Raw genomic sequence first — 55,423 nt, 5'->3', positions numbered from 1 at the left:
CCATCGCCGACATCCACGCGATGAAGCGCCAGATCCAGACCGTGAAGGGCCACGAGACCATCGCCGTCGCTGGCCATAACGTGAAGCTCGGACGCGGCGGCATCCGCGAGATCGAGTTCTTCGTCCAGACCCAGCAGCTCGTCTTCGGCGGCCGGCGTCCGGCCCTGCGCGGCCCGCGTACGCTGGAGATGCTCGGCGAGTTGACGGCCGAGAGCTGGATCACCCCGCAGGCCCACGACGAACTCTCCGAATCCTATCGCTGGCTGCGCACCATCGAGCACCGCCTGCAGATGCAGGCCGACGAGCAGACGCAGACCCTGCCCAAGGCGGCGGGCGATCTCGAAGCCTTCGCCCGCTTCTGCGGCTACCCCTCGACGACCGCCTTCGGCAAGGCGCTGACGGCCCATGCCAGGCGCGTTGAGGGACATTACGCCCTGCTGTTCGAGGAGGGACCAAGCCTCGCTTCCGAGGCCGGTACACTGAGCTTCACCGGCTCGGAAGCCGATCCCGAGACCATCGAGACGCTCGGCAAGCTCGGCTTTCGCGATGGCGCGACCGCGGCGGAGACGGTCCGCGGCTGGCATTTCGGCCGCCGTGCCGCCGTCACCAGCGCTCGCGCCCGCGAGGTGCTGACGGAATTGACCCCAGCCTTGCTCGTCGCGCTCGGCCGCACCGCCGACCCCGACGGCGCGCTTGCCCATCTCGACAACGCCTTCGTCCGCATGCCGGCCGCGGTCGAACTGCTGACGCTGCTGCGCTCGCATGATTCCCTGCTGACGCTCTTCGCCGAGATATTGGGCAGCGCGCCGCGCCTCGCCAAGGTTGCAGCCCTGCATCCGCATGTCCTCGACGGCGTCATCGACCCCGCCTTCGGGCAGGCGGTGCTCGATGTCGCGGCGCTGGAGCGCCGCATCCGCAATTATGTCGGTTCGCCGCCGCCGAGCGTCGAGGACGGGCTCGACCGTTTGCGCGACGCGGCCCGGCAGGAGAACTTCCTGGTCGGCGCGCGGCTGCTCTCAGGCGTCTACCCGGCACAAGGGGCGGGACAGGCCTATTGCGCTGTGGCGGAAGCCTGCCTGCGCGTCGCCTTCACCGACACCCGCCGGTCCTTCACGGAGGACCATGGCGCGATCGAGGGAGCGGAGACCGTGGTGCTCGGCCTTGGCCGGCTCGGCGCGGGCGAGTTGACGCCGTCGTCCGATCTCGACCTGATCCTGCTTTATGACCGGCCGGAGGAGGCCGGTCCGAGCGACGGTGTCCGCAGCCTTGATCCTGTCACCTGGCACGTCCGTTTCACCCAGCGTCTCGTCGCGGCGCTGACCGTGCCGACGCGGCGCGGCACGCTCTATCAGGTCGACATGCGCTTGCGCCCGACAGGCAACAAGAGCCCGGCTGCCACCCAGTTCGCCGGCTTCGAGGCCTATCATCAGGGTGAGGCCGAGATCTGGGAGGAGATGGCGCTGACTCGCGCCCGTGTAGTCGCCGGCGACGACGCTCTGGCGAAGCGGGTGGAAGCCTCGATCCGCGCGATCCTCTCGCGCAAGCGCGAGCCGGCCAAGGTCGCGGCGGCCGTCGCCGAGATGCGTGCGCTGATCGCCAAGGAGAAGGGCGAGAAGGACCCCTGGGACCTGAAGCTCGCAGCCGGCGGCATCACCGATCTCGACTTCCTCGCCCAGTTCCTGCTGCTGGCCTATGCCAGCGCGCATCCCGGCCTGATCGTCAACGATACGGCCTCGGTCTTCGCAGCGGCCAAGGCGGTTGGCCTGCTGTCGGACGGGGATGCCTCGGCCTTGCTGGAAGCGCATCGCCTGATCGGCGACGTCCAGCTCTGGCAGCGCTTCACGGTGGAGGAGGCCTTCGATCCCAAGGCCGTGCCGCCCCGGGTGCTGCGCCGCATCGCCACTGCAGTCGGCCGGCCGGATGCGAAGGTGTTGAAGGCGGAGTTGGACGAGGTCCGCTCCGGCGTGCGGGCGATCTTCACCCGCGTCCTGTCGCAGGCGAAGGCCGGCTGAGCCTCACGCCGCCTGTGCGGTCACTCGCTCCGCGCCGCCGTCGAGCGGCAGGTGGACCATGACGATGGTACCGGCGCCCATTGCCGAGCGCAGCCGGAGCGAGCCGCCATGCAGTTCGGTGAGCGAGCGGGCGATGGCAAGCCCGAGGCCCGAGCCCTTGTAGCTGCGCACCAGATCGCCCTCGACCTGCTCGAACGGCCGGCCGACGCGGTCGAGCTTCTCCTTGGGAATGCCGATGCCGGTATCCTCGATGAAGATGTTGAGCGCGCCGGGGACATGCCGGGTGCGCACCGCGATCCGGCCGCCTTCGGGCGTGAACTTGGCGGCGTTGTCGAGCAGGTTGCCGAGGATTTGGTAGAGCGCGTGCGGGTCGGCCTCGAGATGGGTGTCGAGCGGGCCTTCGATGGCGAGCACGAGCTGTTTGCGCTCCACTTCCGGCTGGACCTTCCGCAGGGCTTGGTCGAGCACCGGGCCGAGCGCGATCTCGGTCCTCTCCAGCCGCATCCGGCCGGATTCGATGCGGGACATGTCGAGGATGTCGTCGATGATGCCGAGGAGATAGCCGCCGCTGGAGCGGATGTCGCGGACATAGTCGGTGTATTTTTCGCCGAGCGGGCCGAACATGCCGTTCTCCATGATCTCGGAGAAGCCGATGATGGCGTTCAGCGGCGTGCGCAGCTCATGGCTCATGTTGGCGAGGAATTCGGACTTGGCGCGGTTGGCGCTTTCGGCGGAGGCCTTCTGCTCGAGATAGCGCTCGGCGAGATCGGCGAGCTGCTGGGCCTGGGCTTCGAGCTTCTGGCGTGAGGCCTTGAGATCGGTGACATGCATCAGGAGCTGGTGCTCGGACTGGGTCAGCCGTTCTTCCTGCTGCTTGAGCTTGGTGATGTCCGTGCCGACCGAGACCGATCCGCCATCCTTGGTGCGACGCCCGTTGATCTGGAGCCAGCGGCCGTCCGAGAGGCGGGCCTCGTAGGATGTGCCGGCGGTGCCGCGCTGGACCCGCAGCGGCTCGCGGTCGATCTGCGGCTGGGCGGAGAGCTGCATGATCTCGTCATAGGAGGCGCCGGATTGCAGGGCATCCGCCGGGAGCTGGTGGAGCTGTTGATACTTGGCGTTGCAGAGCACGAGGCGGTTATCGGCATCCCACAGCACGAAGGCTTCCGAGATCGCCTCGACGGCGTCGCGCAGGCGGGCGTCGGAGGTGGCGGTGCGCTCGGCCATGCGGCGCTGCTCGGAGATGTCGACGACGATGCCGACGAGATGGCGCGAGCGGGTGCGGCGGTCGATGACGAGCTCGGCGCGAGCCTTGAGCCAGATCCATTCGCCGGCGGCGGAGCGGACGCGGAATTCGCGGTCGAGATGATCCGCCTCGCCGCGGCTGATCGCATCGGCCAGCGCGTAGAGGTCGACATCCTCCTGATTGATGAAGCTCGAAACCTCGCCGAAGGACATGTATTCGCCAGTGCGGTCATAGCCGAGCAGGGCATACATCGAATCCGACCAGTAGATCCGGCCGCGCGCGAGGTCCCAGTCCCACAGGCCGCAATGGCCGCGGTTGAGCGCCGTGTCGATGCGCTCGCGGACGCAGTCGCAATCCTCGTCGGCGGCGCTCGCCCGCTTCGACTGGACGATGAAGGCAAGCGTGGTGACGCCGAGCACCAGGCCGGCCGCGCCGAACAGAAGGATCAGGCCGGAGCGGCGGAACTGCCAGGTCGAAAGGGCGTGTGAGACCGGCTGCAGCACCGCGACCTGCCCGAGCGGGGCGGCGAGGTTGCGCACGCTGGCAAAGACGTCGGCGCCGTTCGGCAGGGTGATGCGCATCACGCCGGCGCGGTCGCCGAACACGGTGAGGGGCTGGGTCTGGCCGAGGAAGTCGACGAGGGTGCGCTGCGTCTGGCCGATCACCGGCTCGCTGGCGATGACGCGGCCGTCGGCGCCGCTGACATGGACGAAGCGGCCATGGGCGGCGAGATAGCGGGCGGTCAGCGCGGCGAGCACCTCTGCCGGCTCCTTGCCTGCCAGCGTGGCGGTGTCGAGCTCGCGGGCGACCAGGGCCGAGACCAGGTCCATGTCGCCGGTCGCGTCGACGAGGGCTTCGTCGCGCATGGCCGTGGTCTGGATCAGCGCGCCAGCCGCGAGAATGATGAGGAAAAACCCGACAAACGCCGGGATCGCGGTGCGGAAGGCGGGTTCGAAGCTTTCAAAACGATGATACAACGGGTGCGTCAGCGACCGCGCCACACCCAGAATCGTATCGGCGCGCACAGGTGCGCAGCCCGCGTTGGCACGCGACATGCCCGGTCCCCCTTCGGAACTTTACCGTCAGTAAGATCGGGAGACGTGCCGCATCCCCGCGAATCAGTGTCAGTTGAATCCGAGCGCTCCGGTTTGTCTAGCCCTGAGTTGAGTCAGGAGTGTCGAATTCTCCTTTAGGTTGTAGCGCTTACCGGGATGAATCCTGCGCGGGTAATGAAACGTTAATCTTTTGGACAGGTCGGCGTTAACCATTCCGAGGAGCGCTCAGGCGAGCGCTCTTTCGGCGATGTCGGCGACGTCCCGCGACAGGTTGGGCAGCCGCGCGACGGTGCTCAGAGCCTCCTGCGCGAGGCGCTTGCGGCCGGGCTCCAGCATGCGCCAGCTCTTGAACGAGCCGAGCAGGCGCGAGGCGACCTGTGGATTGGTCTTGTCGAGTGCGACGACGATATCGGCGACGAACTCATAGCCCGCGCCATCCGGCCGGTTGAACTGGGTGAGGTTCGCCGCGAAGCCGCCGATCAGCGCCCGTACCCGGTTCGGATTGCCGAGCGAGAAGGCGGTGTGCTGCATCAGCGTCTTGACGCGCTCCAGCGTGCCGGGCTCGGCGATCAGCGCCTGCGCCATCAGCCATTTGTCGAGCACCAGGGGCTCGCCCGCATAGGCTTCGGCGAAGCGCGCGATCAGCGCTTCCCGGCGCTCGCCCGGGATCAGTGTCATCGCTGCCAGCGCGGCGAGGCGATCGGTCAGGTTGTCGCTGGCCGCGAACTGCTCCTCGCAGAGATCGGCGGCGTCGCTCGGAGCGGCCAGCGCCGCCAGCCCGAGCAATTCGTTGCGCAGCGCCCGCCGCCCGGTCGAGGCCGCGTCGGGGCGATAGGTGCCGCTGGCCGCGAGCGCGCCGCGCAGGCCCGGCAGGTCGCCGAGCAGGGCCTTGCCGACAGCCATCGACAGCTTGCGATGGGCGGCGAAGATCGCATCGGGATCGACATCCCGGCCGATTTCCCGGGCGATGTCGGCGGGCGCCGGCAGGCGCAGGACCTGCGCGGCGAAGGCCGGATCGGACAGCGCATCGCTCTTGAGGAAGATCTGCAACGCCTCGCCGAGCTTGCTTGCCGTCGCAGTCGATGCACCCGCATCGGCGTCGCGCTTGCCGGCCGTCACGAGCGCGCGGGTGGCGACGCTCTGCAGCGACTGCCAGCGGTTGAAGGAATCGCTGTCGGCCGAGAACAGCCGCAGCAGGTCGGCATCCGACAGGTCGAGATCGAGCCGCGCCGGGGCCGAGAAGCCGCGCATCAGCGAGGGGATCGGCGCTTCCGGAACATCCTCGAAGGTCACGGACAGCGAGGCTTGGTCGAGAACGACAAGCCCGTCGCCGGCATAGGCGTTGGACGCGGTCTTCAGCGGCAGGTCGCCCTTCGCGCCGACGAGGCCGAGCTTGACCGGCAGCACGACCGGCAGCTTCTCGGCCTGGCCCGGCGTCGGGGGCGTGCTCTGGGCGAGGTCGAGCGTGTAGCGCTTCGCCGCGGCATCGTAGCGGCCGGAGGCTACGATGGTCGGCGTGCCCGCCTGCTCGTACCACCTCGCGAAATGGTCGAGATTCTGGCCGGAGGTCTCGGCGAAGCAGGCGAGGAATTCCTCGATCGTCGCGGCGGTGCCGTCGCAGCGCTCGAAATAAAGGTCCATGCCGCGCTTGAAGGCGTCGTCGCCGATCAGGACCTTGAGCATGCGGATGACCTCCGCGCCCTTCTCATAGACCGTCGGCGTGTAGAAGTTGTTGATTTCCTTGTAGGCGCGCGGCCTGACCGGATGGGCGAGGGGGCCGGCATCCTCCGAGAACTGCGTCGAGCGCAATGTGCGGGCATCGGCGATGCGTTTCACAGGGCGCGAACGCTCGTCGGAGGAGAATTCCTGGTCGCGGAAGACGGTCAGACCCTCCTTCAGACAGAGCTGGAACCACTCGCGGCAAGTGATTCTGTTGCCTGTCCAATTATGGAAATACTCATGCGCGATGATCGCCTCGATAGAGGCGTAGTCGCCATCGGTCGCGGTCTGCGGGTCGGCCAGGACGTATTTGTCGTTGAAGATGTTGAGACCCTTGTTCTCCATCGCCCCCATGTTGAAATCGGACACGGCGACGACGTTGAACACGTCGAGATCATAGTTGCGGCCGAAGACCTGCTCGTCCCAGCGCATGCAGCGCACCAACGAATCCAGCGCCCAGCCGGCGCGGTCGGCCTTGCCGGGCTCGACATAGACGGCGAGCTCGACCTTGTGGCCGTCAGCGGTGACGTAATCTTGCCGGACATGGTCCAGCGCTCCGCCGACCAGCGCGAAGAGATAGGCGGGCTTGGGGTGCGGATCGTGCCAGACGGCGAAATGCCGGTCGACGCCGGGCAGATCCGCCGCCGCGACGAGGTTGCCGTTGGAGAGCAGCACCGGCGCCTCGGCCTTCGCCGCCTCCAGCCTGACGGTGTAGACGCTCATCACGTCCGGCCGGTCGAGGAAATAGGTGATGCGGCGGAAGCCGTCGGCCTCGCATTGCGTGCAATAGACCTTGGACGAGCGGTATAGCCCCATCAGCTTGGTGTTGGCTGAAGGGTCGAGCTCGGTCTCGATCGTCAGCGTGAAGTCATGCGCAGGCGGGTTCGGGATCGTCAGTGCCTGCGGCGTCACTGTAAAGGCGGAAGCGTCGAGCGGCTTGCCGTCGATGGCCAGCGACTTCAGCGAGAGCTCGTCGCCGTCGAGCTTGAGCGGTGAGCCGGGTTGGCCTTCCGAGTCGGGTCGCATCGCCAGCAGGGCACGCACCCGCGTCTTCTGCGGATGCAGGTCGACATCGAGATCGACCGTGTCGATCAGCCAGTCGCTGGGGCGGTAATCCTCGAGGCGGATCAGCGGGGCGTCTTCAGTACGCATGGAATCCCTGATGGCGAAGGTCAGGGAGCGTATGTAGCCCTTGCCGGACGCGGTCGGAAGCCTCGTCCGGCGTGAGGGATCATTTCCCGGTCGGCACTGCCGGCTCCGCATGGCTCACCAGTCGGCAGACCTGTGGGCGCGCAAGCCGCACAGCCCGCTCGATCGCATCGACGGCGTGATGCACGGCCGCGACGTTGAGCGACGGGTCGACGCGGCAATGGTAGTTGACCACCAGTCCCTTGGCGGTCTGGCGCACGCGCACGCTGTGGATGTCATGGATCGGCCCGGCCACCTTCGCGGCCTCGCCGGCCAGCGTCTTGCCGATATCCTCGACGGTTTCCCAGGCGGCGTTATGGCCGGCGGGTTGGCCGGTCTCCATCGGCTCGATATGGGTCTCGACCTCGGTCTCGCCACCGAATTCCGCCCGGATCGCGCTTTCCAGCCGGGTTGCGATCTCATGGGCTTCGCCGAGCGGCAGGCTCTGGTCGACCTCCATGTCCAGGCTGACCGAGAGCTTGTCGCCAATCGAGTGGACAGTGACGTGGTGTACCGGGATCTTGAGCTTGAGTGCGATCAGCAGCACGCGCTCCAGCGCGGTCTCGTCATCGACCTGCACGGGGTCGGCCGTGATGGTGATCCCGGCGCCCGGCTCGGCGGCAAGCAGGGCATCTCCAAGCTGAGCCTTGATCGCCACGACACGGTCGAGCGGCAGGGTCCGCGAGACGCTGATGCCGATCTCGCCATGGACGTGCCCGCCGGCCGGGCGCACCCGAAGCCAGTTGACGCCGACCACGCCCGGTACGCCGCGCGCGACCTCGCGCAGCTTCTCGCTGACGCCTTCCGGGGCGGTGTCCATCAGCGTGTCCAGCACGCGCCGGGCGAGACGATAGGCCGAGAAGGCGGTATAGGCCGCGATCGCGAAGGCGGCCGCGGTGTCTGCCCGTTCGAAGCCGTACCAGATCCCGATCAGGCCGATCAGCACAAGTCCCGAACCGACGAAATCGGCAGAGAAATGCGTGGCTTCGCCCGCGAGCGCGTCACTGCCGGTCTCCTTGGCGACCTTGGTCAGCGAGCGCCAGCGGATCGCGTCGACGATCATCGAGAGCACGAGCACGCCGATGACGATCGGCGTCACCTGGACTTGCTCGATGACATTGGTCCAGAGCCGGTTGCCGGCCTCCCACAGGATCGCGCCGGCGAGCGTGAACAGGATCGCGGTCTCGACCAGCGCGGCGAGCGCCTCGACCTTGCCATGACCGTAATGGTGCTCGTCATCGGCCGGCTTGTCGGAAGCGCGGACCGCGAACCAGGTGAACAGCGTCGAGCCGACATCGACCAGCCCCTGCAGGGCGTCAGTCAACAGCGCGAGCGAACCGGAGATGATGGCGCCGACGATCTTCGCCGCGGTGAGCAGGATCGTCGCCATCACCGAGATGATCGCAGCGCGCTGCTTGATCTGCGCGATCTGGGCGGGCGTGGCGCGCGCGGCCGGTGCCGTTCCCGGCCCGTCTTGCGTTGTCGTCATGGCGCGTCCTGTTCAGATGGCTTGGCGAGGTGGTCTGGAGTGCCGATGCTCTTGCCTGATTTAGGAAATGGATCAACCCTGCCGCCCCTCAACGAGGAAAGACGATGCGATATCTCCACACCATGGTGCGCGTGACCGATCTGGATCAGGCGCTCGATTTCTACGTCAACAAGTTCGGTCTGGTGGAAACCCGCCGCATCGAGAACGAGAAGGGCCGTTTCACCCTGGTCTTCCTCGCGGCTTCCGACGATCTGGCGCAGGCCAAGGCCGGTGCCTCGCGTGGCCGCCCGACGCTGGAGCTGACCTATAACTGGGACCCTGAGAACTATACCGGCGGCCGCAATTTCGGCCATCTCGCCTATGAGGTCGACGACATCTATGCGCTTTGCGACAAGCTGCTGAAGGCCGGGGTGACGATCAACCGCCCGCCGCGCGACGGCAACATGGCCTTCATCCGCTCGCCCGACAACATCTCGATCGAACTGCTCCAGAAGGGCGAGCCGAAGGCCCCGGCCGAGCCGTGGCTGAGCATGCAGAACACCGGGAACTGGTAAGGCCTTGGCCGGCGTCTTCTGCCTGGGCATCGCGACGCTGGACTATGTCTACAGCGTCGAGACCATGCCGACGCGCGGCGAGAAATACCGCTCGCGCGGTCTCGCCGTCGTAGGCGGCGGCTGCGCCGGCAATGCCTCGGTCGCCATCGCTCGCCTCGGCGGCGCCTGCTGGCTGGCGACGCGCCTCGCCGATGACCTGACCGGCGACCAGATCGTCGCCGATCTCGAATCGGAAGGTGTCGATGCGGCCTTCGCGCGCCGCGTCGCCGGCCTGCGCTCGCCGGTCTCGGCCATCCTGGTCGATGCCGACGGCGAGCGCATGGTGATCTCCTATTCCGACCCGGCCATGCCGGAGGACGTCGCCTGGCTGCCGGCCGAGCTCCCCACAGGCGCCGGAGCGGTGCTAGCCGATACGCGCTGGGGCGAGGGGGCGCTGGCCGCCCTGACGCTCGCTCGCGCCGCCGGCGTGCCCGGCGTGCTCGACGGCGACCGCAAGCCACCGCATCCCGATCTGGTGGGCACGGCGAGCCATGTCGCCTTCAGCCAGCAGGCCCTGCGCGAGGTTTCCGGCGAGGAGGACCCCCGCGCCGGCCTTGCCAAGGTCTCAGCCGGCGTCCCGACCTGGCTTGCGGTCACGCTCGGCAAGGAAGGCGTCCTCTTCATGGAAAGTGGCGAGGTCCGGCACAGCCCGGCTTTCACCGTCGAGACGGTGGATACGCTCGGTGCCGGCGATGTCTGGCATGGCGCCTTCGCGCTCGCCTTGGCCGAAGGGCAGGTCGAGCCGGCGGCGATCCGCTTCGCCTCGGCGGCGGCTGCGATCAAATGCACCCGCTTCGGTGGCCGCAGCGGGGCGCCGAAGCGGGACGAGGTCGAGCGCTTCCTCGCGCAGGCCGGCGTCTAGCCGGTCGATCGCTGCCTGCCTTCTGTCTCTCCAGCGTCGCGCAGTCGTCACGCGCGTCGGGCATCTGACCCGGCGCGCGCTGCCGCGCATCGGTCGAGCTCAGGAGAGAGCATCATGCTGGCGATCCAGGGTCTGAAATGCATCTATGACACCACCGGGAAGGGCTGGTCGATCGAACTGGTTCTCCGGGCCGATGGGGAGGACGCCGTGCGGCGCTTCGATGTCGACGGGCCCGAGGATGCCGAATTGCTGATCGAGGCTTTCGAGGATTCCTCGGCCAGCGCCTTCGATCCCGAAACCGGCGAGATCGTCTTCGGCTACGAATATCTCGACCTCGACGAAGAGGATGAGGAAGACGATGAGGACGAGGGAGATGAGGAAGAGGAAGCCGGCGAATCCGAAGAGGATGACGAGGCTTCCGACGAGGCGGGCAAGGACAAGCCGAAGGGCTGAAACCTTGCTTGAATCGGCCGCTTGCGGCTGATGAAGATCACGAGCCCGGAGAGGCAGCCGCCTCGCCGGGCGTTCTCATTTCAGCGGCTGCTGCCATCGGCCGGGCATCTTGAAGTGCTGGTATCTGCGCCGGGATCGGGTGCAATCTGCGCAAGGCATGAGACGCGATGACGGATAGGGAATGACACAGGAACGAGATGACGATCAGGTCGCGGAGGCGCCATCGGCGGCCCTCGCGACCTTGGCCGGCCCGGCGAATGCCGCTGCCGCAGCTAGCAAGAAGCGCGGGATTTGCGCTATCAGCGGGCAGGAGATGGCGCGCCGGAATCTGATCGAGATCGGCACTTTGCGTCCGGCGCTCGCCGATCATATCCGCGCCGACTTCCCCGATCTGCCCGACCACGCGCTGATCAGCCTGAAGGAACTCGCGCGCTACCGCACCCGCTATGTCGAGGAGATCCTGCGCGAGGAGCACGGCGAATATTCCGATCTGGACCGCGAGGTCGCCGAGAGCATCGCCCGCCAGGAGACCATCGCCGAGAACACCGAGGATGATTTCGAGGAGCACCGCACGATCGGCGAGCGCTTCTCCGACAATCTCGCGAGCTTCGGCGGCTCCTGGGCCTTCCTGATCAGCTTCGGCTTCGTGCTTGTCGTCTGGATGGGGATCAACGGCCTGATGGGCGAGGCCAAGGCCTTCGATCCCTATCCCTTCATCCTGTTGAACCTCTTGCTGTCCTGCATCGCGGCGGTGCAGGCGCCGATCATCATGATGAGCCAGAAGCGGCAGGAATCGAAGGATCGGCTGCGCTCGCTCAACGACTACCAGGTCAATCTCAAGGCCGAGCTCGAAATCCGGCACCTGCACGAGAAGATGGACCATCTCGTCACGCGGCAATGGCAACGCTTGGCCGAGATCCAGCAGGTCCAGCTCGAGATGCTTCAGGAGACGCAGTTGCCGAAGGCGCGAGCGAAGCGCCGCAAGAAGCCGGCGGCGAAGAAGAAGCGTGCGAAGCCGGCCGAGGCACTCGCTGCCCCCGCGCCCGACAAGCCGGAAGGCGAAGCCTAGCCGCGCCTCGCTTGACTCCCCATCCTCCCGCCGGTCTTTTCGTCGGCAAATGAATCCGCTCGGGAGGATGATGATGGTTGCTTCGCGTTTTGCGCCGGTTGGCGCGCTCTTCGCCGGCCTGGCTTTCGCGGCCCCGGCCTTCGCCCAGGGCCAGGTCACGGTCTATTGCTCGATCCTCGAGGAGCAGTGCCGCGAGGGCGCGGCGATGTTCGAGAAGGCGACCGGCATCAAGGTCGCGATGGTCCGCAAGAGCACCGGCGAGGTCTATGCGCAGGTCAAGGCCGAGGCGAGCAACCCGCGCGGCGACGTCTGGTGGGGTGGGCCGGGCGAGCCGCATCTCCAGGCGGCCGACGAAGGCCTGCTCGACGAGTACAAGTCCCCGAAGCTGCCCGAGCTGCACGACTGGGCGCAGCGCCATGCCGAGCAGTCGAAATTCCGCACCAACGGCATCTATCTCGGCGCGCTTGGCGTCGGCTACAACACCGAGGTCCTGAAGAAAAAGGGTATTGCCGCGCCGAAATGCTGGGCCGACCTGCTCGATCCCAAGTTGCGCGACGAGGTTCAGATCGCCGATCCCAGCTCGTCCGGCACGGCCTATGTCTTCCTGGCGACGACGGTGCAGCGCCTCGGCGAGGATAAGGGCTTTGAGTACCTCAAGGCCCTGCACAAAAACATCAGCCAGTACACCAAGTCCGGCATCGCGCCGGTCAAGGCGGCGGCGCTCGGCGAGACGGCTGTCGGCATCGCCTTCATCCACGACATGCTGACGCAGAAGCTGCAGGGCGCGCCGATCGAGACCGTCGCCCCTTGCGAGGGCACCGGTTACGAGACCGGCTCGGTCTCGATCATCAAGGGCGGCAAGAACCCGGAAGCCGCGCGCAAATTCGTCGATTTCACGCTCTCGCCCGATGCCCAGAACATCAATGCGAAGCTGAAGATCAACTCGATCCCGTCGAACAAGAACTCGCTGCTCTCGCCGGATGCGCCGAAATTCTCGGAGATGAAGCTGATCGACTACGACACCCCGCGCTGGGGCTCGCCGGCCGAGCGCTCTCGCCTGCTCAAGAAGTTCGACACCGAGGTCAAGGCGCTGCCGCGCTGAGACCATCTGTGGCATCCAGGCTTGGTAGCACGGCCGCCGGTTTGTGCTACTAAGCTGCGATCCGGGCTCGGGCGCGTGGCGCCTAGCCTCAAGCCATGGGATCGCCGCCGATGCTTCGCGCCACCTCCGTTCTCCGCAAGGCCGCCGTCAAGGCCGAGCGCGTCGTCGATACGCTGCCCTTGGGCCATCGCGATCGCACGATCAATGGCGTCAGCGTTCGCGCGACGGGCGGGCTGGAATTCGCGATTGCGCTCGACAAGGCGGCGGTGCTGAACGACGGCGACGCGCTGAAGCTGGAAGACGGCACGCTGGTCCAGATCAGGGCCGCGCCGGAAAGCCTGCTGGAAATCCGCGCCGAGAACCCGCTGCGGCTGGTGCGTCTCGCCTGGCATCTCGGCGGCCATCACGTCCCGGCCGAGATGACGGCTGACGCCCTCTACGTCCCGAACGACGCGGCGCTCGGCGAGCTGGTGCGCGGGCAGGGCTGTTCGATGACGGTGGTCGAGCGTCCGTTCCAGCCGGAGGCGGAGGTGCATCACCACGCCCATGGCGACGATTGCGGCTGCGGGCACGACCATCATGACCACGATCATCATCATGGCCATGACCACAGCCACGGGCATGATCACGCGCATCACGGTCACGATCATGCGCATGACCATAAGCACGACCATGATCACGAGCATCAGCATGCCCATGGCGAAGGCTGTGGCTGCGGCCATGACCACGACCATCACGGCCATGGTCATCACGATCATGGACATGGTCACGGCGCCGCGCATGGCCACAAGGGCCATTCCCACGACCGCTGAGGCCGCAAGCGCTGCGAATAATTGCAAAAGGCGGGCTTTTGGCCCGCCTTTTATGTCTCAGGCCGCGTAGCCCTTGACCTGCGCCAGCGCGGTCATCACGCCGCGAAGTTCTGCAAGGCCACGCAGGCGCCCGACGGCCGGATAGCCCGGGAAGCTGCCCTTGCCGACATCGTCGAGCAATTCATGGCCATGGTCGGGCCGCATCGGGATCTGCCACGCGCTAAGCCCGGCAGCCTTGCGGCGCTGCTCCTCGGCCATCAGCGCATCGACCAGCGCAACCATGTCGGTATCGCCGCCGAGATGCTCGGCCTCCATGAAGGAGCCGTCCGGGTCCTTGGCGACGTTGCGCAGATGCGCGAACCAGATCTTGTCGGCGAAGCGCCGGGCGATCTTCGGCACGTCGTTCTTCGGATTGGCGCCGAGCGAGCCCGAGCACAGCGTCAGGCCGTTCGCAGGCGAGTCGACCGAGCCGAGGATGTAGGCGATGTCGTCCTCGGTCGAGCAGATCCGCGGCAGGCCGAAAAGCGAGCGCGGCGGGTCGTCCGGATGGATGCACATCCGGATGCCGACCTCCTCGGCGGTCGGGATGATCGCCTCCAGGAAGCGCTTCAGGTTGGCGCGCAGCTTGTCATGGGTCATGCCGGCATAGCGATCGAGGATGCGGGCGAGGCCCGGCAGATCGTATCGGTCGAAGGCGCCGGGCAGGCCGGCCATGACGCTGGAGAGCAGGCGGTCGCGATCGGCCTGCGAGGAGTTGTCGAACCAGGTCCTGGCCTTGTCCATCACCTCGGCGGAATGGCCCTCGTCGGCGCCCTTGCGCTTCAGCATGAAATGATCGAGCGCGACATATTCGTGCAGGTTGAAACGTAGAGCCGTACCGCCGCCCGGCAGCTTGTGGGCGAGCTCGGTGCGGGTCCAGTCCAGCACCGGCATGAAGTTGTAGCAGATCACCTCAAGCCCGCAGGCGGCGAGGTTGCGCATAGACTGGCGGTAGTTCTCGAAGACGGTTTCGAGGTCGCCTTCGCCGATCTTGACGCTCTCGTGGATCGGCAGGCTCTCGACCACCTTCCATTCCAGGCCGAGGCTGCTGTCGGCGCGGACGATCGCCTGGCGCTTCTCGATCTCCTCGGTGCTCCAGACCACGCCATAGGGGATCTGGTGCAGCGAGTTGACGATACCGGTCGCGCCGGCCTGCCGGGCCTGCGCCAGAGTCACGACATCATCCGGCCCGAACCAGCGCCAGCATTGTTCCATGGTCTTGTTATCCTCGTGAGAAAGGTCGCTGTGCGGGAAAGCGGCGTCAGGGGTTGTCGTGGGCGAGGCGGGAATCGTCGAACGCGTCCGCATGGTCCTTGGCGATCGTGTCGATTGTCGCGAAGACGGTGCGCAGATGCGCGCGCATCGCGGCCTCCGCGCCTTTCGCATCGTGCTTCATGACGCAGGCGGCAATGATCCGGTGCTCGTTCAGGATCACCTCGGACCAGGACGGCGTCTCCAGCGAGAGGCAGCGCACGCGATCCATCTGGGCCTTCACGCCTTCGATCATGCTCCAGACGGCACGGTGCCCGGCAATGCGGGAGATCTCGGCATGGAACACCTCGTCGAGGCGGAATATCTCGGAGCGCTCGCCCCGTCGCACGGACTCCGCCTGCTCCTCGATCTGTGCGGCGAGCCGGCGGCAATCGGCATCGCCGATGCGCTGCGCGGCCAGCACCACGGTGCGGCATTCCAGAGTCTCGCGGACGAACTGGCTGTCATGGACTGCGGCGAGGTCGATCGGTGCGACGAAGGTGCCGACCTGCGGCACGGCGACGAGGAAGCCTTCGTCGACCAGTCGCTTGAACGCCTCGCGCACGGGCGTGCGGCTGACGCCGAAGCGCAAGGCCATTCGCGCCTCCGACATCGATTCGCGCGGTTTCAGCGCGCCGCTGATTACATCGCTGCGCAGGACGCTGTAGATCTGGTCCGTGCTGTGACGGGTTGCAGGGTGGGCCATTGCCAAGCTCTCGACGACTAGTATACTAGGATACTGATCAACCGGGGGCTGCGTCAACTTGGCAGGTTTCCGGCGCGAGGGGCAGGGGCCGGATCGGCACGATCGGGCCAGCGCAACATAATAAGGCCCGTAATCGGGCATCCATATCTGGAGGAGAAATCATGGCTCACGACAGCATCAATCGGCGTCATTTCATTGGCGGCGTTGCGGGACTCGGCGTCGCCGCCCATGCGCCCGGCGTCTTCGCGCAGCAGCTCAAGCTCCCGGCCTCGCCGCTGACGATCAGCATCATCGACGTCGGCGGGGCGCTCGCCCTCGTTCAGACGCCGCTGGAGAACTATCCGAAGGCCAATCCCAAGGCCGTCTCGCGCATGGTCTTCACCAAGGCCCCGGCGCCCGAATTGCCGGCGAAGATCAAGGCCCAGCAGGCTGCCGGTCGCCTCGATATCGACATGGTCATCGGCGGCCTCGACGTGCTCTCTGCCGGCATCGACCAGAAGCTCTGGGTCGATCTGCTGCCGCGCCTTCAGGCGGAACTGCCGAAGCCTGAGGATATTTATCTCAAGCCGGCGCTCGCCATGCATAATCTCGGGCAGGGCCAGGCCATGGCGATGGTCTATTACCCCTCCGGCCCGCTGCTCGAATACATGCCGGACCGCGTCAAGCAGGTGCCGACCACGGCGGAAGAGCTGCTGGCCTGGACCAAGCAGAACAAGAACCGCTTCTTCTACGGCCGTCCGGCCAATTCCGGCCCCGGCCGCACCTGGATCATGGGCCTGCCCTATCTGCTGGGCGACAAGGACCCGAAGGACCCGGAGAAGGGCTGGGACAAGACCTGGGCCTATCTCAAGGAGCTCGGCGAGAACATCGAGTACTATCCGGGCGGCACCGGCCAGACGATGAAGGAGCTCGGTGACGGCTCGCGCGACATCATCGTCTCGACCACCGGCTGGGACATCAACCCGCGCGTGCTCGGCATCGTGCCGAAGGAAGCCAAGATCCAGGCGCTCAAGGGTTTCCACTGGGTCACCGACGCCCAGTACATGATGATCCCGAAGGGCGTGTCCGACGAGAAGCTCAATGTGCTGCTCGATCTGATCCGCCACATGCTGACGCCCGCGCAGCAGGCCTTCACCTATGACGAAGGCTATTTCTATCCGGGCCCGGCGGTGAAGGACGTGCCGCTCTCGATGGCGCCGGAATCCAGCCAGAAGGCGATCGCCGAGTTCGGCCGGCCCGAATACGAGAAGCTGATCGCCGACAACCCGATGGAAACGCCGCTCGACCCGGCCAAGATGGTGATCGCCTTCCGCATCTGGGACGAGCAGGTCGGCGGCGCCAAGAAGAAGTAACCGCGATCGCAGCGGCGGGCCCCGGCTTGATCCGGGGGCCGCCGCCTGCCTTTTCGATCCCGTTTCTCAGATCCATCCGGAAGCCATGACCATCAACGCAGCCTCGTTCCGCGAGCTTCGGCTCGACCGTCTGAGCCGTGACTTCGGCACCCATAACGCGCTCAAGGACGTCTCGCTGACGATCGGCAAGGGCGAGTTCATCGCGCTGCTCGGCCCGTCCGGCTGCGGCAAGTCGACGACGCTGAACCTGATCGCAGGCTTGCTGCCCGCGACCGGTGGCGGCATCTGGCTCGACGACAAGCGTATCGACCCGCTGCGCCCGGAAGAACGCGGCTTCGGCATGGTCTTCCAGAGCTATGCGCTCTTCCCGCATATGAACGTGAACAAGAATATCGGCTTCGGCCTCAAGATGCGCGGCCTGCCGCGCGCCGAGATCGACAAGCGCGTCGCGGAAGCCGCCGCTTTGGTGCGCCTGCAGGGCCAGACCGAGAAGCTGCCCGGCCAGCTCTCCGGCGGCCAGCAGCAGCGCGTCGCGATTGCGCGCGCCATCGTCGTCGAGCCGCCGCTGGTGCTGATGGACGAGCCGCTTTCGAACCTCGACGCCAAGCTGCGCCTGGAGATGCGCGCCGAAATCCGCCGCATCCACAACACGCTCGGCGCCACCACGATCTACGTCACCCACGACCAGGAGGAGGCGCTCTCGCTCGCCGACCGCATCGTCGTGCTGCGTGACGGCCAGGTCCGTCAGGTCGGCACGCCGGAAGACCTGTTCATGCGGCCGGACCATCTCGACGTCGCCGAGTTCATGGGCTTCCGCAACAAGGTCAAGGGCAAGGTCGCCTCGACCGGCGACGGCAAGGCCGCGATCACCGTGGGCGATGCCCAGCTCTCCGGCCGCGCCCGCGAGACGGTGTCCGTCGGCGCCGACGGCTATCTGGCGATCCGCCCGGAAGACCTGCACCCGGTCGCGGCCGGCCAGCCGGGCCTCAAGGCGCAGGTCGTCTCGACCGAGTTCCGCGGCCGCGAGTTCGTCGGCTTCGCCCGCATGGCCGATGGCACGGACCTGTCCTTCCTCGCCCATGACAAGCTGTCGCCGGGCGAAGCCGTGACGCTCGCCGCCGATCCCGACCGCGTCCTCGTCTATGGAGGGGCGGCGTGAGCACCGACACCTCCTCCATCCCGCTGAAGCAGCGGCTGGCGGCGCGGGGGCTCGACGGGCTGACGCTGCTCGTTCTGCCGGCGATCCTGTTCCTGCTGGCGCTGTTCATCTACCCGTTCCTCTACGGGCTCGTGCTCTCCTTCGAGCCGAAGCAGGGCGGCATGTTCGCCAACTACCAGCGCTTCTTCTCCGATCGTTTCCTCTACGGGACGATCGCGACGACGCTTTGGCTCGCTCTGCCCGTCACGGTCGCGACGCTGCTGCTGGCGATCCCGATCGCCTTCCGCGTCCGGCTGATGCGCAACCAGCGCCTGCTGACCACGATCCTGGTGATCCCGATCACGCTCGGCACCGTGCTCGTCGCCGAGGGCCTCCTGAATTATCTCGGGCCTCAGGGCTGGTTCAACCGCGTGCTGATGACCTTCGGCATCATCTCCTCGCCGGTGAAGCTGCTGCACAACTACTGGGGCGTGATGCTCTCGCTGGTCATCACCGGCTTCCCCTTCACCTTCCTGCTGACGCTGTCCTATCTCTCCGGCATCGATCCGGCGCTGGAGCAGGCGGGCGCGACGCTCGGTGCCGGGCCGTGGGACCGTTTCAAGCACATCCTGTTCCCGCTCCTGCTGCCGGGGCTCGCGATCACCTTCTGCCTGAGCTTCGTGCAGGCCTTCTCGGTCTTCCCTTCGGCCGTGCTGCTCGGCGCGCCCTCGGGACCGACCCGCGTGATCTCGATCGCGGCCTATCAGGCGGCTTTCGAGGAATACGACTACTCCATGGCTTCGGCCGTCGCGATGATCATGGGCGTGGTTCAGCTCACCATCGTCGTCGTGGTGCTCGCCGCGCGCGGCATGCTGTATCGCGGCCCTGCCGGCGGCGGAAAGGGCTGATCCGATGGTGAAAGACACCCGTCTCTCGACGAAGCTCTGGGCAGCCGCCAACTGGACGCTGATCGGCTTCTTCGTCGTCAACCTCTTCGCGATGATCGCGACGGTGGTGACCTCGTCCTTCTCGACGCGCTGGCTGGGCACCTGGCTCCCCGCCGGCTGGACGACGCGCTGGTACGCGGCCGCCTGGTCGGAATTCCAGCTCTATGACGTGCTGCTCGTCACCTTCCAGATCGTCTTCTTGGTGGTGGCGCTCTCCGGCATGATCGGCGTGCCGGCGGCCTATGCGCTGGCCCGTCGCGACTTCCCGGGCAAGAAGCTCGTCATGCTGCTCTTCCTGTTGCCGCTCCTGGTGCCGCCGATCACCTTCGGCATCCCGCTGGCGACGGTGCTCTACCAGACCGGCTTCGCCGGCCAGATGTCGGGCGTCGTGCTCGCCAATCTCGTGCCGACCGTGCCTTTCGTCATCCTGGTGATGATCCCGTTCATCGAGCAGATCGACACCAAGATCGAGGCGGCGGCGCGGGTCTTCGGCGCCAACACCTTCAAGCTCTTCGTGCATGTGCTGCTGCCGCTGCTCATGCCGGGCATTCTCGCGGCGCTGCTGCTGGTCCTGGTCAGGACGCTCGCCATGTTCGAATTGACCTTCCTCACGGCCGGCCCGACCAGCCAGACCCTCGTCGTCGCGCTCTACTACGCGGTCTTCGCCGCCGGTGTCCGCGCGGTGCAGTCGATCGACGCCATGGCGGTGATCTACATGGTCACCACGCTGATCTGGCTCGTGATCGCGCTGCGCTTCGTCAACCCGACGCAGATCGTCGCCCGCGCCAAGCGGTAACGAGAACGGGCGGCGCTCCTCGTGAGCGCCGCCAGCACATCTCAGGCCTCCGGGCGCTCGTCCTCATTGGCGGCGCTTCGGCTTCTGAACAGACGCCAGAGCGATTTCCGCAGGCGCCTGGACGTCATGTGAGCGCCGGCTAGCCTGCGCTCCAGCGTGATCTTCTGGTCGTGATAATCCTCGAGCCCCGGCCGGTGCCCGACGCTGATCAGCGTCGCTTCCGCGAGCTCATCGTCGAACAGGCTGAGCAGCGAGGCCTGGCTCTCCTCGTCGAGCGCCGAGGTTGCTTCGTCCATCACGATGATATCGGGCTTCTGCAGCAGCAGGCGGGTGAAGGCGACGCGCTGGCGCTCGCCACCGGAGAGGATGCGGTCCCAGTCCTCCTCCGCGACATCGAGCTTTTTGGCGAGATAGCCGAGGCCGCAGCGCTGCAACGCCTCCGTGATAGCGTCGTCAGGGATGACACGGTCGGAATCCGGATAGAGCAGGATGGTGCGCAAGGTGCCGCGCGGCAGGTAGGGCTTCTGCGGCACGAAGGCGATCGATTGCCCGGCCGGCACGCGGATCGAGCCGGAGCCCCAGGGCCAGATGCCTGCGAGCGCCCGGATCAGCGTGCTCTTGCCCGAGCCGCTCTCGCCCGCGATCAGCGCCTTCGCTCCCTGCGGGATGGTGACGGTGGCATCGGCCACGACGACGCGGCCATTGCTATGGGCGATCGACAGGTTGTCGAGATGGATCGCACCGTCATCGCTCTCTCCGAGCACGATCTGCTCATCCTTCTCCATGATCGTGCCGATATCCAGAGCCTGAAGCTCCTCCACCAACTCATCGACGCGGGTCACCGAGGCGAACCACTCTGCCAGCCGCACGAAATTGTCGACGAACCAGATCAGCGCGGCCTGGACGGCGCTGAAGGCCGCGACGACCTGCACGACCGCGCCGAGCGTGACGCCACCGGCCAGGTATTTCGGTGCGATCAGCAGGAGCGGCACGATCGGGAACAGCGCTCCATTGGTGTTCAGCACCAGCGCGATAATGCCCTGCTGGCGCACGATCCTGAGCCAGGCCGCGACAACGCGCCCGTAGTTTTCACCGACCGAATTGCGTTCGTCGGCATCGCCCTTGATCAGCGCGATGCTCTCGGCATTCTCGCGCAGCCGCGTCATCTCGGCCCGGAATTGTGCCTCCATCTCGTTCTTGTGCGCGACGCGCGGGACGAGGGGGCGGCCCGCTAGATAGGCCGCGAGCGAGGCGATTGTGGCATAGACCACCGCCGCGACCGCCATGTAGCTGGGGATGACGATCGTGGTGCCGCCTAGCGGGAACTCCGCCGAACCGGCGACCTGCCACAGGATCGCGGCGAAGGTCGCCGCCGTGACGAAGGCGGTAATCAGCCCGATCGCGAGCTCGACCAAGGGCTCGATCGCGAGGCGCGCGTCTTCGGCGACCCGGTATTCCGGCGCGGTCATATCCCTGCTCAGGAAGCCCAGGCGGTAATAACGCTGGTCGGCGATCCACCAGCCGGCGAGGCGGCGTGTCAGGTTCTCGCGCCAGCGCACCTGCAGCAGCATGCGGCTGACGACGAGGCCGGAGACCGACAGCGCCGAGGCCGCCAGCAGGAACGGCAGCCAGCCGGTCGTCGCCCAGACGGCGTCGACGTCGCGCTTTTCGAGCGCATCGAAGAACCAGCGGTTCCAGCGGTTGATGCCGACGGCGGCGGAGGTCTGCGCCGCGATGAAGACGAGGACGGTCACGGTCAGGGCCCAGGCCTGCCAGCGCGCCCTGCCGCGCCAGTAGCGCAACGCGATGCGGAAGAACTGGCGCATGCGGGAGCGTCGCAAAACCTGCGGAGCCTCGGCCATGTGCTACTCCGCCTTTCCCGACGTCGCTGCCAGTGATGAGGCCGGCGACGCGATCTTCTGCCCCTTCAATCCGCAGGCTGGCGGGGTAGTTCCATGGCCTGCTTCGCGGCGATGGCGGTGGCGCCGAAAGAAGGCCGGGCAGGTTCCTGCGGCGGAATTCTCGCCGCGGCCCTCGCGTATTCCGGTGACTTGCGTCATATACGCGGCAGTTTCGCCGTCTCGGCACCATTTGACCGCACGGTCCCCCATCGCGGCGGCCGGCATCATCGAACAAGGCACCGGCAGGCCCCGCGCGTTGAGCATGAATACCCAGACGACAGCAGACCGTGACGAAGCGAGCTTCTGGCGCTTCTCCGTGGCGCCGATGATGGATTGGACCGACCGGCATTGCCGCGTCATCCACCGCCTGATGTCGCGCCATGCGCTGCTCTATACCGAGATGGTGACGGCGCAGGCGGTGATCCGTGGCGATCGCGAGCGCCTGATCGGATTCGATGCCATGGAGCATCCCGTTGCGCTCCAGCTTGGCGGCAACGACCCGAAGCTGCTGGCGGAAGCAGCGAAGATCGGCGCCGATTTCGGCTATGACGAGATCAACCTGAACTGCGGCTGCCCGTCAGACCGGGTGCAGGGCGGGGCTTTCGGCGCCTGCCTGATGCGCGAGCCCGCGCTGGTCGGCGATTGCGTCGCGGATATGAAGGCGGCTGTCTCGATTCCCGTGACGGTGAAATGCCGCCTCGGCGTCGACGATCAGGACCCGGAAGCGGCGCTCGATGCGCTGACCGCTTCGGCGCGCGCGGCCGGCGTCGATGCGTTGATCGTCCACGCCCGCAAGGCTTGGCTGCAAGGGCTCTCGCCCAAGGAAAACCGTGAGATCCCACCGCTGGACTATGAGCGTGCCTATCGCCTCAAGGCCGCCAACCCGGACCTGCCGATCGCGATCAACGGCGGCATCAAGGCTCCTGCTGAATGGCCAGCGCATCTCGAAAAGCTCGATGGCGTGATGATCGGCCGGGAGGCCTATCAGAACCCCGAGATTCTGCTTCAGGCCGATCCGCTGCTCTTCGGCCGGGAGGCGCCGGTCGCCGATGCCTTCGCCATGCTGGAGGCGCTGGAGCCGTACATAGCCGCGCATATCGAGCGGGGCGGGCGGGTGCATGCCTTCACGCGCCATCTCGTCGGCCTCTTCCCCGGCCGCCCTGGCGCGCGCATGTTCCGCCGTCATCTCGCCGAGCGCTGCGTCGGCGCCGATGCCACGCTGGACGACCTGCGCGCGGCGATCGCTCATGTCTCGCGCCACGAGGCCGCTGCCGCAGCCTGATCGCGCCGGTTCGTTGCGGGAAGCGCGATTTGCTGCCAAGCCTTGATTAGGTCCCTCGGAAGAGGGGCAATCGCAGCTTCAACGGAAGGGGCAGGGGCATGGCGCAGGACGGCATCAGGCTGGTCAATGTGTTCACGCATCGGGGGCAGGGCGGCAATCCCTGTCCGATCGTGATCGATGCTGCCGTGCTGCGGGATGACGACATGCGGGCGGTCGCAGCCCGCTATGGTCACGAATCCGGTTTCGTTAGGCCGCCTTCCAGCCCGGATTCCGACTTCACCTTCCGGTTTTGGGTGCCACGCCACGAGATGGAAATGTGCGGCCACGCCACGATCGGCGCGCTCTGGTGCCTTGCGACGGCCGGTCGGCTCGATGCCGAGCAGATGCGGATCGAGACGCGCAGCGGCCCCGTCACGGGCTATGTCGCGAACCGTTCCTCTGCGAATCCGTCGGTCGAGATCAGCCAGCCGGTCGGCAAGGTCGTCGACCTGACGCGTGCGCAAGAGGAGGACGTGCTCGCGACGCTCCGGATTTCGCGCGGCGACCTGCTCGATCTGCCGATCCAGAACGCGGTGACCTCACGCGTCAAGACGCTGATCCCGATGAAGAGCGTCGCGCATCTGCAAGCATTGACGACTGACATGGTCCTCACCGAAAAATGCTGCGAGCGCATCGCTTCGACCGGGCTCTATCCTTACGCCGTCGCCGATCAGGCTGAGCGGCGCTTCGAGGCCCGGCAGTTCCCGAAATCCTCCGGCTACCCGGAAGACGCCGCGACCGGCATCGCGGCTGCGGCGCTGGCCTTCGGGCTGCTCAAGAACGATCTCGTTCCCCGCGACAGTGGCCGCATCACCATCCTGCAGGGCCGGGCGATGAACGCACTTTCGGAAATTCGCGTCAGGATCGGCTTCGCCGACGGCCGGCCGGTCGGTTGCCTCCTCGGAGGCGAGGTCATGCCGGCGGACGACCACGCGGCCTGATCGCAACCTCCGGATTGATGCTGACAGGAGCGCAATCGCCCCCGCCTTGACACGCACGGTCGCTGGTGCCTACACTTAACTTAATGGTTAAGTTTCAGGATACGCAGCTCGACCGGACCTTCTCCGCCCTGGCGGACCCGACGCGGAGGGCCTTGCTGGCGCGGCTGGAGGGCGAGGACGGGCTGTCGGTGAGCGAGCTGGCGAAGCCCTTTCCGGTCTCGCTCCCGGCCATAATGAAGCATCTCGACGTCCTCACGGATGCCGGCTTGCTGACGCGGACCAAGGCGGGGCGCACCGTGTCCTGCCATCTGAATGCGGAGCCGATGGAGGAGGCGATGGGCTGGCTGGCGCGCTATCAGCGGTTCTGGACCGAGCGCCTCGATGCGCTGGAAGCGCTGCTCGAAGCGCGGCGCAAGGGCGACGGTTGAGGGCGGGAGAGAGGCACATGCATCAGCCGGTGACACCCAGCCTGACGATGAAGCGCCGCCTCAATGCGTCGCCGGCCGAGGTTTACGAAGCCTGGACCAATCCGGACCTGCTCGTGCGCTGGTTTGGCCCGGAGAATGTCGTGGCGCAGGAAGCGGAGATCGACCCGCGCGTCGACGGTGCCTATCGCGTCGTGATGATCGAGGATACCGGCGAGCGCCACGAGGTTCTCGGCCGCTATCTTGAGGTCGTCGAGAACGAGCGCCTCGTCTTTAGCTGGTCCTGGATCACGACGCCCGAGCGCGTCTCGCGCGTCACCGTGACGCTGAAGCCCGATGGCGACGGCACGATCCTGACGCTTCTGCATGAGAAGCTCGCCGACGATGCCGCCGTCCGTGGCCATACCCATGGCTGGACGGGGACCATGGTCAAGCTCGAGGCCCATTTCGCCTGAGCGGCGGCGCCCCGCGGCATGATCCGCGCCGCGCCGAAGAAGCCGCCGGCCCCGCGCCGGCGGAAATTGGAGGAGAGGAGACGATGGAACACAGGATCGTATCCCGTGAGGACTGGCTTGCCGCGCGCAAGGTCCACCTCGCCAACGAGAAGGAGCTGACCCGCCGACGCGACGCGCTCTCGGCCGAGCGGCGCGCATTGCCCTGGGTCAGGGTCGAGAAAACCTACACGTTCGAAGGCTGGGACGGCGCGCTGTCGCTAGGCGATCTCTTCGCCGGGAACAGCCAGCTCATCATCTACCACTTCATGTTCGGGCCGGGTGCCCGGGAGGGTTGCCCAAGCTGCTCCTTCCTGGCTGACCACTTCGACGGCGCCAGCCGGCACCTGAAGCACCATGATGTCAGCCTGGTCGTGGTCTCGCGGGCACCCTATGCCGAGTTCCAGAATTTCCGGCACCGCATGGGCTGGGATTTCCCCTGGGTCTCCTCGGCGAACAGCGACTTCAACTACGACTTCCATGTCTCACCGAGCCCGGAGGAGAAAGCGGCCGGCCGCTACGAGTATAATTACGCGATGCATGACGGGCAGGGCGGCGAGATGCCGGGCTTCAGCGTCTTCTATCGCAATGATGCCGGCGAGGTCTTCCACACCTACTCGACCTATGCCCGCGGCGGCGACCTCCTGATCGGCGCCCATAACTTCCTCGACATGACCCCGAAGGGGCGCAACGAGGTCGGGATCATGGACTGGGTCCGTCATCATGACCGCTACCCTGCCAAGCCACTGGGCGCGGCGAGCTTCCAGCCGGAGCTCGCGGTGAGTTCCTGCTCCGATTGAACGCGATTGAGCGGACCCATTCCGGGTCTTTAGGGTTGATACCAACATTTATCGTGCGGCGCCGAGGGCTGCCGCGAACAGGGAGACATGCAATGGCCTATGTCGATGGTTTCGTCCTGGCGGTTCCCGCCGCGAACAAGGAAGCCTACCGCAAGCAGGCTGCCGATGCGGCGCCGCTGTTCCAGGAATTCGGCGTCCGGCGCCATGTCGAGGCCTGGGGTGACGATGTCCCGGATGGCAAGGTCACGGATTTCAAGGGGGCGGTGAAGGCGACGCCGGACGAGGTCGTGGTCTTCTCCTGGTTCGAATACCCCGACCGGGCGACGCGCGACGCTGCCAACGAGAAGATCATGAGCGATCCGCGCATGAAGGCGATGGGCGAGGCCATGCCCTTCGACGGCAAGCGCATGATCTATGGCGGCTTCGCTCCGATCCTCGACGAAGGCGAGGGTGGCGCGATGGGCTATCTCGACGGCGTCCTCGTCGCGGTGCCCGACGAGCGCAAGACCGACTACCGCGACTTCTCGGCCAACCACGCGGCCTTGTTCAAGGAATACGGCGCCCGCCGTGTCGTCGACGCCTGGGGTGACGACGTGCCGGACGGCAAGGTCACGGATTTCAAGGGCGCGGTGAAGGCCGAAGCCGGCGAGACGGTGGTCTTCAGTTGGGTCGAGTGGCCATCCAAGGAGACGCGCGCCGCCGCCTGGGACAAGATGATGGCGGACCCGCGCATGGGCACGCTCAAGATGCCCTTCGACGGCAAGCGCGTCGTCTATGGCGGCTTCGCGCCGATCTTCGACTCCGGGCGCGGCTGAGGTCGCCGGGCCGCACAGGATTCGGGAAGTTGCCGGCGGGGACACCTTGCCCCCGCCGGCCAAATGGCCGAGAGATCGGGTGGCTTCACCGGATCTCTCGTCATGTTTGCTGGCATCCCCATCGGCGACCTCGCCTTCCTCGCCGTCTCGCTTGTGCTGGCCGGCGCGGTCACCGGCCTGTTGGCCGGCGTCTTCGGCGTCGGTGGCGGCGCAGTCATCGTGCCCGTGCTCTACGAGATCTTCCGCGTCATCGGCGTGGCGGAGGAGGTGCGCATGCCGCTCAGCGTCGGCACCTCGCTTGCGATCATCATCCCGACCTCGATCCGCTCCTTCAATGCTCACCGCGCCAAGGGGCTGGTCGACCTCTCCATCCTCAAGGTCTGGGCGGTGCCGGTCATCGTCGGTGTGCTCGCGGGGAGCTGGATCGCCCGCTTCGCGCCGGCCGATCTCTTCAAGATCGTCTTCGTCGCGGTCGCCACGATCTCGGCTTTGCGCCTGCTCTTCGCCGCCGATCGCTGGAAATTCGGCGAGGACATGCCGGGCAAGCCGTTGATGGTCGCCTATGGCGGCCTGATCGGCGTGCTCTCGGCGCTGATGGGTATCGGCGGCGGCCAGCTCTCCAGCCTGTTCATGACCTTCTACGGCCGGCCGATCCACCAGGCGGTCGCGACCTCCTCGGGGCTCGGCGTGCTGATCTCGATCCCTGGCGCGCTCGGCTTCATCTATGCCGGCTGGCCGCAGATGGCCCTTGGGACGCTGCCGCCGCTCTCGCTCGGCTATGTCTCGCTGATCGGCATGATCCTGTTCATTCCGACCTCGATCTGGACCGCTCCGATCGGTGCGCGGCTGGCACACAGGCTCTCCAAGCGCCGTCTCGAGATCGCCTTCGGGCTGTTCCTGCTCGTGGTCGCGAGCCGCTTCGTCTGGTCGCTCATCAACTGAGGCGAACGGCCATGAGCGAGACGACGATCCGGCTGCTGCAGCCCGAGCACCATGAGGCGCTGGCCGCATTGATGGTCGAGATGCAGGGGCATTACAGCGTGCCGTGCCCGCCGGTGGCGGAGATCCTCGCCGGGCTGGCGGCTTTGCCGGCCGGCGTCGACATCCTGATCGCGGTGAAGGGCGAGGCAGTGCTCGGTTTCGCCTCGGCCTGCAACCTCTATCCGGGGCCGGGCCTGAAGAGCGGCTTCTTCCTCAAGGAGATTTACGTCGCCGACGCGGCGCGCGGCGCCAGGCTCGGCCGGAGACTGATGACGGCGCTGGCCGAACTCGCGCTGGAGCGTGGCCATCGCCGCATCGACTGGACGGCGGATGCCGACGACGCAGCGCTGCTGCGCTTCTATGACGGCCTCGGCGCGGCCGCCTATCCGAAGAAGGTGTTCTATCGCCTGACCGGCGAAGCGCTGGCCGGTCTGGCCGGTGCGGCCGAGGACTGACCTTCAGGCCCTGCGATCGGCCAATCGCTTCGGCAGCAGCGCCATGATCGCCAGTCGCTCGGCTTCGCTCAAGCGGCCCCATTGTGCGATCTCTGCGAGCGTCCGTCCGCAGCCCTCGCAGAGCTTGCTCGCGGGATCGATGACGCAGACCTTGATGCAGGGCGTCGAGGCGCCGGTCATCGTCCCGGCCATCCGATCGCGAGCGCCAGGCCGAGATAGATCGCGATCTCGGCGAATTGCTGGGCAGCCCCGAGAATATCTCCCGTCTGCCCGCCGATGAGCCGTCGCGCCATCCGCGACAGCACCGCCGCCGCGCCATGCGCCAGCGCGAAGCCGATCAGCAGGCCCGTGATCGGCAGTTCCGCCGCGAGCCCGATTCCCGTCGCGAGGAAGAGACTCAAGCCCAGCGCGATCCGCGCTGTCAGCACCGTCGGCTGGCCGACGGCTGCCGCCGCGCCGGTGCTGCGCGCCGCCGGCTGGGTCGCCAGCATGAACAGACCCTCGGCGCGGGACCATGGCGCGGCGACGAGCACAGTCGCCGCCGCGGCCCAGGCGCCGGAGCGGTCGAGGATCATCGCGATCAGGCTCGCCCGCAGCATGAGCGACAGCCCCAGCGCCAGCGCGCCATAGGAGCCGATGCGGCTGTCCTTCATGATCTCCAGCCGGCGCTCGACCGTATGCCCGCCGAATAGCCCGTCGGCGGTGTCGGCCAGCCCGTCCTCATGAAACGCGCCGGTGGTCAGCGCCATCGCCGTCAGCGCCAGCGCCGCTACGACGAAGCCGCTCAAGCCGGCCAGCCCCGCGCCCAGCGCGATCAGCGCGGCCGGCGCGGCGATGATCAGCGCGGCGAAGGGGAGGGCGCGCGGCACCTCGCGGAAATCCGGTATGCCGTGCCCGTCGTTCTCGCCCGGCAGCAGCGGCACTGGCAGGCGCGACCAGAAGCGCAGGCAGATCGCGGTCGCGATTCCCCAGCCCGGCCAGTCCGGCGGGGGCGTCTCGCTCGTGGTTTCGGCTTCAGCCATGCCTGCCGCGTCGTCCCGCTCGATTGTCTTCACGCTCCCGACCCTATAGCAGCAGCGTCAATCCTGCCGCCATGCCGATGCGCTGATGCGGCGTTCTCGCGTGATGGATTTGACCATGGCCGCCTCCGGATTGCCCTTCGACGATATCCGCGACCTCATCGCCGCGATGCCCAGCCCCGACATGGCGGCGGCGAATGCGGTGCGCGCCCGCGATGCCAACCTCACCAAGCCGGCCGGCAGCCTCGGCCGCCTGGAGGAGATCGCCGAATGGCTCGCCGCCTGGCAGGGCAAGGCACCGCCTGAGGTGCGCCGCCCGCTGGTCTGCGTCTTCGCCGGCAATCATGGCGTGGTGGCGCAAGGCGTCTCGGCCTATCCGCAGGCGGTGACGCGCCAGATGCTGGAGAATTTCGCCGCCGGCGGTGCGGCGATCAACCAGATCTGCGCGGCCTACGATCTCGGCTTCAAGGTCTTCGATCTCGCGCTCGACCTGCCGACGGGCGATTTCACGCAAACCGACGCGCTCGACGAGCGCGCCTGCGTCGCCACCATGGCCTTCGGCATGGAGGCGCTCGTCGGAGGCACCGACCTGCTCTGCCTCGGCGAGATGGGCATCGGCAACACCACCTCGGCGGCGGCGATCTACGCGGCTCTCTATGGCGGCGACGCCGCGCATTGGTGCGGCCGCGGCACCGGCATCGACGACGAAGGCTTCAAGCGCAAGGTCGCGGCAGTGGAGGCGGGTCTTGCCCTGCACCGCGCCCATCTCAAGGACCCGCTCGAAGTGCTGCGCCGCCTCGGCGGACGCGAGGTCGCGGCGATCTGCGGCGCGATCATCGCCGCCCGCTCGCAGCGCATCCCGGTGATCCTCGACGGCTATGTCGTGACGGCCGCTGCCGCGATCCTGCACGCGATCGAACCCTCGACCATCGACCACTGCATCGCCGGCCATCTCTCGGCCGAGGGCGCCCATGCCGATGTGCTTGCCCGTCTCGGCAAGGTGCCGCTGCTGGCGCTGGATATGCGCCTCGGCGAGGGTTCGGGCGCAGCGCTCGCCGCCGGCCTCGTCAAGGCGGCGGCCTCGGTCCACTCGGGCATGGCGACCTTCGAGCAGGCGCAGGTGGCGCGGAAGGGGTAGGCGGCACCATTGTCATTCCGGGGCACGCCGCAGGCGTGAGCCCGGAACCCACGACTGGGTTCACGTTCGCGATCATGCGGTTGCCAAGGGTTCACCCAGTCGTGGGTTCCGGGTTCTTCGCTACGCGAAGCCCCGGAATGACAACGGTAGAGCTCGAAGCCGCCAGGAGCAGGCGTCCACCCCCTCGCTACCCCGCGTAATCCGTCTTCAGTCCCGCCCGCTCGGCATGGCGTTCCTGCGCCAGCTCGATCAGGCGGGTGATGAGCGCGGGGTAGGGCAGGCCTGAGGCCTCCATCATCTTCGGGTACATGCTGATCGCGGTGAAGCCCGGCAGCGTGTTGATCTCGTTGAAGTAGAAGGCGCCGCTCCGGCGATCGAGGAAGAAGTCGACCCGCGCCAGCCCGTTGCATTCCAGCGCGAGAAAGGCGTCGATCGCGAGCTGCCGCACGCGCGCCATCTGCTCGGCATCGAGCTTGGCCGGCAGGTCTACGCTGGCGCCGTCCTGGTCGATATATTTGGCCTCGTAGGAATAGAACTCGTGCTGCGGCCCGGCATTGAGCTCGCTGGCGACGCTCGCGACCGGCGGGTCGCCGTCGAGCACCGCGACCTCGATCTCGCGGGCGTCGATGCCCTGCTCGATCAGCACCTTGGTATCGTACTGGAAGGCGTCGTCGAGCGCGGCACTGAGCGCCTCCCAGCTCTTCACCTTATGGACGCCGACGCTGGAGCCCATGTTGCAGGGCTTGACGAAGACGGGGAGCGTGAGCCGCTCCTGCGCCGCCTTGGCCGATCCTTCCGGATCGTGCCGCCAGTCGCGCCGCGACAGGGCGAGATAGGGTGCGACCGGCAGCCCGGCGAGCGCCGCCAGCCGCTTGGCAATGTCCTTGTGCATGCCGACGGCCGAGGCCAGCACGCCCGAGCCGACATAGGCGGCGCCGGCCAGCTCCAGCAGGCCTTGCATCGCCCCGTCCTCGCAGAGCGGGCCGTGGATCACCGGGAACACGACATCGACCGGCGCGATCGCCGGCGCCGCGCTATCGGAGGGAAGAATCGCGGTGCGCTCGCCCTGCGGCTCCAGCCGGATCATCGGCGAGTCCGCCGGGATCGGCAGGCTCTCGGTATTGGCCCCCTCGATCCGGCGCAGGTCGTGGCATTGCCAGCGGCCCTGCTTGTCGATGCTGACCGGCACGGGCTCGAAGCGCTCGCGGTCGATATAGCGCAGGACGGACGCCGCCGATTTCAGCGACACCTCATGCTCGCCCGACTTGCCCCCATAGAGCACGGCGACGCGCGTTTTCCGGTTCATGATCCGAGGGTCCGAGAGGCTGGAGGAGGTGTCTGGGCGAGGTGGTGAAAGGATGTCGCCGAGCGATGGGGCGAGATTCGGGCGGAAGGATCAGGCCGCCCGCGGCTTCGTCTTCGGCTCGGGCAGGGCGGCGAGCGTGTCCATGACGCGCTCGGCCGGCAGCGTGATCGTCACCTCGGTGCCGGCGCGCGGCTTGGACTTCAGGTGGAAGCCGCCGCCATGCAGGTCGATCAGGCCCTTGACGATCGGCAGGCCGAGGCCCGAGCCCTGCTCGGCGGTCTTGATCGCAAGCGAACCGCGCCCGAAGCTCTGCATCACGATCGGGATTTCGTTCTCGGGGATGCCGGGGCCGGTATCGGTGACCGAGACATATTGCCCCCCGGTCGCGGTCCAGCCGACCTTGATCGTGATCTCGCCGCCCTGGGGCGTGAATTTGATCGCGTTCGAAAGCACGTTGAGCACGGCCTGCCGGATCGCGCGCTCGTCGGCCCAGACACGCGGCAGTTGCGGCTCGGCCAGCGCCCGGATGCTCTGGCCCTTGGCCTTGGCGCGCAGCGCCAGCATGTGCTGGCAATCCTCGACGATGGTCGGCAGCGAAAGCGCTTCCTCGTTCAGCTCGTATTTGCCGGCCTCGATGCGCGACAGGTCGAGGATCTCGTTGATCAGGTTGAGCAGATGCTGGCCCGAGCCGTGGATATCGGCCGAGTATTCCTTGTAGGCAGCATTGGCATGGGCGCCGAAGATCTCGTTCTTCATCACCTCGGAAAAACCGAGGATGGCGTTGAGCGGCGTGCGCAGTTCATGGCTCATCGTCGCAAGGAAGCGCGATTTGGCGAGGTTGGCCTCTTCGGCCTTGCGCCGTGCCTCGTCCGAATTGGCGTTGGCGGTTTCCAGTTCCGCGATCAGTGCATCCTTCTCGGCCCTGAAGGCGATCGATGAGACCGAGCTCGCATAGAGGCGGTTGGCCAGGAAGATGAAGAAGAGCTGTGCCGATGCCGCCATCAGCGCCATGGTGACGCTGTCCATGTCGCGCCGGTCCCAGAAGAAGACCATGATCCCGACGATGATCGGCGCCAGCCCGGCATAGACCGCGATCGGGATCGTGGCCGACAGCATGACGGTGAGCGCGCTCACGATCAGCAGGGCGGTTGTGACGAAGACCTTGGCGCCGGACGCATCGATCGGGACGAACAGCAGCAGCAGGAGCGACCAGGCGAGGCCGTGCATGCCCTCGGCGAAGGCGAAGAGCCGGCGCCAGAACTTCAGGCGGACTTCGTCCGGAGCCTTGGCGAGGAAGCGCCGTGCGATCAGCACGATGATCATCGTCGTGAGCAGGACGGCGCCGCTCCAGACCGCGACGAGCGGCGTGGGCAGCCAGAGGCAGGAGGCCGCGGCGATGCTGAGCACGAGAACGAGCGTGCCGGCCGAGCCCGCGATCCGGTATTGCGCGAAGACGCGCAGCAATTCGTTGTCGAAGGCGCGTTCCAGCCCCGTCGAGGAGGTCAGCCGTTCGCGCGCGAATCTGACCTCGCGCGTGACCAGCTTGCGGCGTGCCACGGCCGAGGGGTCGGGTCCGCGCCCGCGCTGCACCTGTTCGGCCGTCACTTCCGCCATGATCGGGAGCGTGTATCCTCGTTCGGCCGCTGCGGCATGCAGGGGCCGGCTCGCCATCATGGCCACCAAATCGTTAAGCTCTTCCTGATGGCTCCCTTCGGATTCGGTCGCTCCCGCTATGGACCCTTCGGCTGGCGCCGCGTCGGCCGGCCGGTCGACTTCGTCGTGGCGCTCGGCCTGCTCGGTTTTCTCGCGCTCGCCGGCGCGATCCTGCAATACCGCCTCGGCCCGGCGCGCGAGCTCGTCGGCGCCGCCCAGGCGATCGACGGCGATTCGGTCAGGCTCCTCGGCGAGGAGTTGCGGCTGGAAGGGATCGACGCACCCGAATACCGCCAGAGCTGCACGGCACGCGACGGCAGGCCGGTCGCTTGCGGGCGCGAGGCGCGGCGCGCGCTGCAGGCGATGCTGGCGCGCAGCGTCACGCATTGCGAGATCGGCAAGGCCGATCGCTACGGCCGTGGTCTTGCCCGTTGCCGGCAGGGCGAGACCGACATCAACGCGACGCTGGTGCGGGAAGGCCATGCCGTCTCCTACGGCGCCTATCGTGCCGAGGAGGACGCGGCACGCGCCGCCGGCCGCGGCATCTGGGCGACGCAGTTCGAGCGTCCGGAAACCTGGCGCCGCAACAACTCGCGTTGAGGTTCTCCGCCATGCTCGCGTCATGAAGCGGCGGCAATCCGGTTGACCTTCCGGCGCGGGCCGTGATCCGGTACGGCGGCAGACGGAGAATATCTGATGAAGCTCTATGACGGCGGGCGGGCGCCGAATCCACGACGGGTCCGCATCTTCTTCGCGGAGAAGGGCATAGCCCTGCCGGAGCTCGTGCCGGTCGACATAGCCAAGAAGGAGCACAAGACCGAGGCGTTCACACGGATAAACCCGGCCCAGCGCCTGCCGGTCCTCGAGCTCGACGACGGCACGGCCCTGGCCGAGACCATCGCGATCTGCCGCTACGTCGAAGCGCTGCATCCTGAGCCGCCGCTTTTTGGCCGCGACGCCAAGGAGCAGGCGACGATCGAGATGTGGAACCGGCGCGTCGAGCTTGGCCTCTTCGCCAGCGTCGCCGCGATCTTCCGCCACAGCCATCCGTCGATGGCCGAGCTGGAGGAGCAGGTACCGGAATGGGCCGAGGCCAACCGCGACCAGATGGACGACCATCTCTGGCTGCTCGAATTGCAGCTTGCCGCCAACCCCTTCGTCTGCGGCGACGCCCTGACGGTTGCGGATATCACCGCCGGCATCGCCATCGATTTCATGAAGCCGTCGCGCGTGCCGCTGCCCGAGGATTTCGTCCATATCCGCCGCTGGCATGGCGAATTGTCCGGCCGGCCGAGCTGGAAGGTCTGATGCGGCGCTTCGTCCTGGCCCTGCTCGCCGTCCTAGCCGTTCCGACACTCGCGCCGGCTGCCGAAAGGCTGAGCGGCGAGGCGATCGAGCGCGCCTTCCGCGGCAACACGGTCTCCGGCCGCTACACCAATGGCGGCTTCTTCACCGAGTACCACGACCCCAACGGCCAGGCGCTCGGCCATAACGGCTGGCAGGCCAATACCGATGCCTGCTGGATCACCAAGCCGGACCGCATCTGCTATTATTACGGCCCACAGACCGACCGGACGGTGCATTGCTTCTCGGTCGAGATGAGTGGCGATCTCTACGTGCTGCGCAACAGCGGCAACGGCATGGTCAACGCGCTGGCCAAGGTCGAGCTCGGCAATCCCCGCAACCACAGCGATAACGGCACGCCCTGGTATTGCGACGGGCTGATCTCGCGGGCACCCGAGCTCCCGATGAGCCGGAGGCTGGCGCGGCGCTGATGTCCCGATTGGCAAGCATGGCCGTGCTCATGTTGAGCCTGCTCGCGGCGGTGCAGGCTTCGGCTGTCGAGCGGTTGAACGGCGATCAGATCAAGCAGCTCTTCGAGGGCAACACCGTCTCGGGCCGCTATTCCGGCAGCAACCTGCCGTTCAGCGAATATCATCACCCCGATGGCCGGGCGAGCGGGCACAATCGCGATGTGACGAACACCGATGCCTGCTGGACCACGACGGCGGACGCCGTCTGCTACTATTACGGCCCGCAGGACAAGCGCCGCACCTATTGCTTCACAATCGAGACCAGCGGCGACCTGATCGTCATCCGCAGCCGTCCGAGCGGCCGGATCAACGGCCTCGCCCGCATCGAGAAGGGCGATCCTTATGATTACGCCGCCAAGAAATCTGATTGGGTCTGCGACGGCCTGATCTCGCAGGCGCCGGGGCGGTCGCGGCTGGCGCGCCGATGAGCGCTGAAGAGACGCTTGCCGGGGTGCTGGCCGAGTTGCGCGCCTGCCGCATCTGCCTCGACGCGCCGCTCTACCTGCCGCCCTTGCCGCATCAGCCCCGCCCGGTGATCCAGGCGTCGGAGACGGCGCGGGTCTGCATCGCCGGCCAGGCGCCGGGAACGCGCGTCCATGCCAGCGGCCGACCCTTCACCGATCCCTCGGGTGTGCGACTGCGCAACTGGCTCGGGATGGACGAGACGGTTTTCTACGATGCGGCGAAGGTCGCCGTGGTGCCGATGGGGTTCTGTTTTCCCGGCCTGGACGCCAAGGGTGGCGACAAGCCGCCCCGGCGGGAATGCGCGCCGACCTGGCGAGCCAGGGTTTTCGCGGTATTGCCCCGGATCGAGCTGGTGCTGGCGATCGGGCGCTATGCCCAGGACTGGCATCTCGGCCCGAAGGAGGCGGCCAATCTCTCCGTCACTGTCGCGAACTGGCGTGAGATCCTCGCTCGGCCGGTGTTTCCACGCGTCCTGCCCTTGCCGCACCCGTCCTGGCGCAACAATGCCTGGCTCAAACGCAATCCGTGGTTCGAGGAAGATCTCGTGCCGGTCTTGCGGGAAGAAGTGGCGCGCCTGCTGCGGTAAGTGGCGTGGATGCTTGATCGCAGCGCTTTCAAACCACCCCCTTGTCATTCCGGGGCGCGCCGAAGGCGTGAACCCGGAACCCACGACTGGGTGAAGCGTCCTATGCCTCGTTGCAAATGGCTCGCCCAGTCGTGGGTTCCGGGCTCTTCGCTGCGCGAAGCCCCGGAATGACAAGGGTGGCGCTGATGATGGTCAATACCGGAACGGGCCGGAATCGAGCCCGCGATTGACCTGTCCGCGCACGCTGACCACCGAGCGGACCGGGCCGAGCGCGGTCTGGCCGCGGCTTTCGAGATAGACCATCCCGTCGGCCCGGCTGCCATAGCCGTTGCGGGAGCTCCGGCCGAACTCGGCGCGGACGGCACCGCCCGCCCGCACGCAGAACGCCGAGCCTTCCACACGGATGAAGCCCGCGCCGTATTCGGGGCAAGGGCGGGCGGCTGTGCCGGGCTTGGCGGCCGGTTTCGCGGAGGCCTCGTAAGGCGCGGATTTCCGCGGCAGCGGCTCGCCGATCGACTGTGCCGAAGCAGCCGTCGCGAAGCCGGTCAGGAGCAGGGCGAGAGCGGTGCGGAGCATTGGCTGAGATCCGTGGCGACGATTTCCGTTACTGAGCCAGCAAGGCGCAGTTATGGCAAGACCGAACGACAGGATCGTCAGACAGAAAAACCCCGGCGTGCGCCGGGGTGAGTATCCCTCGCGCTACGGGCTCTGTTGAATCAGAGCTGGTTCGAAACGCGCGAGCGGATCAGGAGATTGTCGGCCTGCTCCATGGTCGGCGCAAGCTCTATCCACATGGCGATCATGCGGATTTGTCATGATTCAGCGGGGAGTTTCGCCTCAACGCGATCGATGACTTTCCCCGCCTCTGCCGTAGACGAAAAAAGGCCCGGCTTGCGCCGGGCCTTGCATCGTCGAGGGTCGTCGCGCCGGAGCGCTCAGCGAGCGCGGGTGCGGACCTGGAAGACGTCGAAGCTGAGCTCGGCGACCTGCCACCAGAGATACTGGTCGGAGCGGAAGGCGGCCATGGCCTCGATCGCCTTCTTGAAGTCGGGGTTCTTGGCCGAGATCTCGGCATAGAGCTCGTTGGAGGCCTTGAGGCAGGCTTCCATCACGTCCTGCGGGAACGGGCGAAGCTGCGTGCCGGCCGCGACGAGGCGCTTCAGCGCCGGTGGGTTCACCACGTCGTAGCGCGCGGCCATCTGCGTGTTGGCATAGGTGCAGGCGGCGGTCAGCGCGGCCTGGTAGGCCTTCGGCAGGGCGTTCCACTTCTCCAGGTTGACGAAGGCGTGGACGGTCGGCCCGCCCTCCCAGAAGCCCGGGTAGTAGTAGTACGGCGCGACCTTCGAGAAGCCGAGCTTCTCGTCGTCATAGGGGCCGACCCACTCGGCGCCGTCGATCGTGCCCTTCTCGAGCGCCGGATAGATGTCGCCGCCGCCGAGCTGCTGCGGCACGAGGCCGAGCTTCTGCAGCACCGAGCCGGCGATGCCGCCGATGCGCATCTTCAGGCCCTGGATGTCGGCGACCGATTTGATCTCCTTGCGGAACCAGCCGCCCATCTGCGCGCCGGTATTGCCGCAGGGAATGCCGTGGATGTTGAACTTCTTGTAGAATTCGTTGAACAGCTCGTTGCCGCCGTTCTGGAACAGCCAGGCGTTCTGCTGGCGGGCATTGAGGCCGAACGGCACCGAGGCGGCGACCGCGAAGGTCGGGTCCTTGCCGACATAGTAATACGAGACGGTATGGGCCATCTCGACGGTGTTGTTGGTCACCGCGTCGGCCGCCTGCAGCGCCGGGACGATTTCACCGGCCGCGAAGACCTGGATCTGGAACTTCCCGTCTGTCAGCTCGGAGACCATCTTCGCCATGATCTCGGCGCCGGCATAGATCGTGTCGAGGGACTTCGGGAAGCTCGACGCCAGGCGCCATTTGATTTCCGGGCTCGACTGGGCGACGGCCGGCATGGCGACCGCGGTAGCAGCGGCGCCGGCCGCGGCGGTCTGGATAAACTGACGACGCTTCATCTAGAGACTCTCCTCGGATGTCTGGCGGGTGCGGGCGTTTCGAAACAGCTTCTGCCGCCCGGCGTTCGGAATCGGGTTGTAGCGAATGGATTTTCGAAGTGCGAGGGATTTCATCGCCAATTCTTGCGACTTTCGGCTAGTTTCCGCCCTCATCTTGGCGCGCTTCTCCGGGGGTGGTTAAAGCGGGCATGATCGAGACCGAAAACCTGCGCCTGCGCCGTCCCGAAATCGACGATCTGGACGCGATCCACGCGATGCGCAGCGACCCCGATATCCTCCGTTTCCTCGGCGGCCGGGCGCTGAACCGCGAGGAAGCCTGGCATCGGCTGGCCCGCCTCGTCGGCCAGTGGACCCTGCGCGGCTACGGCATGTTCGCAGTCGTCGAGAAGAGCAGCGGCGCCCTGGTCGGCGAGGTCGGACTGTTCGACGGCTGCCGGGGCCTGTCCCCCGATTTCGATAATGCGCCCGAAGCCGGCTGGATCCTGGCGCGCGCCGCGCACGGCAAAGGCTATGCGGGCGAGGCGGCGGCTGCGGCCCATCGCTGGTTCGCCGCGACCCATGGCGAAAAGCGCAGCGTCTGCATCATCGCGCCGGATAACCTTGCCTCCTTCCGCGTCGCGTACAAGCTCGGCTACAAGAGCTTCGGACAGGTCGATTACCAGAACGGGCCGGTGGTGATGCTGGAGCGCATCCCCGGCGGAAGGGCGTAAGGCGGGGAGGCCGGCATGGATCAGGACAGGCTCGCGAAGCTGCGGCAGCGTTATGCCGGCACTGGCGGCGGCGATATCAACGATCCGCATTTCGCCAAGGTGGCCGCGGCCCAGTTCACGGGCGACAAGCGCAAATGGCCCTTCGCCGATGTCGCGACCTTCGTCGGTGCGCCCTATCGTCCCGATGCCCTGGCCGCGCCCGGTCTCGGCGGGCTCGATGTCGCGATCATCGGCGTGCCCATGGATCTCGGCGTCACCAACCGTGCCGGCGCCCGCCTCGGGCCACGCGCCGTCCGCGCCATCGAGCGCATGGGTCCGATGGACCATGCGCTGGGCACCGCGCCCTTCACCATGCTGAAGGCGGCCGATATCGGCGACGTGCCCTTCCGCTCGCGCTATTCGCTGGAAAGCTGCCACGAGGATATCGAGGCGACCTTCCGGACGATCGTCGAGGCCGGCGTCTCGCCGCTCGCGGTCGGCGGCGACCATTCGATCACCTATTCGATCCTGAAGGCGGTCGGCGCGAAGCGCCCGGTCGGCATGGTGCATATCGACGCCCATTGCGACACCTCCGGCCCCTTCGAGGGCTCGAAATTCCACCATGGCGGGCCGTTCAGGCAGGCCGTGCTCGACGGCGTGCTCGATCCCGAGCGCGTGATCCAGATCGGCATCCGCGGCGGCGCCGAATATCTCTGGGAGTTCTCCTACGAGTCCGGCATGACCGTGATCCACGCCAACGAGGTCGATGATCTCGGCCTGGACGCCGTGATCGCCAAGGCGCTCGCCGTGATCGGCGACGGGCCGACCTATGTCTCCTTCGATGTCGATTCGCTCGATCCGGGCTTCGCGCCGGGCACCGGCACGCCGGAAGTGGGCGGCTTGAGCCCGCGCGAGGCGCTGGCGATCTTGCGGGCGCTGAAGGGACGCGACATCGTCGCCGCAGATGTCGTAGAAGTCGCCCCGCAATATGACGCGACCAGCAATACGGCGCAGTGTGCGGCGCAGGTGCTTTTCACCGAGCTCTGCCTGTTGGCTGAAGCGCGCGCCGCGGGAAAAGGAAGACCATGATTCGGATTCGATCGATCGCGCGGGTCGCCGCGCTGGGCGGGCTTTGCCTGCTGGCCCCGGCCGCCCGCGCCGAGGTGCCCGCCAACGGCAAGGCCTACATGGATGCCGCCTACGCCTCCGTCGAATCGCTGTTCAAGCTGTATGACGGCAAGCCCAGCCTGCCGCGGCTGTCGGACCCGGTCGATGGCAAGGTTCTTGTAGATGTCTGGAACGCTCAGGCCATCCTCGGCAAGCCGCCCTATGGCGCCGACGACCTGCAGACGCTGCTCGATTTCGTGAAGAAGCAAACCAGCATCCTGCAGGCCTATGCGTTGTTCTCGCCGCAGCCGGGCCGGAAGGCCCCGGATCAGGCGGCGAATGCCGTCGAATTCCAGGACGAGTTGACCCGGACGCGCGTCTTCCTGCTCCAGGCCGCGGGCGGCGTCCTGTCGGCGATCAACGATTTCGCCGTCAAGCTGAGGGAGCAGGACAAGACCGAGGAGCGCGCGCGCGGCCTGCGGGAGATGCGGCTCGGCCTTCAGGAGATCGTCGTCGGCTCGGCGCTGGCGCTGCGCAGCCCCGAGTTGCGGGATGCGAATCGCCTGTTGATCGCGCAGGCCTTCGCCGCGAATGCCGCCGGCATCGCCAGCGCGCTCGCTCCGCCGGACCGCAGCGCGCTTGTGTCGGCGCTCCAGGCGGTCCGTCCGACCCTGAAGCCGGAAGCACAGAAGGCGATCTCGGATTTCGCCACGGCCGTGACGGCCGCTCCCTGCGAGACCTTCTGCCTCGTCAACTGAGCGAGGCACCGCCCGCTTTTCAGGGGCGCGTCGCCAGCCAGATCACATGGCGCGCGCCGCCGCCGGTGCGGCGGGCGCGGGCCGTGACCTCTTCGGTGGCGAAGCCGGCCTGGCGCAAGCGCCGCGTGAAGCCATGGTCCGGTCCCGAGGACCAGACCGCCAGGATGCCGCCGGGCCGCAGCGCGGCCTTGGCGGCATGCAGCCCCGCTGCTCCGTAGAGCTGGTCGTTGCCGGCCACGGTCAATCCTTCCGGGCCATTGTCGACATCGAGCAGGATGGCGTCGTGGCGCCCCTTGCCGTTGACGATCGCGGCGGCGACGTCGGTGACGTTCACCCGCACGCGGGCATCGTCGAGGCAGCCGGCGAAGACCGCGGACATCGGCCCGCGCGCCCAGGCGACGACGGCGGGAATCAGCTCCGCCACCTCCACCTGCGCATCATCAGGCAGATGGCTGAGCGCGGCCCTGAGCGTGAAGCCCATGCCCAGCCCGCCGATCAGGATACTGGGCTGCCTGCGCTGCCCCAGCCGGTCGCAAACCAGTGTCGCCAGCGCCTCTTCCGAGCCGCTGAGGCGGCTGTTCATCAGCTCGTTGCTGCCGAGCATGATCGAGAATTCGGTGCCGCGCTGCTTCAGTCTGAGGTCGCCGCTGCCATCCGGCAAGACTGCGGTATCGAGGGTGGTCCAGGGTATCACGTCGCTCTCGCCTGTCTGGGAAGCCGCCTTATAGCGCATTCGGCCCGCCCGCCCGGTAGCCAAAACGATATGCGCTGATTGCATGAAATATCGTCATGGCCGCCGTTGATCGTTTGACGGTGCATGGCTATTTCATGTTGCGTTGCAGCATCGTCGCTGCTTTCCGTGAAAGTCCGCTATGACGCTCGCCGCGAATGATCGCAGCCTGGACGTATCCGCGTCCGCCCCGGCGCCCGCCTCGGCTGGGCTCGTGCTGTTCGCGCTCGCCATGGGCGGCTTCGCCATCGGCACCACCGAATTCGCGACGATGAGCCTGCTGCCCTATTTCTCGGCCGGCCTCGGTATCGACGAGCCGACCGCGGGCCATGTCATCAGCATCTATGCGCTCGGCGTCGTCATCGGCGCGCCGCTGATCGCCGTGCTGGCGGCCCGGATTCCGCGGCGCACGCTGCTGATCGGCCTGATGGGCCTCTTCGCGCTCGGCAATGCCCTGAGCGCGCTCGCTCCGACCTATCACTGGATGCTGGCTTTCCGCTTCCTGAGCGGTCTGCCGCACGGCGCCTATTTCGGCGTGGCGGCGCTGGTCGCGGCTTCGCTCGCCCAGCCGAATCGCCGGGCGCAGTCGGTGGCGCGCGTCATGCTCGGCTTGACGGTCGCGACCATCCTCGGCGTGCCCGCCGCGAGCTGGATGGGGCAGGTGCTGGGCTGGCGCACGGGCTTCGCCATCGTCGCCGGCCTCGCGCTGCTGACGGTCGCCCTTATCGCGCTGTTCGCGCCGCGCGACACCGTCCAGCCCGGCGCGAGCCCATTGCGGGAGCTCGGCGCCCTGAAGCGCCGGCAGGTCTGGCTGACGCTGGCGACCGGGGCGATCGGCTTCGGCGGCCTTTTCGCGGTCTACACCTATGTAGCCTCGACGCTGATGGCGGTGACCGCGGTTTCGCCTGCACTCGTGCCGGTCGTGCTCGCGATCTTCGGCCTGGGCCTGACCGCCGGCACGCTCGTCGCCGGCTGGGCCGCCGATCGCGCGCTCGTTCCCGCGACGGCCGGCATGCTGCTCTGGAGCGCCTTCTGGCTCGCGGCCTTTCCATTCGCGGCCGGCAATATCTGGGCGGTCTCGCTGGTGATCTTCATGATCGGCAGCGGCGGCGGGCTTGGCGCCATGCTGCAGACCCGCCTGATGGACGTCGCCGAGGACGCCCAGACCTTGGCCGCCGCGCTCAACCACAGCGCCTTCAACACCGCCAATGCGCTCGGCCCCTGGCTCGGCGGCATGGCGATCGCGGCCGGCTACGGCTGGACCTCGACCGGCTGGGTCGGCGCGGCGTTGGCTCTGGGTGGTCTCGCGATCTGGATCGTCGCTGTGCTCGACGCCCGGCGCTGAGCCGGAGGCGGCCGTTCCGCCACGGAACGAGCCTGTGCTTCTTTGGTCGTGTTGTGGCGCCAACCGCCGTTTTGGGCGTGCAAGCTGCGAAAAGCTGCGCCGCTCCCTCTTGCGAGCGGAACGAAACTGCGCCCAATCTGTCGCCACAGAACCGGACCGGGACAACAGCAAGACCGGCCGGCTGAATCTGCGGAGGTCCCATGAAGAGTTTCGTTCGTTTCATCGCGGCGGCGGCGTTGACGGTCGTCGGCGCGACGGGGGCGCTGGCCCAGGCCAAGGAGTGGAAGGAGATCCGGATCGGCACGGAAGGCGCCTATCCGCCCTACAACAACCTGAACGCCAAGAAGGAGCTCGAGGGCTTCGAGATCGATTACGGCAACCTGCTCTGCGAGAAGATGAAGGTGAAGTGTACCTGGGTCGTGCAGGACTGGGACGGCATCATCCCGGCGCTGCAGGCCAACAAATACGACGTCATCTTCGCCGGTATGAATGCGACTGACGAGCGCAAGAAGCAGGTCGATTTCACCTCGGTCTACAGCAAGACCCCGATCTGGGTGATCGGCCCGAAGAGCACCAAGTCCGACGACATCTCGCCGGCCGCGCTCAAGGGCAAGTCGATCGGCGCGCAGGGCTCGACGATCCACGCCAACTATGTCGAGAAGTTCTACAAGGACTCGACCGCGCGCCTCTACCCGACCCAGGAAGAGGCCAATCTCGATCTGCTCAACGGCCGTCTCGATTACATCGTCGCCGATGCGCTTGCCCTCGCCGATTTCCTCAAGGGGAAGGGCAAGGATTGCTGCAGGAAGATTGCCGAAGTGACGCGCGATAATGCCATCCACGGCCCCGGTGTCGCCGGTGCGGTCCGCAAGGCGGATACGGCGCTGAAGGACATGATCAGCAAGGCCATCGCCGAGACCATGGCCGACGGCTCGCACAAGAAGCTCGAGGACAAGTGGTTCAAGTACGACTGATCTGACATCTGACGACGATCAACCGCCGGCCGCCTCGGGCCGGCGGGCTTTAGTTCCTCGCGCGCGGCCCTTTCATGTTCGAAAAATTCGCTCTGCTTGGCTTCGGAGCCGGCGGCTGGGGCTGGGCCCTGCTGCAAGGCGCGGCCAACACCATCTCGGTCGCGCTCGCGACCCTGCCGTTCGGCCTTGCGCTCGGCCTCATCATCGCGCTGTGGAAGCGTTCCGACTACGTGGTCCTGCGGGCGCTGGCGACGATCTATACAACCGTCTTCCGGGGCGTGCCGGAGCTTCTGACCCTCTACATTATCTATTTCGGCATCCAGGTGCTGGTGCAGAAGGTCTGGACCGGTTTCTCGATCCCGCCCTTCGGTGCGGGCATGGTCGCGCTCGGCATGGTGCTCGCCGCCTTCTCCAGCGAAGTCTGGGTCGGTGCGCTGAACTCGATCCAGAAGGGCCAGCGTGAGGCGGCTGCGGCGCTCGGCCTCTCGAAGGCACAGGCCTTCCGGCTCGTCGTCTTCCCGCAACTGATCCGCGTGGCGCTGCCCGGTCTCGGCAATAACTGGATGGTGCTGCTGAAGGAGACCTCGCTGATCTCGGTGATCACGCTGCAGGACATCATGTTCATCGCGACACGGGCCAATGTCGTGACCAAGGAGCCGTTCCTGTTCTTCGGCACGGCGATGCTGCTCTACTTCTTCTTTTCGCTGGTTTCGGCCTGGGGCATCGACAAGCTCGAGCAGCGCACCAATCGCGGCCAGGCCGCCTTCGGCGGAGCGACGCGATGAACTGGTGCGAATATCCCGGGTATTTCGTCGGCAGCGAGGTCCTGCAGAACTACGGCTGCCGTATGGCGAGCGGCCTCTGGGTCACCTTCGAGCTCGTGGTGATCTCGGTCGCCATCGGCTTCTTTCTTGCCCTTGGCCTTGCCATCACTCGGCTTTACGGCCCGCGCTGGGCGCGGATGGCGGTCAGCGGCTACACCACCTTCCTGCGCGGCACGCCGCTGCTCTGCCAGCTCTTCCTCGTCTATTACGGCCTCGGCCAGTTCCGCGAGTTCTGGCAGGGCATCGGCCTGTGGTGGTTCTTCCGCGAACCGTTCTTCTGCGCGCTCTTCACCTTCACCATCAACACGGCCGCCTATCAGGCCGAAATCCTGCGCGGCGCCATCCAGGCGATCCCGCGCGGGCAGTTCGAGGGCGCGCTCTCGCTCGGCCTGCATCGCTGGTCGACGCTGCGCCTCGTCGTGCTGCCGCAGGCGATGATCCTGGCGCTGCGCCCGCTCGGCAACGAATTGATCGTGATGATCAAGTCGAGCGCGATCGTCTCGCTGGTGACGCTGTTCGACCTGATGGGCGCGACGCGGCTCGCCTTCGCCCGTTCCTTCGATCTCACGATCTATCTCTATGCAGCGCTGATCTATCTGGTGCTGGTCGAGATCATCCGCCGCGTCTGGGACAGGCTGGAGATCAGGCTGAGCCGGCACATGGCGCTGCGCTGATCTGGCCTCAGCCGGGCATGGTGAGAATCACCGCCCCGCGCGGGGTCGCGACGACGGTGTGCTCGTACTGGACGGTGGGGGCGCAAGGATCGCTGTAGAGTGTCCAGCGATCATCCTCGGCATTCTCCGCCCAGTCAGCGCCCAGCGACAGGAACGGCTCGACGGTGAAGACGAGCCCGTTCGTCATCGTCCGGCGTTCGCTTCGATCGGGCCATGTCGCGATTTCCGTGGGCTCCTCGTGGAGCGAGCGGCCGACGCCATGGCTCGCGAGATTGCGCACCAGCGTGTAACCGTTCTTCTCGGCGAAGCGCCCGACCGCCCGGCCGATCCCGGCCAGTGGCTTGCCGGCCCCGACCTGTCCGATGCCGGCCCAGAGCGCGCGGCGGCCGTCGCGGCACAGCCGGTCCAGCTTCGGCTTGACCGGTGGCACGGCGAAGGACGCGCCGGTATCGCCGAAGAAGCCGTTCTTCTCGGCGGAGACGTCGATGTTGACGAGATCACCGGCGAGGATGCGCCGCGCGCCGGGAATGCCGTGGGCGATCTCCTCGTTGACGCTGATGCAGGTCGCGCCGGGGAACTCGTAGGCGAGCTCCGGGGCAGGGCGCGCGCCGTGGCGTTCGAGGTAGTCGCGGCCGATCGCGTCGAGCTCGGCCGTGGTCATGCCGGGCTCGATCGCCTTGCCCATGGTCGCGAGCGCGCGGGCCACGATCCCGCCGATCTCCTTCAGCGCCTGCAATTCATCGTCGTTGGATATGGTCATGGGCTGGAGCTAAGCCGCGCGCCTTGCACCCGCAAGGGAAAAGCCGCATGGGCGGATAGCGTGCAATCGCCTTTCCCGCCCGGCGCCCGCGCGCTAAAGCCTGAACATCATCGAAGAAAAGCGGGAGTTCGGCATGGCCAAAGTCGCATTCATCGGTCTCGGCGTGATGGGGTTCCCCATGGCCGGCCATCTCAAGGCCAAGGGGCATGAGGTCACCGTCTACAACCGCAACCCGACGAAGGCGCAGGAATGGGTCTCTCGCCATGCCGGCCTCTCGGCGCCAACCCCGGCCGATGCCGCCAAGGGCCAGGAAATCGTCTTCTGCTGCGTCGGCAACGACGACGACTTGCGCTCGGTGACGATTGGAGAGAACGGCGCCTTCGCCGGCATGGAGAAGGGCGCGGTCTTCGTCGACCACACCACGGCTTCCGCCAATGTCGCGCGCGAGCTCTATGAGGCCGCGAAGCAGGGCGGTTTCGGCTTCGTCGATGCGCCCGTCTCCGGCGGTCAGGCCGGTGCCGAGAACGGCGTGCTGACCGTGATGTGCGGCGGCGAGCCGGAAACCTATGCCCGGGTCGAGCCGGTGATCGCGAGCTTCGCCCGCATGTGCAAGCTGATGGGTCCGGCCGGCTCCGGCCAGCTCACCAAGATGGTCAACCAGATCTGCATCGCCGGCCTCGTCCAGGGCCTGTCCGAGGGCGTGCATTTCGCCAAGCGCGCCGGGCTCGATGTCGAGACCATGCTGGAGGTCATCTCCAAGGGCGCCGCCGGCTCCTGGCAGATGGAGAACCGCGGCAAGACCATGAACCAGAACAAGTTCGATTTCGGCTTTGCCGTCGACTGGATGCGCAAGGATCTCGGCATCGTTCTCGACGAGGCTCGCCGCAACGGCGCGCAATTGCCGGTCACCGCGCTGGTCGACCAGTTCTATGCCGAGGTCCAGAAGATGGGCGGCAAGCGCTGGGATACGTCCAGCCTGATCGCCCGCCTCGAAGGCTGAGACCGTGCTGGCCCGGCGCCACCTTTGCTTCGGGCAGAGCCTCCCTGTCATTCCGGGGCGCGCCGGAGGCGCGAACCCGGAACCCACGACGGGGTGAGACATCAGGTATTCGGTTGCGAGCCGCTCACCCCGTCGTGGGTTCCGGGTTCTTCGCTCTGCGAAGCCCCGGAATGACAAGCGAGTTGCTCATGGTGCCTGCGGCCGCGGGCGAACGAACCAGACGGCGGCGAGGCCCGCCGTCGTCAAAAGCCAGATCAGCAGATTCATCGATTGCGGCCAGATCGTCACGAGCCAACTGACCAGTACGGTCAGCGCCGCACTGAAGCCGAGCTGGGTCGCGCCCAATAGCCCGGCCGCGGAGCCCGCCAGTTCGGGGCGAGCCGAGAGCGCCTCGGCCGTCGCACCGGGGATCGTCATGCCGTTGCCGACCGCATTCACGGCCAGGGGCAGGAACAGCGCCAGCGGCGACCACCAGGGCGTGAACGACAGGGCCATCGCCACCGCGGTCCCGAAAAAGGAGATCACGAGCCCGCGCCGCACCATCGTCTGAGTGCCGACGCGCACCGCCAATCGCGACATCGCGAAATTGCCGATCATGTAGCCGAAGGCGTTGAGGATGAAATAGGTGCCGTAGACGTCCGAGCCGCGCCCCATCGTCTCGACGACGATATAGGGCGTCGCCGCGATGAAGACGAAGAAGGCGGATGAGGCCGACGACCCCACCACGACGTTCAGCATGAAGTCGCGGTTGCGCACGAGTTGAGGAAAGACGCGGAAGACGCCGAAAAGCGAGCTTTGCTGGCCGAGATTGGGCGCAGTCTCCGGCAGGCGCGCGAGCGTGAAGGCGAGCACGGCAGCGCCGAACAGCGTCATGAACCAGAAGATCGCGCGCCAGCCGAAAGCCGTCTCGATCTGGCCGCCGAGCCAGGGTGCGAGCATCGGCGCCACCACCATCACCATCGTGACGGTGGCGATCTGGCTCGCCGCATGGTCGCGGTCGGCGGTGTCGCGGATGATGGCGCGCGACAGTGCGAAGACAGCGCCGCCGCCGGCACCTTCCAGCACCCGCGCGAGCAACAGCATATGGGTCGTGGGGGCAAGCGCGCCCAGCACCGAGCCCAGCACGAACAGGGCGGTGCCGGCATTGACGCAGGGGCGACGGCCGAAACGATCCGAGAGCGGCCCGATCACGAGCTGAGTCACGGCGACTGCCACGAGGAACAGCGTCAGCGTGAGCTGGATCGTGGCGTAGTTCGACTCGAAATGCCGGGCGAGCGCTGGCGTGGCTGGCGCGAGCAGGTTGAGCGCGATCGGCTGCAGCGCCGAGATCGCGACGAGGATCGCGAGCGTGGGCTTGACCGCAGCCGCCGTCATACGGCGCGCTTTCGCGTGAGCTTCAGGTTGGAATCGGGCCTCACGCGCTGCCGATGCATGGTGTAGAGCCCGCTGCCGACGATGAGCGCGACGCCGATGAAGGCGTAGAGATCCGGCACGTCGCCCCAGACGGCATAGCCCAGCACGGTGGCGAAGACGACGATGGCGTAGCGATATTGCGAGATCACGCCGACATCGGTACGCCGGAAGGCGCCGATGATGAAGAAGGTGCCGGCCGTGACGAGGATGGCGGCAAGCGCGACATAAAGGGTCTCGATGCGCCAGATCGGCAGCCACTGCTCGGTGAAGCCATAGGCGAGTGCGACGAGCCCGACGAGGACGGTCGTGGTCAGCGACACCACGGTGGAGGGCACGTCGTCGCCGATGGTGCGGGTTGTCAGGTCGCGGCCGGCGACGAGGATGGCGCTGATGACGGCAACGATGGCGGCGGCATTGAAGGATTCGGCGCCCGGGCGGACCACGAACAGCACGCCGACGAAGCCGACGGCCAGCGCCATCACCCGCCGCCAGCCGACGCGTTCCATACCCAGCAGCACCGCCAGCGCGACGATCAGCAGGGGGGAAGCCATGTTGATCGCGGTGAGATTGGCGAGCGGCATCAGGCCGAGCGACCAGCCGAAGGTCAGCGCGCCGAAGGCCTCGATGATGCCCCGTTGCAGCACGCGCGGGCGGAATGCCAGGCGCAGCCGGTCGCTCTCCCGCGCTGCGAAGACGAGCGCGAAACCGATCACCACCGCGAAACAGGCCCGCAGCGCAATCGCCTGCCCGGCCGGATAGGCCTCGCGCGCGAGCTTCATGAACACGTCGTTGATGACGAAGAGCGACATCGCCGCGAGCATGAAGATGATGCCGCGGCGGTTTTCGGCTGCATTGGCCAAGACTGGGTTCCGGTTCGTGAGGCTTCAGGCCGGCAGGCGTGACAGGGAGAACGGCTTCAGGTCGAACGGGGACTGCCCGGTGGTCGACAGGTCGGCGAGGATCTCGCCGATCGCGCTCGCGAACTTGAAGCCGTGGCCCGAGCAGGCCGAGGCGAAGACGGCTTGCGGCACGCCGGGCACGGTATCGATGATGAAGTCCTCATCCGGCGATACAGTGTAGACGCAGCCCTTAACGGTCAGCGGCTCGCCGGCGGCGTCCGGGAGATAGCGCGCCAGGCATTCGCGGATCAGCCTGATCTGGTTCTCGCTTGGCGTGCGGTCCGGCTCGCGCGGATCGATCGGCTCGCGCCCGAAATGCGGTCCCCCGAGCTTGAAGCCCGGATGCTCGTAGAGCGGGAAACCGTAGAAGGTGCCCTCGTCGGCACTGAGGATGAAGACCGGGAAGGCGTCCTCGCGGAACAGTTCCGGGCGACGCGTCGTAAACCAGCCGATCGCCTGCTTCACCGTGTTGATCTGTTTCGCCAGCGCCGGCACCGCATCAGTGACCCAGCCTCCGGAGGTGATGACCAGACGCCCGGCCGAATAGGTCCCGCGTTCGGTGCGCACGATGACGCCGCCCTGGGCCGTCGGCGTCCAGTCCAGCATCGGCTCATTCGTGCGGATCTCGGCACCGCGCGATTGCGCCAGTCCGACATGAGCGTAGATCGCCTTTTCCGAGGCGACAAAGCCGCCATCCGGCTGCCACAGGCCGATATGTCCCGCCGGCAACTGGAAAGCCGGGAAGCGCCGCGTCACTTCGCTGCCTTCTAGGACTTCATGCGTCAGCCCGTGGTCGATGCAGGATTTCAACGAGGATTCGACCGGCCCGCCGCCTTTCGGGGCGAGATCGAGCGAGCCTGTGACATGGAGCAGCTTCATTCCGGCCTGCTCGCCGGTCTGCGCCCACAATTCATGCGCCCGCTTGACGATAGGCACGTAATGCGAGCCCTCGAAATAGGCGAGGCGGATGATCCGGGTCAGCCCGTGCGAGGAGCCCATCGCATGGCCGAGATCGAAGCGCTCGAGCCCGAGCACCTTGAGCCCGCGCTGGGCCAGGTGCCAGCAGGCGGCGGACCCCATGGCGCCGACGCCGGCGACGATGACGTCATAGCTGTGCTCGCTCATGGCTGCCTGTTCCGTTGACGCATGACTGCCAGCCATACAGGCGGCGGCGGCGGGGGTCCAATGCGTCTCCGGCAAGGGCGTCGTGCGACGGTATGGAAGCTTTTGTTAACGGGCCGGGACGATAACCGGACCCGAGCTTGACCTATGGTGAGACTGGGTGGGGATGCAGGGCAGGATTCGACGCTGGCTGGGCGCCCGACATGCGGTGGAGGAAATCCCCGCAGCGCTGCCGGTGGCGGAAGCCGCCTCTCAGGTGGCAATCCTGCCTTACGATGCGTCCGCTCATGACGCGGTCAACGACATCGAGCGCGACATCCTGCTCGCGATGCAGCGACTGACCAAGGAGCTGGGCGAGGTCGAGCAGCGCTCGGCCGAGTCCGAAAGCGGTTCGCGCACCATCCTCGAAAATGCCGGCAGCATGCGCATGGCCGTCGGCGCCGCCAGCGAGAACGCCTCCGCGCTTGCTGCCGCGACCCATCAGGTCTCGCAGGCGGCCGAGCAGGTCGACGGTGCCATGGTCGATGTCCGCGACAAGCTGGATGCCGCGGTCTCGCGCGCCGGCGAGGCGAAGGTGATGCTGGACGGGCTCGCCGTCGCGACCGGGGAGATCAGGGGTATCGTCGATTCCATCGCAGAGATCGCGCGCCAGACCAATCTGCTTGCACTCAACGCGGCGATCGAAGCTGCGCGTGCCGGCGAGGCCGGGCGCGGCTTCGGCGTCGTCGCCCATGAGGTGAAGTCGCTTGCGGTCGAGGTCAGCGACGCGGTCGGCCATATCCGCGAGCGCGTCGATCGCCTGACCCGCGCCGCCCAGGGCTCGACCGGCATCGTCAACGACACCTTGCAGATCGTGCGGGACGTCAATCCGATCATGGCGACGATCGGGCGCGCGTCCCAGGAGCAGGCGAGCTCGACCGCCGAGCTCTCCCGCAATGCGCGGGAGGCCGCCCTCTTCGTCGAGGGCGTCGCGCGTCGCGCTGGCGAGATCGACCGCATCGCGCATGAAACGGTTGCGGAGAACGAGTGCGCTCGCCTGGCCACCCAGAAGGGCAGCCGTCTGGTCGGCAACATGCTCAGGCGCTTCAAGCCCGTGCTGCGTCATTCGGCCTTCGCGGACCGGCGCCGCTTCGACCGCTTTCCGACGGCGCGCAGCGCGCATCTTGCCCTCGGCAGTGCCGATATTTCCGGCCGGCTCGTCGATCTCGGCCGCGGCGGCGCGCTGCTGGCCGGTTCGCATCAGGCCCGGTTGCCGCTCGGCAGCGCAGGCGTGGTCACGATCGAAGGCCTGCCGCCGCTGCCTTGCCGCATGACCGGCGCCAGCGAGCACGGCCTGCACCTCGCCTTCGCGGGGGATGCCGCCGCCGGCTGCGGCGAGCTGGCGGGCATGATCGAGGAGATCGAGCGCTTCTGGCGCCCGCTGATCGAGCGCGCCCAGGACTTTGCCCGCGCGATCGCCGCCGCGATGGAAGAGGCGATCGATCGCGGACTGCTCTCCGAGGAGGATCTCTTCGACCTTCGCTATGTCCCGGTTCCCGAGAGCGACCCACGGCAATATCTGAGCCCAAGTCTGCCGGCACTCGAAACCATCCTGCCGCCGCTTCTTGCCGGTGCGCTCGGCTCCGATGAACGTCTGGTCTTCGCGCTGCCAAGCGATCGCAACGGCTATCTGCCGGTCCATCATGCCGCCTGGTCCCAGCAGCCGCGCACCGGCGATGCCGCCTGGAACGCGGCTCATGCCCGCAATCGACGGATCGTCGACAGCCGTGCGGGCTTGAGCGCCGGGCGTTCGATCCGCCCCTTCCTGATCCAGCTCAGCCGGCATGAACACGAGGATGGCCGCAGCGAATTGCTGAGCGAGGTCAACGCGCCCTTGCGCGTTCGTGGCCGCCATTGGGGCGGGGTGCGGATGGCCTACCGGCTCTGAAGGTGTCATCCCGTGCGCGCTGCGGCGCGGAGTGCCGCTGCGCGGACACGGGATCGTCTTCAGAAGCGGGCGCCTTTCTCCAACGCCGCGTATAGAGGCGCCTTCTCGTCACACGGTCCCGTGTCTGCGGAGCATCGCTTTGCGCTGCACCGCGCACGGGATGACAGCGCTGCTCTACAGCCTGTCCCAGTTCACGCTGATGTTCAGCTTCTGAAAGGCCTGCTTCCAGAGCCCCGCTGCCTGTTCGAGCCGCGCAGCGTCGTACACGCCCTGGACCTGATGCACGCTCAGCTCCCAGCTTGAAGCGCCCAAATCCTGCCAGACCTTGCCGAGCAGGCGCCGCAGGCGCTCCGGATCGCGTGCGCCGGCCGCATTGCCGAACATCGTGAACTGGTTTGAGTTCTGCAGCATGTCGGAGACGAGCAGGATCTTGCGGTCTCCGGTCGGCACGCGGTTCTCGCGGCGTGACGCGACATCGCCGATCGCCTCGACGATCGGCGACTGGTTGCCCTTGCCGGGCTGGGTCAGCACGGTCAGCGCCTCGTCGAGCGGCCGGCCGAATTTCTCGACCCATTTGACGTATTCGCGCCGCGGATTGCCGATCAGTTCGCTCGCTGTCTTGCCGGGATTGCAGAGCGAGACGAGCGAGGGGAAACCCGGCTCGAATACGTCGTTGAACACGTAGATCGACAGCATCCGGTCAGTCGGCAATTCGTCACCGACCTGCTTGACCAGCGCCTTCAGGCGCTTCGCCTGAACCTCGCTCCATGGGTCGCTCTTGTCGACGAGGATGAGAGTATGCCCGACGGGTCCGGTTTTCGGGCACAGCGTCTCCTGGTCGCGCGGCGGGCCGCGCAGCAGGGAAGGCGCCGCGAAGAAGCCGACAAGGCCAAGTCCGGCGAGCACGGAGGCGACGATCGCCCAGTTCTCGGTCTTCATCCGTCAGCCTTTAGCGCTTCATTGCGGCGAAATCCTCGGCCGCCTGCTTCTGCGCCGCTTCGTCCTGCTCGAAGGCCTCACGCCCGGCTTGAGCGGCGCGCAGCTTCACCTGCTCGATTTCGCCGGCAAGGTCGATGCCGCGCAGCAGCACCAGCCGGTCCCGGAGCTTGGCTTCGATCAGGGCCGGCATGCTGGTAAGCTGCTGCTCGAAATCATCGATCTGGCGGCGTGCCGCGACATACTCCGGCAGCTCCGCCGGCTGGTCGATCTCGGCGAGATTGAGCGACTGGGTGAAATAGGCCGGGGCAAGATCGGTGCGCACCCGGAGATTGGCCTCGCGATACTGCATCATCGCAGCGTCCTTGGCGGCGCGCAGTTGTCCCAGCCGCGAGAGATAGAGATCGCGCGCCTTTTCGGCTGCCGCCTTCACGCCCTGCAGCTTGCCGAGCTCGTCGCGGCAATCCTCGCGGAAGCCATCGACCTGGGTGCGGATCGCCTCCAGCTCGGGCAGCAATTCGGCGTCGAGCCGGCGGCGTTCCTCCTCGACCGCACTCCAGCGCTGGCGCCAGCGCTTATAGGCGGTGGCGTGGCCGGGATAGGTGCCGAAGGCGGTATAGCCCTTGCTCGCCGAGACGAAGGCGACGAGGCAGCCGATGATGACCAGCGCGACTGACTTGATGTCGTAGATCGCGAAGGGGTTCTCCATCATGCGCGGCATCACCTGGAAGGAGCGCGCGTCCGGATTGGCGATCAGCATCTCCCGGTAATGCCCGACCGCGAGATTGAAGAGCACGATCAGCCCGATCATCCCGGCATAGGCTGGCAGCGCCCAGAACAGGTGAGAGCTCTTCACATGCTGGCAGTAGCGCGCCGGGCCAACGCCCATGAAGAAGCCGAGCGCAACGTTGAGCGCCGAGATGATCACGGCAGTGGCAGCACCGCCGACGAGCCCGAAATCGCTGGCTTCGGCGAAGAAGTTGCCGTTGAGCAGGCTCTCGATCACCAATGGCACGACCAGGAAGAACAGGATGAACTGCCACTTGTCGAGCTTGGGATCGGCCCGGCGCTTGTTCTCGTAATTGAAGAAGGCGTATTCGCGCTTGGCCCGGAGCGCATCGTAGACGCGCTGTTCCAATTCGCCGCCATGCTTGCTCAGCATCGCGCGCATCGTCGCCTCGACGCCGCGCACGCGGCCCTCGAAGCGCTGCTGCGTGAACAGTTCGCGCCGGCTGACGATCTCCGCCTGGATGGCGTTGAGGCTCGCCGCCGCCTCCTGCCGCAGCGTCGCGAAATGCTCGCGCGCCCGGGCGATCAGGGTCTGCTCCGTCTGGGAGAGCATGGTCGCATGGGCGGGCGGCTGGTTCTCGACGGCATCGCTCGCGCCGTGATGCCCAGCCTTGACCGACTCGGCGAGATGATGGGCCGTCGGAGCAGGCGTCATACGCACGACCCGCGAGGTTGCGCCGTCGTCATTCGCCATGGGCGGCTCGCATCAGGAAATGGCGGGCCTCGACGATATCGGCCCAGAAATCGCGGAAACCGGGATAGGCGGGACGCAGATAGGCACGCTTGAACCAAAGCGTCAGCACAACGAGCCCGCAGAGGCCGAGGGTCGGCAGGATCGCCCCCGCAAGAGCTGGAATTCCCTCTGCAGCCAGGTACGACACCATCAACGCCAGCCCGAGCGCGCTGGCGATCGCCAGCAAGGCCAGGACGCAATGGCGGCCGGTATCGTAGGCGAGCTGCAGGGCCGCGGTCATGATGGTGATCGCGAAGGCTGCGCAGAGTTCGAGCACCGCAATCCCCGCCACGATAGCCGCGATACCGGCCATGATCCCGGTCGGAGAGGCCGGCGAGAGCACGAGGAAGACGCTGCGCGCCGAGGACCAGCCCAGGAACAGGCAGAACAGCAGCGTCGCGAGAAGCAGCATGGCGAGGAGGGGCAGGGTTTGCCGCAGCTTCGCAGCCATGATGGCGAGCCGCGCCGCATGGGTCTGCCTCACGGCACCATCGATCGCGCTCGCGGCCGCCTTGATCCGGCGGGCCATCGCCTTGAACTGTGACCGCATGCAACTCCACCCGTCGGCCCGGACGGTGACCGCATTCGGCCGAAGGGTCAAGCGAAGGGCAGGCGTCCCGGTAGGCTCAACCGCCGGTGACGCTCATGTGCCGGCCGACGGCCGGGCCGTTATGGCGGCGGTCGATGATGAAGTCGTGCCCCTTCGGCTTCCGCGCGATCGCCTCGTCCATGGCGCGGAAGAGCAGGGCGTCGTCCTGCGAGGCCCGGACCGGCGCGCGCAGGTC

Annotated in this window: 55 protein-coding genes (2 of these 55 running past the window's edge); 34 read left to right on the top strand and 21 right to left on the bottom strand. The window is 66.9% G+C overall.

The features are described from left to right. On the top strand, window positions 1-2,012 hold the 3' portion of the coding sequence (locus tag Q9235_RS06290) for a bifunctional [glutamine synthetase] adenylyltransferase/[glutamine synthetase]-adenylyl-L-tyrosine phosphorylase (protein ID WP_306225967.1). 943 nt of this gene lie to the left of the window's left edge; the window shows 2,012 of its 2,955 coding nt (coding positions 944-2,955); its start codon lies beyond the left edge, outside the window; its stop codon occupies window positions 2,010-2,012. A 3-nt stretch (window positions 2,013-2,015) separates the two neighbouring features. On the opposite strand, the gene Q9235_RS06285 is transcribed toward Q9235_RS06290, so the two are convergent. The 3 genes from Q9235_RS06285 to Q9235_RS06275 all read right to left on the bottom strand — a co-directional run bounded on the left by Q9235_RS06285 (window position 2,016) and on the right by Q9235_RS06275 (window position 8,706). Next, window positions 2,016-4,310, bottom strand: coding sequence for a PAS domain-containing sensor histidine kinase (locus Q9235_RS06285; RefSeq protein ID WP_306225966.1), 2,295 nt, complete (start codon window positions 4,308-4,310; stop codon window positions 2,016-2,018). A gap of 225 nt (window positions 4,311-4,535) precedes the next feature. Continuing rightward, window positions 4,536-7,181: an aminopeptidase N gene (gene pepN, locus Q9235_RS06280; RefSeq protein ID WP_306225965.1), complete on the bottom strand. Its 2,646-nt coding sequence runs from the start codon at window positions 7,179-7,181 to the stop codon at window positions 4,536-4,538. A gap of 79 nt (window positions 7,182-7,260) precedes the next feature. Beyond that, window positions 7,261-8,706 carry a cation diffusion facilitator family transporter gene (locus tag Q9235_RS06275; RefSeq protein ID WP_306225964.1) on the bottom strand — a complete coding sequence of 482 codons (1,446 nt, stop codon included), beginning with the start codon at window positions 8,704-8,706 and terminating at the stop codon, window positions 7,261-7,263. 104 nt (window positions 8,707-8,810) lie between these two features. Between Q9235_RS06275 and Q9235_RS06270 the strand changes: the two genes are divergently transcribed. From Q9235_RS06270 to Q9235_RS06245, 6 genes are all read left to right on the top strand, one after another. Then, complete coding sequence (locus Q9235_RS06270) at window positions 8,811-9,260, top strand: VOC family protein (protein WP_306225963.1); 450 nt, start codon at window positions 8,811-8,813, stop codon at window positions 9,258-9,260. Between the two features lie 4 nt (window positions 9,261-9,264). Then, window positions 9,265-10,161: a PfkB family carbohydrate kinase gene (locus Q9235_RS06265; RefSeq protein ID WP_306225962.1), complete on the top strand. Its 897-nt coding sequence runs from the start codon at window positions 9,265-9,267 to the stop codon at window positions 10,159-10,161. Window positions 10,162-10,275: 114 nt separating this feature from the next. Beyond that, window positions 10,276-10,614, top strand: coding sequence for a hypothetical protein (locus Q9235_RS06260; protein WP_306225961.1), 339 nt, complete (start codon window positions 10,276-10,278; stop codon window positions 10,612-10,614). A gap of 181 nt (window positions 10,615-10,795) precedes the next feature. Continuing rightward, complete coding sequence (locus tag Q9235_RS06255) at window positions 10,796-11,683, top strand: DUF1003 domain-containing protein (protein ID WP_306225960.1); 888 nt, start codon at window positions 10,796-10,798, stop codon at window positions 11,681-11,683. 73 nt (window positions 11,684-11,756) lie between these two features. Continuing rightward, window positions 11,757-12,785, top strand: coding sequence for an ABC transporter substrate-binding protein (locus tag Q9235_RS06250; protein WP_306225959.1), 1,029 nt, complete (start codon window positions 11,757-11,759; stop codon window positions 12,783-12,785). Window positions 12,786-12,895: 110 nt separating this feature from the next. Then, window positions 12,896-13,597 (top strand): urease accessory protein UreE, encoded by a 702-nt coding sequence (locus tag Q9235_RS06245; protein WP_306225958.1) that lies wholly within the window; start codon window positions 12,896-12,898, stop codon window positions 13,595-13,597. Window positions 13,598-13,654: 57 nt separating this feature from the next. Here the strand turns inward: Q9235_RS06245 and uxuA are convergent, their stop codons facing one another. Then, entirely contained in the window at window positions 13,655-14,851 is a 1,197-nt protein-coding gene (gene uxuA, locus Q9235_RS06240) for a mannonate dehydratase (protein WP_306225957.1), read from the bottom strand. A gap of 46 nt (window positions 14,852-14,897) precedes the next feature. Beyond that, the gene (locus Q9235_RS06235) at window positions 14,898-15,650 is read right to left on the bottom strand and encodes a GntR family transcriptional regulator (RefSeq protein ID WP_306225956.1); all 753 of its coding nucleotides are present in this window, start codon (window positions 15,648-15,650) and stop codon (window positions 14,898-14,900) included. Between the two features lie 104 nt (window positions 15,651-15,754). Between Q9235_RS06235 and Q9235_RS06230 the strand changes: the two genes are divergently transcribed. From Q9235_RS06230 to Q9235_RS06215, 4 genes are all read left to right on the top strand, one after another. Then, entirely contained in the window at window positions 15,755-16,945 is a 1,191-nt protein-coding gene (locus Q9235_RS06230) for an extracellular solute-binding protein (protein ID WP_306225955.1), read from the top strand. Window positions 16,946-17,036: 91 nt separating this feature from the next. Then, window positions 17,037-18,104, top strand: a complete 1,068-nt coding sequence (locus tag Q9235_RS06225; RefSeq protein ID WP_306228136.1) for an ABC transporter ATP-binding protein — start codon at window positions 17,037-17,039, stop codon at window positions 18,102-18,104. Beyond that, on the top strand, window positions 18,101-18,991 hold the full coding sequence (locus Q9235_RS06220) for an ABC transporter permease (protein WP_306225954.1): 891 nt from the start codon (window positions 18,101-18,103) through the stop codon (window positions 18,989-18,991). The genes Q9235_RS06225 and Q9235_RS06220 overlap by 4 nt, the downstream gene beginning before the upstream one ends. 4 nt (window positions 18,992-18,995) lie before the next feature. Then, the gene (locus tag Q9235_RS06215) at window positions 18,996-19,826 is read left to right on the top strand and encodes an ABC transporter permease (protein ID WP_306225953.1); all 831 of its coding nucleotides are present in this window, start codon (window positions 18,996-18,998) and stop codon (window positions 19,824-19,826) included. A gap of 41 nt (window positions 19,827-19,867) precedes the next feature. Here the strand turns inward: Q9235_RS06215 and Q9235_RS06210 are convergent, their stop codons facing one another. After that, a complete protein-coding gene (locus Q9235_RS06210) occupies window positions 19,868-21,688 on the bottom strand; it encodes an ABC transporter ATP-binding protein/permease (protein ID WP_306225952.1) in 1,821 nt (606 codons plus the stop codon). A 301-nt stretch (window positions 21,689-21,989) separates the two neighbouring features. Here Q9235_RS06210 and dusA point away from each other — a divergent pair, with 301 nt between their 5' ends. From dusA to Q9235_RS06170, 8 genes are all read left to right on the top strand, one after another. Next, window positions 21,990-23,009, top strand: a complete 1,020-nt coding sequence (gene dusA / locus Q9235_RS06205; protein WP_306225951.1) for a tRNA dihydrouridine(20/20a) synthase DusA — start codon at window positions 21,990-21,992, stop codon at window positions 23,007-23,009. 98 nt (window positions 23,010-23,107) lie between these two features. Continuing rightward, a complete protein-coding gene (locus Q9235_RS06200) occupies window positions 23,108-23,989 on the top strand; it encodes a PhzF family phenazine biosynthesis protein (RefSeq protein WP_306225950.1) in 882 nt (293 codons plus the stop codon). Between the two features lie 83 nt (window positions 23,990-24,072). Beyond that, complete coding sequence (locus tag Q9235_RS06195) at window positions 24,073-24,417, top strand: ArsR/SmtB family transcription factor (RefSeq protein ID WP_306225949.1); 345 nt, start codon at window positions 24,073-24,075, stop codon at window positions 24,415-24,417. A gap of 17 nt (window positions 24,418-24,434) precedes the next feature. Then, a complete protein-coding gene (locus Q9235_RS06190) occupies window positions 24,435-24,869 on the top strand; it encodes an SRPBCC family protein (RefSeq protein ID WP_306225948.1) in 435 nt (144 codons plus the stop codon). Window positions 24,870-24,952: 83 nt separating this feature from the next. After that, on the top strand, window positions 24,953-25,705 hold the full coding sequence (locus Q9235_RS06185; RefSeq protein ID WP_306225947.1) for a DUF899 domain-containing protein: 753 nt from the start codon (window positions 24,953-24,955) through the stop codon (window positions 25,703-25,705). A gap of 92 nt (window positions 25,706-25,797) precedes the next feature. Beyond that, window positions 25,798-26,520, top strand: coding sequence for a DUF1428 domain-containing protein (locus Q9235_RS06180; protein WP_306225946.1), 723 nt, complete (start codon window positions 25,798-25,800; stop codon window positions 26,518-26,520). 102 nt (window positions 26,521-26,622) lie between these two features. Beyond that, window positions 26,623-27,462, top strand: a complete 840-nt coding sequence (locus Q9235_RS06175; protein ID WP_306225945.1) for a sulfite exporter TauE/SafE family protein — start codon at window positions 26,623-26,625, stop codon at window positions 27,460-27,462. Between the two features lie 11 nt (window positions 27,463-27,473). Continuing rightward, complete coding sequence (locus tag Q9235_RS06170; protein WP_306225944.1) at window positions 27,474-27,956, top strand: GNAT family N-acetyltransferase; 483 nt, start codon at window positions 27,474-27,476, stop codon at window positions 27,954-27,956. A 3-nt stretch (window positions 27,957-27,959) separates the two neighbouring features. Here Q9235_RS06170 and Q9235_RS06165 read toward each other — a convergent pair whose 3' ends face one another. Both Q9235_RS06165 and Q9235_RS06160 read right to left on the bottom strand, forming a co-directional pair. Then, the gene (locus Q9235_RS06165; RefSeq protein WP_306225943.1) at window positions 27,960-28,136 is read right to left on the bottom strand and encodes a DUF1289 domain-containing protein; all 177 of its coding nucleotides are present in this window, start codon (window positions 28,134-28,136) and stop codon (window positions 27,960-27,962) included. Next, window positions 28,133-28,978 carry an adenosylcobinamide-GDP ribazoletransferase gene (locus Q9235_RS06160; RefSeq protein WP_306225942.1) on the bottom strand — a complete coding sequence of 282 codons (846 nt, stop codon included), beginning with the start codon at window positions 28,976-28,978 and terminating at the stop codon, window positions 28,133-28,135. The genes Q9235_RS06165 and Q9235_RS06160 overlap by 4 nt, the downstream gene beginning before the upstream one ends. Window positions 28,979-29,093: 115 nt before the next feature. Between Q9235_RS06160 and cobT the strand changes: the two genes are divergently transcribed. Continuing rightward, window positions 29,094-30,113 (top strand): nicotinate-nucleotide--dimethylbenzimidazole phosphoribosyltransferase, encoded by a 1,020-nt coding sequence (gene cobT, locus Q9235_RS06155; protein ID WP_306225941.1) that lies wholly within the window; start codon window positions 29,094-29,096, stop codon window positions 30,111-30,113. A 187-nt stretch (window positions 30,114-30,300) separates the two neighbouring features. On the opposite strand, the gene Q9235_RS06150 is transcribed toward cobT, so the two are convergent. Together Q9235_RS06150 and Q9235_RS06145 are read right to left on the bottom strand one after the other, a co-directional pair. Beyond that, the gene (locus tag Q9235_RS06150; protein WP_306225940.1) at window positions 30,301-31,419 is read right to left on the bottom strand and encodes a D-alanine--D-alanine ligase family protein; all 1,119 of its coding nucleotides are present in this window, start codon (window positions 31,417-31,419) and stop codon (window positions 30,301-30,303) included. Window positions 31,420-31,509: 90 nt separating this feature from the next. Then, the gene (locus Q9235_RS06145; RefSeq protein ID WP_306228134.1) at window positions 31,510-33,033 is read right to left on the bottom strand and encodes a sensor histidine kinase; all 1,524 of its coding nucleotides are present in this window, start codon (window positions 33,031-33,033) and stop codon (window positions 31,510-31,512) included. A gap of 87 nt (window positions 33,034-33,120) precedes the next feature. On the opposite strand from Q9235_RS06145, the gene Q9235_RS06140 reads away from it, so the two are divergent. From Q9235_RS06140 to Q9235_RS06120, 5 genes are all read left to right on the top strand, one after another. Further along, window positions 33,121-33,672 carry a thermonuclease family protein gene (locus Q9235_RS06140; RefSeq protein ID WP_306225939.1) on the top strand — a complete coding sequence of 184 codons (552 nt, stop codon included), beginning with the start codon at window positions 33,121-33,123 and terminating at the stop codon, window positions 33,670-33,672. Window positions 33,673-33,768: 96 nt separating this feature from the next. Beyond that, window positions 33,769-34,380, top strand: a complete 612-nt coding sequence (locus Q9235_RS06135; RefSeq protein WP_306225938.1) for a glutathione S-transferase family protein — start codon at window positions 33,769-33,771, stop codon at window positions 34,378-34,380. Next, on the top strand, window positions 34,380-34,847 hold the full coding sequence (locus Q9235_RS06130; protein ID WP_306225937.1) for a hypothetical protein: 468 nt from the start codon (window positions 34,380-34,382) through the stop codon (window positions 34,845-34,847). The genes Q9235_RS06135 and Q9235_RS06130 overlap by 1 nt, the downstream gene beginning before the upstream one ends. A gap of 17 nt (window positions 34,848-34,864) precedes the next feature. Next, a complete protein-coding gene (locus Q9235_RS06125; RefSeq protein ID WP_306225936.1) occupies window positions 34,865-35,314 on the top strand; it encodes a hypothetical protein in 450 nt (149 codons plus the stop codon). Continuing rightward, on the top strand, window positions 35,311-35,937 hold the full coding sequence (locus Q9235_RS06120; protein ID WP_306225935.1) for a uracil-DNA glycosylase family protein: 627 nt from the start codon (window positions 35,311-35,313) through the stop codon (window positions 35,935-35,937). Before Q9235_RS06125 ends, Q9235_RS06120 begins: the two co-directional genes overlap by 4 nt. A 192-nt stretch (window positions 35,938-36,129) precedes the next feature. On the opposite strand, the gene Q9235_RS06115 is transcribed toward Q9235_RS06120, so the two are convergent. Both Q9235_RS06115 and Q9235_RS06110 read right to left on the bottom strand, forming a co-directional pair. Beyond that, window positions 36,130-36,513, bottom strand: coding sequence for a porin family protein (locus tag Q9235_RS06115; RefSeq protein WP_306225934.1), 384 nt, complete (start codon window positions 36,511-36,513; stop codon window positions 36,130-36,132). A 359-nt stretch (window positions 36,514-36,872) separates the two neighbouring features. Then, on the bottom strand, window positions 36,873-37,958 hold the full coding sequence (locus Q9235_RS06110) for a TRAP transporter substrate-binding protein (protein ID WP_306225933.1): 1,086 nt from the start codon (window positions 37,956-37,958) through the stop codon (window positions 36,873-36,875). 188 nt (window positions 37,959-38,146) lie between these two features. Between Q9235_RS06110 and Q9235_RS06105 the strand changes: the two genes are divergently transcribed. The 3 genes from Q9235_RS06105 to Q9235_RS06095 are packed head-to-tail and all read left to right on the top strand — an operon-like array spanning window position 38,147 to window position 40,512. Further along, a complete protein-coding gene (locus tag Q9235_RS06105) occupies window positions 38,147-38,668 on the top strand; it encodes a GNAT family N-acetyltransferase (RefSeq protein ID WP_306225932.1) in 522 nt (173 codons plus the stop codon). A gap of 15 nt (window positions 38,669-38,683) precedes the next feature. Next, window positions 38,684-39,736: an agmatinase gene (gene speB / locus Q9235_RS06100; RefSeq protein ID WP_306225931.1), complete on the top strand. Its 1,053-nt coding sequence runs from the start codon at window positions 38,684-38,686 to the stop codon at window positions 39,734-39,736. Further along, the gene (locus Q9235_RS06095) at window positions 39,733-40,512 is read left to right on the top strand and encodes a hypothetical protein (RefSeq protein WP_306225930.1); all 780 of its coding nucleotides are present in this window, start codon (window positions 39,733-39,735) and stop codon (window positions 40,510-40,512) included. The genes speB and Q9235_RS06095 overlap by 4 nt, the downstream gene beginning before the upstream one ends. A gap of 19 nt (window positions 40,513-40,531) precedes the next feature. Here the strand turns inward: Q9235_RS06095 and Q9235_RS06090 are convergent, their stop codons facing one another. Next, window positions 40,532-41,206: a spermidine synthase family protein gene (locus Q9235_RS06090; RefSeq protein ID WP_306228133.1), complete on the bottom strand. Its 675-nt coding sequence runs from the start codon at window positions 41,204-41,206 to the stop codon at window positions 40,532-40,534. Window positions 41,207-41,384: 178 nt separating this feature from the next. Here Q9235_RS06090 and Q9235_RS06085 point away from each other — a divergent pair, with 178 nt between their 5' ends. The 4 genes from Q9235_RS06085 (at window position 41,385) to Q9235_RS06070 (ending at window position 45,059) form a co-directional block, all read left to right on the top strand. Next, on the top strand, window positions 41,385-42,587 hold the full coding sequence (locus Q9235_RS06085) for an MFS transporter (RefSeq protein WP_306225929.1): 1,203 nt from the start codon (window positions 41,385-41,387) through the stop codon (window positions 42,585-42,587). A gap of 200 nt (window positions 42,588-42,787) precedes the next feature. Beyond that, window positions 42,788-43,561, top strand: coding sequence for a transporter substrate-binding domain-containing protein (locus Q9235_RS06080; protein ID WP_306225928.1), 774 nt, complete (start codon window positions 42,788-42,790; stop codon window positions 43,559-43,561). Window positions 43,562-43,635: 74 nt separating this feature from the next. Continuing rightward, entirely contained in the window at window positions 43,636-44,346 is a 711-nt protein-coding gene (locus tag Q9235_RS06075) for an ABC transporter permease (RefSeq protein ID WP_306225927.1), read from the top strand. Beyond that, entirely contained in the window at window positions 44,343-45,059 is a 717-nt protein-coding gene (locus Q9235_RS06070; protein WP_306225926.1) for an ABC transporter permease, read from the top strand. The genes Q9235_RS06075 and Q9235_RS06070 overlap by 4 nt, the downstream gene beginning before the upstream one ends. Window positions 45,060-45,066: 7 nt before the next feature. On the opposite strand, the gene map is transcribed toward Q9235_RS06070, so the two are convergent. Next, window positions 45,067-45,819, bottom strand: a complete 753-nt coding sequence (gene map / locus Q9235_RS06065) for a type I methionyl aminopeptidase (RefSeq protein WP_306225925.1) — start codon at window positions 45,817-45,819, stop codon at window positions 45,067-45,069. A 133-nt stretch (window positions 45,820-45,952) separates the two neighbouring features. Between map and Q9235_RS06060 the strand changes: the two genes are divergently transcribed. Further along, a complete protein-coding gene (locus Q9235_RS06060) occupies window positions 45,953-46,819 on the top strand; it encodes an NAD(P)-dependent oxidoreductase (RefSeq protein ID WP_306225924.1) in 867 nt (288 codons plus the stop codon). Window positions 46,820-47,005: 186 nt separating this feature from the next. Here Q9235_RS06060 and Q9235_RS06055 read toward each other — a convergent pair whose 3' ends face one another. Genes Q9235_RS06055 through solA form a run of 3 tightly spaced genes read right to left on the bottom strand, consistent with a single transcriptional unit; the run spans window position 47,006 to window position 50,256 of the window. After that, window positions 47,006-48,193: a multidrug effflux MFS transporter gene (locus Q9235_RS06055; RefSeq protein ID WP_306225923.1), complete on the bottom strand. Its 1,188-nt coding sequence runs from the start codon at window positions 48,191-48,193 to the stop codon at window positions 47,006-47,008. Beyond that, window positions 48,190-49,092, bottom strand: coding sequence for a DMT family transporter (locus Q9235_RS06050; protein WP_306225922.1), 903 nt, complete (start codon window positions 49,090-49,092; stop codon window positions 48,190-48,192). Before Q9235_RS06050 ends, Q9235_RS06055 begins: the two co-directional genes overlap by 4 nt. 24 nt (window positions 49,093-49,116) lie before the next feature. Next, complete coding sequence (gene solA, locus Q9235_RS06045; RefSeq protein WP_306225921.1) at window positions 49,117-50,256, bottom strand: N-methyl-L-tryptophan oxidase; 1,140 nt, start codon at window positions 50,254-50,256, stop codon at window positions 49,117-49,119. A gap of 163 nt (window positions 50,257-50,419) precedes the next feature. Between solA and Q9235_RS06040 the strand changes: the two genes are divergently transcribed. Continuing rightward, a complete protein-coding gene (locus tag Q9235_RS06040; protein ID WP_306225920.1) occupies window positions 50,420-52,180 on the top strand; it encodes a methyl-accepting chemotaxis protein in 1,761 nt (586 codons plus the stop codon). 174 nt (window positions 52,181-52,354) lie between these two features. On the opposite strand, the gene Q9235_RS06035 is transcribed toward Q9235_RS06040, so the two are convergent. The 4 genes from Q9235_RS06035 to moaA all read right to left on the bottom strand — a co-directional run. Then, window positions 52,355-53,119 carry a hypothetical protein gene (locus Q9235_RS06035; RefSeq protein WP_306225919.1) on the bottom strand — a complete coding sequence of 255 codons (765 nt, stop codon included), beginning with the start codon at window positions 53,117-53,119 and terminating at the stop codon, window positions 52,355-52,357. 10 nt (window positions 53,120-53,129) lie between these two features. Beyond that, on the bottom strand, window positions 53,130-54,599 hold the full coding sequence (locus Q9235_RS06030; protein WP_306225918.1) for a hypothetical protein: 1,470 nt from the start codon (window positions 54,597-54,599) through the stop codon (window positions 53,130-53,132). Next, entirely contained in the window at window positions 54,589-55,188 is a 600-nt protein-coding gene (locus Q9235_RS06025; protein WP_306225917.1) for a hypothetical protein, read from the bottom strand. Before Q9235_RS06025 ends, Q9235_RS06030 begins: the two co-directional genes overlap by 11 nt. A 76-nt stretch (window positions 55,189-55,264) precedes the next feature. Beyond that, a protein-coding gene (gene moaA, locus Q9235_RS06020) for a GTP 3',8-cyclase MoaA (protein ID WP_306228131.1) crosses the window boundary here: on the bottom strand, window positions 55,265-55,423 show its final stretch. The gene runs 855 nt beyond the window's last position; only the last 159 of its 1,014 coding nucleotides appear in the window; its start codon lies off the right edge, out of view; its stop codon occupies window positions 55,265-55,267.

It is taken from the genome of Bosea beijingensis (genome assembly GCF_030758975.1).
Classification (GTDB): Bacteria; Pseudomonadota; Alphaproteobacteria; order Rhizobiales; family Beijerinckiaceae; genus Allobosea; species Allobosea beijingensis.
The sequence above is the reverse complement of the archived record's forward strand: the minus strand, read 5'-3'. Positions and strand labels throughout refer to the sequence as shown.

Bases quoted from the DNA above. Each gene is read 5' to 3' on its own strand.
- Q9235_RS06030 (WP_306225918.1), bottom strand. From the start codon at position 54,599: ATGGCGAATGACGACGGCGCAACCTCGCGGGTCGTGCGTATGACGCCT.
- Q9235_RS06270 (WP_306225963.1), top strand. From the start codon at position 8,811: ATGCGATATCTCCACACCATGGTGCGCGTGACCGATCTGGATCAGGCG.
- Q9235_RS06035 (WP_306225919.1), bottom strand. From the start codon at position 53,119: ATGAAGACCGAGAACTGGGCGATCGTCGCCTCCGTGCTCGCCGGACTT.
- cobT (WP_306225941.1), top strand. From the start codon at position 29,094: ATGGCCGCCTCCGGATTGCCCTTCGACGATATCCGCGACCTCATCGCC.
- Q9235_RS06120 (WP_306225935.1), top strand. From the start codon at position 35,311: ATGAGCGCTGAAGAGACGCTTGCCGGGGTGCTGGCCGAGTTGCGCGCC.
- Q9235_RS06185 (WP_306225947.1), top strand. From the start codon at position 24,953: ATGGAACACAGGATCGTATCCCGTGAGGACTGGCTTGCCGCGCGCAAG.
- Q9235_RS06250 (WP_306225959.1), top strand. From the start codon at position 11,757: ATGGTTGCTTCGCGTTTTGCGCCGGTTGGCGCGCTCTTCGCCGGCCTG.
- Q9235_RS06245 (WP_306225958.1), top strand. From the start codon at position 12,896: ATGCTTCGCGCCACCTCCGTTCTCCGCAAGGCCGCCGTCAAGGCCGAG.
- Q9235_RS06085 (WP_306225929.1), top strand. From the start codon at position 41,385: ATGACGCTCGCCGCGAATGATCGCAGCCTGGACGTATCCGCGTCCGCC.
- dusA (WP_306225951.1), top strand. From the start codon at position 21,990: ATGAATACCCAGACGACAGCAGACCGTGACGAAGCGAGCTTCTGGCGC.
- Q9235_RS06260 (WP_306225961.1), top strand. From the start codon at position 10,276: ATGCTGGCGATCCAGGGTCTGAAATGCATCTATGACACCACCGGGAAG.
- Q9235_RS06080 (WP_306225928.1), top strand. From the start codon at position 42,788: ATGAAGAGTTTCGTTCGTTTCATCGCGGCGGCGGCGTTGACGGTCGTC.
- Q9235_RS06075 (WP_306225927.1), top strand. From the start codon at position 43,636: ATGTTCGAAAAATTCGCTCTGCTTGGCTTCGGAGCCGGCGGCTGGGGC.
- Q9235_RS06180 (WP_306225946.1), top strand. From the start codon at position 25,798: ATGGCCTATGTCGATGGTTTCGTCCTGGCGGTTCCCGCCGCGAACAAG.
- Q9235_RS06255 (WP_306225960.1), top strand. From the start codon at position 10,796: ATGACACAGGAACGAGATGACGATCAGGTCGCGGAGGCGCCATCGGCG.
- Q9235_RS06105 (WP_306225932.1), top strand. From the start codon at position 38,147: ATGATCGAGACCGAAAACCTGCGCCTGCGCCGTCCCGAAATCGACGAT.
- Q9235_RS06215 (WP_306225953.1), top strand. From the start codon at position 18,996: ATGGTGAAAGACACCCGTCTCTCGACGAAGCTCTGGGCAGCCGCCAAC.
- Q9235_RS06135 (WP_306225938.1), top strand. From the start codon at position 33,769: ATGAAGCTCTATGACGGCGGGCGGGCGCCGAATCCACGACGGGTCCGC.
- uxuA (WP_306225957.1), bottom strand. From the start codon at position 14,851: ATGGAACAATGCTGGCGCTGGTTCGGGCCGGATGATGTCGTGACTCTG.
- Q9235_RS06055 (WP_306225923.1), bottom strand. From the start codon at position 48,193: ATGACGGCGGCTGCGGTCAAGCCCACGCTCGCGATCCTCGTCGCGATC.
- Q9235_RS06070 (WP_306225926.1), top strand. From the start codon at position 44,343: ATGAACTGGTGCGAATATCCCGGGTATTTCGTCGGCAGCGAGGTCCTG.
- Q9235_RS06195 (WP_306225949.1), top strand. From the start codon at position 24,073: ATGGTTAAGTTTCAGGATACGCAGCTCGACCGGACCTTCTCCGCCCTG.
- Q9235_RS06150 (WP_306225940.1), bottom strand. From the start codon at position 31,419: ATGAACCGGAAAACGCGCGTCGCCGTGCTCTATGGGGGCAAGTCGGGC.
- Q9235_RS06115 (WP_306225934.1), bottom strand. From the start codon at position 36,513: ATGCTCCGCACCGCTCTCGCCCTGCTCCTGACCGGCTTCGCGACGGCT.
- Q9235_RS06160 (WP_306225942.1), bottom strand. From the start codon at position 28,978: ATGGCTGAAGCCGAAACCACGAGCGAGACGCCCCCGCCGGACTGGCCG.
- Q9235_RS06060 (WP_306225924.1), top strand. From the start codon at position 45,953: ATGGCCAAAGTCGCATTCATCGGTCTCGGCGTGATGGGGTTCCCCATG.
- Q9235_RS06025 (WP_306225917.1), bottom strand. From the start codon at position 55,188: ATGCGGTCACAGTTCAAGGCGATGGCCCGCCGGATCAAGGCGGCCGCG.
- pepN (WP_306225965.1), bottom strand. From the start codon at position 7,181: ATGCGTACTGAAGACGCCCCGCTGATCCGCCTCGAGGATTACCGCCCC.
- Q9235_RS06095 (WP_306225930.1), top strand. From the start codon at position 39,733: ATGATTCGGATTCGATCGATCGCGCGGGTCGCCGCGCTGGGCGGGCTT.
- Q9235_RS06125 (WP_306225936.1), top strand. From the start codon at position 34,865: ATGGCCGTGCTCATGTTGAGCCTGCTCGCGGCGGTGCAGGCTTCGGCT.
- map (WP_306225925.1), bottom strand. From the start codon at position 45,819: ATGACCATATCCAACGACGATGAATTGCAGGCGCTGAAGGAGATCGGC.
- Q9235_RS06285 (WP_306225966.1), bottom strand. From the start codon at position 4,310: ATGTCGCGTGCCAACGCGGGCTGCGCACCTGTGCGCGCCGATACGATT.
- Q9235_RS06165 (WP_306225943.1), bottom strand. From the start codon at position 28,136: ATGACCGGCGCCTCGACGCCCTGCATCAAGGTCTGCGTCATCGATCCC.
- Q9235_RS06145 (WP_306228134.1), bottom strand. From the start codon at position 33,033: ATGGCGGAAGTGACGGCCGAACAGGTGCAGCGCGGGCGCGGACCCGAC.
- Q9235_RS06040 (WP_306225920.1), top strand. From the start codon at position 50,420: ATGCAGGGCAGGATTCGACGCTGGCTGGGCGCCCGACATGCGGTGGAG.
- Q9235_RS06210 (WP_306225952.1), bottom strand. From the start codon at position 21,688: ATGGCCGAGGCTCCGCAGGTTTTGCGACGCTCCCGCATGCGCCAGTTC.
- Q9235_RS06170 (WP_306225944.1), top strand. From the start codon at position 27,474: ATGAGCGAGACGACGATCCGGCTGCTGCAGCCCGAGCACCATGAGGCG.
- solA (WP_306225921.1), bottom strand. From the start codon at position 50,256: ATGAGCGAGCACAGCTATGACGTCATCGTCGCCGGCGTCGGCGCCATG.
- Q9235_RS06110 (WP_306225933.1), bottom strand. From the start codon at position 37,958: ATGAAGCGTCGTCAGTTTATCCAGACCGCCGCGGCCGGCGCCGCTGCT.
- Q9235_RS06190 (WP_306225948.1), top strand. From the start codon at position 24,435: ATGCATCAGCCGGTGACACCCAGCCTGACGATGAAGCGCCGCCTCAAT.
- Q9235_RS06200 (WP_306225950.1), top strand. From the start codon at position 23,108: ATGGCGCAGGACGGCATCAGGCTGGTCAATGTGTTCACGCATCGGGGG.
- Q9235_RS06140 (WP_306225939.1), top strand. From the start codon at position 33,121: ATGGCTCCCTTCGGATTCGGTCGCTCCCGCTATGGACCCTTCGGCTGG.
- Q9235_RS06230 (WP_306225955.1), top strand. From the start codon at position 15,755: ATGGCTCACGACAGCATCAATCGGCGTCATTTCATTGGCGGCGTTGCG.
- Q9235_RS06275 (WP_306225964.1), bottom strand. From the start codon at position 8,706: ATGACGACAACGCAAGACGGGCCGGGAACGGCACCGGCCGCGCGCGCC.
- Q9235_RS06175 (WP_306225945.1), top strand. From the start codon at position 26,623: ATGTTTGCTGGCATCCCCATCGGCGACCTCGCCTTCCTCGCCGTCTCG.
- Q9235_RS06130 (WP_306225937.1), top strand. From the start codon at position 34,380: ATGCGGCGCTTCGTCCTGGCCCTGCTCGCCGTCCTAGCCGTTCCGACA.
- speB (WP_306225931.1), top strand. From the start codon at position 38,684: ATGGATCAGGACAGGCTCGCGAAGCTGCGGCAGCGTTATGCCGGCACT.